The sequence below is a fragment of the Paraburkholderia oxyphila NBRC 105797 genome (assembly GCF_000685075.1).
Lineage (GTDB): Bacteria > Pseudomonadota > Gammaproteobacteria > Burkholderiales > Burkholderiaceae > Paraburkholderia > Paraburkholderia oxyphila.
Window position 1 is genome coordinate 1 of the sequence record NZ_BAYD01000031.1, and the last position, 57671, is coordinate 57671.

At 67.1% G+C, this 57671-nt stretch carries 49 protein-coding genes (1 of these 49 running past the window's edge); 35 read left to right on the forward strand and 14 right to left on the reverse strand.

What is annotated here, in order from left to right:
- The first annotated feature begins 23 nt into the window (after positions 1-23).
- Complete coding sequence (locus BO1_RS20045; RefSeq protein WP_456088866.1) at positions 24-1292, forward strand: SEL1-like repeat protein; 1269 nt, start codon at positions 24-26, stop codon at positions 1290-1292.
- Between the two features lie 17 nt (positions 1293-1309).
- Here the strand turns inward: BO1_RS20045 and BO1_RS59315 are convergent, their stop codons facing one another.
- On the reverse strand, positions 1310-1546 hold the full coding sequence (locus tag BO1_RS59315; protein ID WP_156992328.1) for a hypothetical protein: 237 nt from the start codon (positions 1544-1546) through the stop codon (positions 1310-1312).
- A gap of 339 nt (positions 1547-1885) precedes the next feature.
- Between BO1_RS59315 and BO1_RS51885 the strand changes: the two genes are divergently transcribed.
- The gene (locus BO1_RS51885; RefSeq protein WP_156992329.1) at positions 1886-2134 is read left to right on the forward strand and encodes a hypothetical protein; all 249 of its coding nucleotides are present in this window, start codon (positions 1886-1888) and stop codon (positions 2132-2134) included.
- Positions 2135-2568: 434 nt separating this feature from the next.
- On the opposite strand, the gene BO1_RS20060 is transcribed toward BO1_RS51885, so the two are convergent.
- On the reverse strand, positions 2569-3474 hold the full coding sequence (locus BO1_RS20060) for an NAD-dependent epimerase/dehydratase family protein (RefSeq protein WP_028219087.1): 906 nt from the start codon (positions 3472-3474) through the stop codon (positions 2569-2571).
- Positions 3475-3587: 113 nt separating this feature from the next.
- On the opposite strand from BO1_RS20060, the gene BO1_RS20065 reads away from it, so the two are divergent.
- The 4 genes from BO1_RS20065 to BO1_RS20080 all read left to right on the forward strand — a co-directional run bounded on the left by BO1_RS20065 (position 3588) and on the right by BO1_RS20080 (position 8221).
- On the forward strand, positions 3588-4550 hold the full coding sequence (locus BO1_RS20065; protein ID WP_028219088.1) for a LysR substrate-binding domain-containing protein: 963 nt from the start codon (positions 3588-3590) through the stop codon (positions 4548-4550).
- A gap of 136 nt (positions 4551-4686) precedes the next feature.
- A complete protein-coding gene (hutH, locus tag BO1_RS20070; RefSeq protein ID WP_043285548.1) occupies positions 4687-6222 on the forward strand; it encodes a histidine ammonia-lyase in 1536 nt (511 codons plus the stop codon).
- Between the two features lie 73 nt (positions 6223-6295).
- Positions 6296-6991, forward strand: coding sequence for a histidine utilization repressor (gene hutC, locus BO1_RS20075; protein ID WP_028219090.1), 696 nt, complete (start codon positions 6296-6298; stop codon positions 6989-6991).
- Between the two features lie 573 nt (positions 6992-7564).
- Positions 7565-8221, forward strand: a complete 657-nt coding sequence (locus BO1_RS20080) for a hypothetical protein (RefSeq protein ID WP_028219091.1) — start codon at positions 7565-7567, stop codon at positions 8219-8221.
- 115 nt (positions 8222-8336) lie between these two features.
- Here the strand turns inward: BO1_RS20080 and BO1_RS20085 are convergent, their stop codons facing one another.
- Positions 8337-9206 (reverse strand): LysR substrate-binding domain-containing protein, encoded by an 870-nt coding sequence (locus BO1_RS20085; protein ID WP_028219092.1) that lies wholly within the window; start codon positions 9204-9206, stop codon positions 8337-8339.
- A 162-nt stretch (positions 9207-9368) separates the two neighbouring features.
- Between BO1_RS20085 and BO1_RS20090 the strand changes: the two genes are divergently transcribed.
- From BO1_RS20090 to BO1_RS51895, 3 genes are all read left to right on the forward strand, one after another.
- A complete protein-coding gene (locus tag BO1_RS20090; protein WP_245643851.1) occupies positions 9369-10625 on the forward strand; it encodes an aminotransferase class I/II-fold pyridoxal phosphate-dependent enzyme in 1257 nt (418 codons plus the stop codon).
- Between the two features lie 126 nt (positions 10626-10751).
- The gene (locus BO1_RS51890) at positions 10752-11891 is read left to right on the forward strand and encodes a helix-turn-helix transcriptional regulator (protein ID WP_063744695.1); all 1140 of its coding nucleotides are present in this window, start codon (positions 10752-10754) and stop codon (positions 11889-11891) included.
- A gap of 113 nt (positions 11892-12004) precedes the next feature.
- Positions 12005-13975 carry a DUF3857 domain-containing transglutaminase family protein gene (locus BO1_RS51895; protein WP_043285550.1) on the forward strand — a complete coding sequence of 657 codons (1971 nt, stop codon included), beginning with the start codon at positions 12005-12007 and terminating at the stop codon, positions 13973-13975.
- Positions 13976-14018: 43 nt separating this feature from the next.
- On the opposite strand, the gene BO1_RS20105 is transcribed toward BO1_RS51895, so the two are convergent.
- From BO1_RS20105 to glgC, 5 genes are all read right to left on the reverse strand, one after another.
- Positions 14019-15263, reverse strand: a complete 1245-nt coding sequence (locus tag BO1_RS20105; protein ID WP_084688062.1) for a branched-chain amino acid ABC transporter substrate-binding protein — start codon at positions 15261-15263, stop codon at positions 14019-14021.
- On the reverse strand, positions 15260-15718 hold the full coding sequence (locus BO1_RS20110) for a hypothetical protein (protein ID WP_028219095.1): 459 nt from the start codon (positions 15716-15718) through the stop codon (positions 15260-15262). Before BO1_RS20110 ends, BO1_RS20105 begins: the two co-directional genes overlap by 4 nt.
- A gap of 151 nt (positions 15719-15869) precedes the next feature.
- Entirely contained in the window at positions 15870-16745 is an 876-nt protein-coding gene (gene pdxY, locus BO1_RS20115) for a pyridoxal kinase PdxY (RefSeq protein WP_028219096.1), read from the reverse strand.
- Positions 16746-16938: 193 nt separating this feature from the next.
- Complete coding sequence (gene glgA / locus BO1_RS20120; RefSeq protein ID WP_028219097.1) at positions 16939-18432, reverse strand: glycogen synthase GlgA; 1494 nt, start codon at positions 18430-18432, stop codon at positions 16939-16941.
- Between the two features lie 53 nt (positions 18433-18485).
- Positions 18486-19757, reverse strand: a complete 1272-nt coding sequence (glgC, locus tag BO1_RS20125) for a glucose-1-phosphate adenylyltransferase (RefSeq protein WP_028219098.1) — start codon at positions 19755-19757, stop codon at positions 18486-18488.
- 457 nt (positions 19758-20214) lie between these two features.
- On the opposite strand from glgC, the gene BO1_RS20135 reads away from it, so the two are divergent.
- Entirely contained in the window at positions 20215-21297 is a 1083-nt protein-coding gene (locus BO1_RS20135) for an alpha/beta fold hydrolase (protein ID WP_043285576.1), read from the forward strand.
- A 528-nt stretch (positions 21298-21825) separates the two neighbouring features.
- Positions 21826-22851 carry a VirK/YbjX family protein gene (locus BO1_RS20140; RefSeq protein ID WP_084688063.1) on the forward strand — a complete coding sequence of 342 codons (1026 nt, stop codon included), beginning with the start codon at positions 21826-21828 and terminating at the stop codon, positions 22849-22851.
- 81 nt (positions 22852-22932) lie between these two features.
- Here BO1_RS20140 and BO1_RS20145 read toward each other — a convergent pair whose 3' ends face one another.
- The gene (locus BO1_RS20145) at positions 22933-23925 is read right to left on the reverse strand and encodes an LLM class flavin-dependent oxidoreductase (RefSeq protein WP_028219102.1); all 993 of its coding nucleotides are present in this window, start codon (positions 23923-23925) and stop codon (positions 22933-22935) included.
- A 776-nt stretch (positions 23926-24701) separates the two neighbouring features.
- On the opposite strand from BO1_RS20145, the gene hpnI reads away from it, so the two are divergent.
- The 6 genes from hpnI (at position 24702) to BO1_RS20180 (ending at position 31545) form a co-directional block, all read left to right on the forward strand.
- Positions 24702-26012 (forward strand): bacteriohopanetetrol glucosamine biosynthesis glycosyltransferase HpnI, encoded by a 1311-nt coding sequence (hpnI, locus tag BO1_RS51900; RefSeq protein ID WP_084688064.1) that lies wholly within the window; start codon positions 24702-24704, stop codon positions 26010-26012.
- Positions 26013-26162: 150 nt separating this feature from the next.
- Positions 26163-27584 (forward strand): hopanoid biosynthesis associated radical SAM protein HpnJ, encoded by a 1422-nt coding sequence (gene hpnJ, locus BO1_RS20160; protein ID WP_028219103.1) that lies wholly within the window; start codon positions 26163-26165, stop codon positions 27582-27584.
- Positions 27581-28567, forward strand: a complete 987-nt coding sequence (gene hpnK, locus BO1_RS20165) for a hopanoid biosynthesis-associated protein HpnK (protein WP_245643852.1) — start codon at positions 27581-27583, stop codon at positions 28565-28567. The genes hpnJ and hpnK overlap by 4 nt, the downstream gene beginning before the upstream one ends.
- Positions 28561-29667 carry a lysylphosphatidylglycerol synthase domain-containing protein gene (locus BO1_RS51905; RefSeq protein WP_043285581.1) on the forward strand — a complete coding sequence of 369 codons (1107 nt, stop codon included), beginning with the start codon at positions 28561-28563 and terminating at the stop codon, positions 29665-29667. Before hpnK ends, BO1_RS51905 begins: the two co-directional genes overlap by 7 nt.
- Positions 29668-29785: 118 nt before the next feature.
- Entirely contained in the window at positions 29786-30367 is a 582-nt protein-coding gene (locus BO1_RS20175; protein WP_043285555.1) for a hypothetical protein, read from the forward strand.
- Between the two features lie 113 nt (positions 30368-30480).
- Entirely contained in the window at positions 30481-31545 is a 1065-nt protein-coding gene (locus BO1_RS20180) for a patatin-like phospholipase family protein (RefSeq protein ID WP_028219106.1), read from the forward strand.
- Between the two features lie 49 nt (positions 31546-31594).
- Here the strand turns inward: BO1_RS20180 and BO1_RS20185 are convergent, their stop codons facing one another.
- Together BO1_RS20185 and BO1_RS20190 are read right to left on the reverse strand one after the other, a co-directional pair.
- On the reverse strand, positions 31595-31933 hold the full coding sequence (locus BO1_RS20185; RefSeq protein WP_028219107.1) for a type II toxin-antitoxin system PemK/MazF family toxin: 339 nt from the start codon (positions 31931-31933) through the stop codon (positions 31595-31597).
- A 6-nt stretch (positions 31934-31939) separates the two neighbouring features.
- Positions 31940-32227, reverse strand: a complete 288-nt coding sequence (locus BO1_RS20190; RefSeq protein WP_028219108.1) for an AbrB/MazE/SpoVT family DNA-binding domain-containing protein — start codon at positions 32225-32227, stop codon at positions 31940-31942.
- Between the two features lie 382 nt (positions 32228-32609).
- Between BO1_RS20190 and BO1_RS20200 the strand changes: the two genes are divergently transcribed.
- From BO1_RS20200 to BO1_RS51910, 12 genes are all read left to right on the forward strand, one after another.
- Positions 32610-33299, forward strand: coding sequence for an ABC transporter permease (locus BO1_RS20200; RefSeq protein ID WP_028219110.1), 690 nt, complete (start codon positions 32610-32612; stop codon positions 33297-33299).
- A 19-nt stretch (positions 33300-33318) separates the two neighbouring features.
- Positions 33319-34032: an ABC transporter permease gene (locus tag BO1_RS20205; protein ID WP_028219111.1), complete on the forward strand. Its 714-nt coding sequence runs from the start codon at positions 33319-33321 to the stop codon at positions 34030-34032.
- Between the two features lie 28 nt (positions 34033-34060).
- On the forward strand, positions 34061-34873 hold the full coding sequence (locus BO1_RS20210) for an ABC transporter ATP-binding protein (protein WP_028219112.1): 813 nt from the start codon (positions 34061-34063) through the stop codon (positions 34871-34873).
- Positions 34874-34948: 75 nt separating this feature from the next.
- Entirely contained in the window at positions 34949-35929 is a 981-nt protein-coding gene (locus BO1_RS20215) for a GlxA family transcriptional regulator (RefSeq protein WP_084688067.1), read from the forward strand.
- Between the two features lie 295 nt (positions 35930-36224).
- The gene (locus BO1_RS20220; RefSeq protein WP_028219114.1) at positions 36225-37442 is read left to right on the forward strand and encodes an aspartate aminotransferase family protein; all 1218 of its coding nucleotides are present in this window, start codon (positions 36225-36227) and stop codon (positions 37440-37442) included.
- 35 nt (positions 37443-37477) lie between these two features.
- Positions 37478-38578 carry an arginine/ornithine succinyltransferase subunit alpha gene (gene aruF, locus BO1_RS20225; protein WP_028219115.1) on the forward strand — a complete coding sequence of 367 codons (1101 nt, stop codon included), beginning with the start codon at positions 37478-37480 and terminating at the stop codon, positions 38576-38578.
- Entirely contained in the window at positions 38575-39609 is a 1035-nt protein-coding gene (astA, locus tag BO1_RS20230) for an arginine N-succinyltransferase (RefSeq protein WP_028219116.1), read from the forward strand. Before aruF ends, astA begins: the two co-directional genes overlap by 4 nt.
- A 40-nt stretch (positions 39610-39649) precedes the next feature.
- Positions 39650-41113, forward strand: coding sequence for a succinylglutamate-semialdehyde dehydrogenase (astD, locus tag BO1_RS20235; protein ID WP_028219117.1), 1464 nt, complete (start codon positions 39650-39652; stop codon positions 41111-41113).
- A gap of 9 nt (positions 41114-41122) precedes the next feature.
- Entirely contained in the window at positions 41123-42499 is a 1377-nt protein-coding gene (gene astB / locus BO1_RS20240; protein WP_043285557.1) for an N-succinylarginine dihydrolase, read from the forward strand.
- A gap of 34 nt (positions 42500-42533) precedes the next feature.
- Positions 42534-43577 (forward strand): succinylglutamate desuccinylase, encoded by a 1044-nt coding sequence (astE, locus tag BO1_RS20245; RefSeq protein ID WP_028219119.1) that lies wholly within the window; start codon positions 42534-42536, stop codon positions 43575-43577.
- A gap of 244 nt (positions 43578-43821) precedes the next feature.
- Positions 43822-44616 carry an ABC transporter substrate-binding protein gene (locus BO1_RS20250; protein ID WP_028219120.1) on the forward strand — a complete coding sequence of 265 codons (795 nt, stop codon included), beginning with the start codon at positions 43822-43824 and terminating at the stop codon, positions 44614-44616.
- 295 nt (positions 44617-44911) lie between these two features.
- Positions 44912-46303, forward strand: a complete 1392-nt coding sequence (locus BO1_RS51910; protein ID WP_407669980.1) for an EAL and HDOD domain-containing protein — start codon at positions 44912-44914, stop codon at positions 46301-46303.
- Between the two features lie 116 nt (positions 46304-46419).
- On the opposite strand, the gene BO1_RS20260 is transcribed toward BO1_RS51910, so the two are convergent.
- Entirely contained in the window at positions 46420-47862 is a 1443-nt protein-coding gene (locus BO1_RS20260) for an HDOD domain-containing protein (protein ID WP_043285589.1), read from the reverse strand.
- A 48-nt stretch (positions 47863-47910) separates the two neighbouring features.
- Positions 47911-49899, reverse strand: coding sequence for a putative bifunctional diguanylate cyclase/phosphodiesterase (locus BO1_RS51915; RefSeq protein ID WP_156992331.1), 1989 nt, complete (start codon positions 49897-49899; stop codon positions 47911-47913).
- A gap of 342 nt (positions 49900-50241) precedes the next feature.
- Between BO1_RS51915 and BO1_RS51920 the strand changes: the two genes are divergently transcribed.
- The 6 genes from BO1_RS51920 (at position 50242) to BO1_RS51935 (ending at position 55761) form a co-directional block, all read left to right on the forward strand.
- The gene (locus tag BO1_RS51920; RefSeq protein ID WP_084688068.1) at positions 50242-51609 is read left to right on the forward strand and encodes an EAL and HDOD domain-containing protein; all 1368 of its coding nucleotides are present in this window, start codon (positions 50242-50244) and stop codon (positions 51607-51609) included.
- Positions 51610-51836: 227 nt separating this feature from the next.
- Positions 51837-52400: a peroxiredoxin gene (locus BO1_RS20275; RefSeq protein ID WP_028219122.1), complete on the forward strand. Its 564-nt coding sequence runs from the start codon at positions 51837-51839 to the stop codon at positions 52398-52400.
- Positions 52401-52586: 186 nt separating this feature from the next.
- The gene (locus BO1_RS20280; RefSeq protein ID WP_028219123.1) at positions 52587-53054 is read left to right on the forward strand and encodes a hypothetical protein; all 468 of its coding nucleotides are present in this window, start codon (positions 52587-52589) and stop codon (positions 53052-53054) included.
- Positions 53055-53273: 219 nt separating this feature from the next.
- On the forward strand, positions 53274-54833 hold the full coding sequence (locus BO1_RS56450; protein ID WP_156992332.1) for a class I SAM-dependent methyltransferase: 1560 nt from the start codon (positions 53274-53276) through the stop codon (positions 54831-54833).
- A gap of 81 nt (positions 54834-54914) precedes the next feature.
- Positions 54915-55466 carry a hypothetical protein gene (locus tag BO1_RS20295; RefSeq protein WP_028219125.1) on the forward strand — a complete coding sequence of 184 codons (552 nt, stop codon included), beginning with the start codon at positions 54915-54917 and terminating at the stop codon, positions 55464-55466.
- 43 nt (positions 55467-55509) lie between these two features.
- The gene (locus tag BO1_RS51935) at positions 55510-55761 is read left to right on the forward strand and encodes a membrane protein (protein ID WP_043285565.1); all 252 of its coding nucleotides are present in this window, start codon (positions 55510-55512) and stop codon (positions 55759-55761) included.
- An 84-nt stretch (positions 55762-55845) separates the two neighbouring features.
- Here the strand turns inward: BO1_RS51935 and BO1_RS20305 are convergent, their stop codons facing one another.
- Positions 55846-57671: the 3' portion of an efflux RND transporter permease subunit gene (locus BO1_RS20305; RefSeq protein ID WP_028219126.1), read on the reverse strand. Its footprint extends 1483 nt past the window's final position; 1826 of the gene's 3309 nt are visible here — the last part of the coding sequence; the start codon falls outside the window, past its right edge — the gene reads right to left on this strand; it ends in the stop codon at positions 55846-55848.

Here is a 57671-nt window from a genome sequence, read left to right on the forward strand (position 1 = left end):
GTCGTCTGCGGCTGGACTAGATGATGAGACGGAACGCCTTCATTGTGATCTGCCTGGCGCTTGTGATATGCGCCTGTTCGAACAAGGATAATCCGATGCCAACTCAAGCTGAATGGAGTGCCGTGCGTGCGAAGCTGGTCTTTACCTGCGTTCACGAAGCGGACCATCTGCCGCCGCTCGATCCGCAGGCCGATGCGCTTTTCAGATACGGGCTGTACCTCGAAAAGAAACCCGGCCCGAAGGACTACGACGCAGCGGCACGCTATTACCGGATTGCGGCGGCGTATGGACATTACAAGGCCAACCATAACCTGCAATTGCTGGTGTCGGAGGGCTTGGCACAGTCACCCCATGCTGCAACCGAAACGATTGATCTGGTCGAGCAGTTGATTGCTGCTGGTATCCCTGGCGGTTACTACGACATGGGTCACTATCTTGAACTGGGCTATGGGGTGAAAAAGGACGAGAGAAGCGCACGGGTCTATTTCCGCAAGGCGGCGGACTTGGGTAGCCCGGAGGCGCAATATTACGTGGGTGATCTGCTTTCGCCCAGGGATCGCGCACCGGACATTTCACGGCAGATAATGGAGTGCGCAACGAATCAGGGGTATGGGAAAGCAGCCAGCTATCTTGCGATAAACCTGTTGGATAGTAAGCTTTATGCGCAGGCTGTCGAAGCGTTTCACAAGGGGGTGAAGGCTGGTGATGCCCAATCGGCGTTTGCCTTGCAATATGGCTTTGATGCCGATCCCTCAGATGCGATGTATTACATTGGGCAGCCTAAGGATCATGAACGTTCCCGCCGGTACGGGTTGATCTGGAAGTTCCTCGATGACCACCAAAGCCTCAACCCCAAGGTTCCCGACATCGACCAGATCGTGCCGCTGCCGCCCGCGAAGCTGCCGGAGTGGGATGGCACCTTCCAGTGGCAGAAGGAGCAGGACGCCGCCGTGCCACCGCCGAATCCCGCTGAATCGCTCGTTGCGAAGTTGGCCCGCGAGAAGGACCTCGACCCGGCGACGGGCCTGCCGCTCAAGCCCAAAGATAACCGCGTGCCGCTCGGCACGACGGCTTACACCAATGAGGCCTGTCCGCAGGAGGGCGTGTGGTACGCGAAGCAATGGACAGCCTACAGTCCGGAAGCCACGCAGCACTTCCGCAAGGGGCAAACCATGCCGGATCTGCTCCTCCGCTATCCCCGCTCCATGAAAATACTCGATGCACTGCTTGGCGTGCGTGAAGATCGTACCTATGCGACGTGGACCCTTGTCTCATACAGCGAGCAGACGTAATGCGGATGAAGCATCTCCTAAAGATGGCGCTGGCGGCGTTGCTGGCCGCCACGTTTCCTCTCACGTGCCGAGCCGATATGGGCAGCGTAGTCGGTGCCGTAGTGATCGCTTTCTGGATTGCCCTGGCGATCTGGACGGGGCTGACCTTGGCCGTTTTCCGGCTTCTTCGTCGCCGGACGGTATTCGTCAGGTTCACGGCGACCGCTCTGTTTTTTATTTCGCCTGTACTGTTGGGGGGCGGTGACTGTGTTCAAGGAAGAACTGTTTGACGAACAGACCGTTCAGGTAAACGAAAACACGCAGGGGCCACTAAAGGTTGCCAGTGCAACTTTCACGGCGGGCAGTGTTGCGAGATATGAACAGACTCGCGGCCTATTCGATCAGCATGTACTGGCTGGTCGGCATACGCGTCGTGCCTTACTCGTAATCCTCTGGCGGACGGGCTGGAACGTCTGAGGGAGGCTGCCGTGGCGCATGGCGGGGTCTGCCTGGACGAAGCCTATGGGAAGTTCGAAGACAAGTACTGGTTTCGCTGCGCGAAGGGACATGTGTGGAAAGCCCGTGGCCATCTGGTTCTTCGTGGGACATGGTGCATGGAGTGCTCGAACGATTCGAAGCGGCTGGGTATCGAACGGATGCAGGAGGTGGCGAAGGCGCGTGGGGGACGCTGCTTGAGCGAGGTGTATCTCGGCACGCAGGTCAAGCTGACCTGGGAGTGGCATCTGGGTCACATCTGGGATGCCGCGCCGGGCAATGTGCTGTACCGGGACGCGTGGTGTCCGTTCTGCTTCCGGCTGCGGGTCACGAAGAACCCGGCGAGGCGGGCGAAATATGGCGGTTGACGCCGCACTATCATCGCGCGCCGTGGGGAATCCGCGTGACGGGTGCCGGTTCATGTGCGATGCAGCGTGAACAGACGGGGTGTATGGGGTTTTCGTGCACATGTGACCTGTAGAAATGGTTGGCGGGGTGTCAGTAACTTGCGCGCACTACAAAACACCCGTCTAATACGTAGCGTTTCCCTCAGCGGGGGGACGACGATTTTTCCTGCGCCGCAGCGCGAGGGGAAACGTGGGGGGAACAGATGCTGGCGGGCGGAGAGAGAAGAGGATTTCCCCTCACATCGCCTGCAAAGCCTTGTGGTAAATAGCAAGGCGCTGCGAATGAAGGTTGTTTGCGCATCTACCTTACGGATACGCAACAATAATGTGCTGTGGAGCACTTATTTTTGCGGCTTTTTTATGTGCGGCCGCAATGATCTGTCGCGCCGGCCGGCTCAAAGTTGTGCAGTCGGCATCTCGTCGCGAATCCAGTCCGTCACCGACGTGCGCCGCGGCTGCCAGCCCAGCAACGTGCGCGCGCGCTCGCCGCGCACGTTGCTGTTCGAGCCGAGACCATAAGAAGCCATCTCGTAACCCCATTCCTTGATCGCGTCTTCGAGCGGCCAGTCCTGCGGTTCGCCAAGTCCCATCTTCCTCGCGAGCGCGGCCGTCATCTCGCGGAAGTTCGCCTCGCCGCTTTCGACGAAATAGAACGTGCCCGCAGGGGTTTTCTCGAGCGCGAGACGGTACAGCTCGGCCACGTCGTCGACGTGGACGTTCGACCAGATGTTCAGGCCGCGCCCGACGTGCCGCATCACGCCGCTCTTCTGCGCCTGGCGAACGAGGCGCGGCAACTGCACGCTCGCCGCGCCCGGCACCGCGCCCACGCCATAGATCAGCGTGTTGCAGAGCACGGCGCTCTTCACACCACGCGCTTGCCCGGCCAGCACGAGGTTGTCGATGGCCACGCGCGGCGCCTTGTCGGGCGTCGGCTCGGGCAGGGCGTCTTCGTAGTAGATGCGATCGGTCGGCTCGCCGCCCGAGGCGTCGCCGACGATGCTCGACCCGCTCGTGTGCAGGAGCGTCTTGCCCGAGCCTTCGAGCGCGTCGAGCAGCGCCTCGACCGCGCCGCGATGGTCGCTGCTCGCGGCGTTGATCACGGCGTCGGCGTCTCGCGCTTCCTGCATTAACAGCGCACGGTCGTCGAGATCGCCCTGCACGGGCACGATGCCGAGTGCTTCGAGCGCCGCGAACTGCTCGGACCGGCGTACGAGTCCGCGCACCTCATGGCCCGCGCGCAGCAGATGCGCCGCAATCGTCCCGCCGATGAAACCGCCTGCGCCCGTCACGAATACTTTCATTGAATCCTCTCTTGCGTGGATAAGTGGATGACTGCAATGGCAGGCAGTATCGCGGCGTTCGTGCTTTGCAAAAACCGTGTTAGTCTCAAATGAATCTTGACTGCGGATCAATAATGAAAACCTCGACCGACGAATTGCTCGTGTTCGTCACCGTGATCGATGCGGGGTCGATCACCGCCGCCGCCGAAAAACTCGAGCAGACCGTCTCCGGCGTGAGCCGCGCGCTCACGCGGCTCGAAAAGCAGCTCGGCGTGGCGCTGATCCTGCGCACGACGCGCCGCCTGCAATTGACCGAGGAGGGCGAGCTCTTTCTCGAACGCGCGCGCGCCATTCTCGCGGCGATGGAGGATGCCGAGGAGGCCGTCTCGCGTCATCGCGAGCAGCCTTCGGGGCGCTTGCGCGTCGATGCGGCCACGCCGTTCATGCTTCATTGCGTCGTGCCGCATATGGCGGCGTTCGCCGCGCGCTATCCGGACATTCAGCTCGAGCTCACGAGCAACGAGCGCATCGTCGATTTGCTCGAGCAACGCGTCGATATCGCCATTCGCATTGGCGCGCTGCAGGATTCCACGCTGCATGCGCGCTCGCTCGGCGTGAGCCGCCGCCGCGTGGTGGCGAGCCCCGCGTATCTCGCGGCGCACGGCACGCCGCGCACGCTCGCCCAACTGCGCGAGCACCGGCTGATCGGCTTCACGGCGCCCGTGCAGCTGAACCGCTGGCCGCTCAGGCCGGACGGCCACGCCGCTCCGGCCACGGCCGCCGGCGCATCCGTGGCAGCTCAGGCGTCGCTGCTCGACGAAGCCGCGCCCGAGGGGTTTGCGATCCATCCGGCGCTCGCGGCGTCGAGCGGCGAGACGATACGTCAGCTCGCGCTCGCCGATGCCGGCGTCGCCTGTCTTTCCGATTTCATGACCGCCGCTGACCGCGCGGCAGGCCGCCTCGTGACGCTGCTCGACGACGCGCTCGTTGCCGAGCGCCAGCCGATCCATGCCGTCTACTACCGCAGCGCCGCACTCGCCGCGCGCGTGCAGTGCTTCCTCGCGTTTATCGGGGGCAGGCTCGAAGAGCAGGCCTGACGGGCCTGCGAGGCCCGCCCAGGCGATGCGCGGCCGCACTCATGGATAGTCCCAGGGCGGCGGGGCGCTCGCGGAGGTTGTCTATACAGGCGCGCCAGGCTAGACTCCCCGTCACTTGTATAGACAGGATTCGATCATGCTCCTCACGCCCGGCCATCTGACCCTGCCCCAACTGCGCCAGATCGCGCGCGCAACGGAGAGCAGCAGCATCCAGCTCGAACTCGACCCGGCGAGCTTCGCCGCGATCGACGCGAGCGCGCGCACCGTCGCCGAGATCACGGCCAAGGGCGAGCCCGCCTATGGCATCAACACGGGCTTCGGCCGCCTCGCCAGCACCCACATCCCGATCGACCAGCTCGAACTGCTGCAGCGCAATCTGGTGCTCTCGCACGCCGTGGGCGTGGGCGAGCCGATGTCGCGCCCGGTCGTGCGCCTCATGATGGCGCTGAAGCTCTCGAGCCTCGGCCGTGGCCACTCGGGCATCCGTCGCGAAGTGATGGACGCGCTGATCACGCTCTTCAACGCCGACGTGCTGCCGCTGATCCCCGTGAAGGGCTCGGTGGGCGCCTCGGGCGACCTCGCGCCGCTCGCGCACATGTCGGGCGTGCTGCTCGGCATCGGCGAAGTGTTCATCCGTGGCGAGCGCGCCAGCGCCGAAGCGGGTCTCGCCGCCGCGGGCCTCAAGCCGATCGCGCTGCAGGCCAAGGAAGGCCTCGCGCTCCTGAACGGCACGCAGGCTTCCGCCGCGCTCGCGCTCTACAACCTGTTCGCGATCGAAGACCTGTACCGCACGGCGCTCGTCTCCGGGGCGCTGTGCGTGGACGCGGCAGCCGGCTCGGTCAAGCCGTTCGACGCGCGCATCCACGAACTGCGCGGCCATCGCGGCCAGATCGAGGCGGCCTCGGCCTATCGCGATCTGCTCGAAGGCTCGTCGATCAACCTCTCGCACCGCGACTGCGGCAAGGTCCAGGACCCGTACTCGCTGCGCTGCCAGCCGCAGGTGATGGGCGCGTGCCTCGACCAGATGCGCCACGCCGCGCAAGTGCTGCTGATCGAAGCCAACGCAGTCTCGGACAACCCGCTGATCTTCCCGGACACGAAGGAAGTCATTTCGGGCGGCAACTTCCACGCGGAGCCGGTGGCGTTCGCGGCCGACAATCTCGCGCTGGCCGCCGCCGAAATCGGCGCGCTCGCCGAACGCCGCATCGCACTCCTGATCGACGCGACGCTCTCGGGGCTGCCGCCTTTCCTCGTGAAGGACGGCGGTGTGAACTCGGGCTTCATGATCGCGCACGTGACGGCAGCGGCGCTGGCTTCGGAAAACAAGACGCTCGCGCATCCGGCTTCGGTCGACTCGCTGCCGACTTCGGCGAACCAGGAAGACCACGTGTCGATGGCGACTTTCGCGGCGCGCAAGCTCGGCGACATCGCCGAAAACACGGCCAACATCCTTGCGATCGAGCTGCTCGCCGCCGCACAGGGTGTGGACCTGCGCGCGCCGCACGCGACCAGCCCGGCGCTGCAAAAAGTGATGGAGTCGGTGCGCAGCGAAGTCCCGCACTACGATCTGGACCGCTACTTCGCCCCCGATATCGCAGCCATGACGCGGCTGGTGCAGAAGGGCGCAATCGCGGCGCACAGCCCGTTCGCGTTCGAGTCGGAAGCGCGCTAACGCAGACGATGACGATACGGCCGGGGGGTGGCATGAAGCGCGCGTCGAACCCCCTGGCCCATTCGAACAGGCGATGAACGCACCCGCTTATCAGGGCATCAAGGACTTCATCCTCGCTCGCATCCACGCGGGCGAGTGGAGCGAGGGAGACCAGGTGCCGTCGGAGAACGAGCTTGCGCGCGAGTTCAAGGTCGCGCGCATGACGGTGAACCGCGCGCTGCGCGAGCTCACCGCCGAGCAGGTGCTCACGCGCGTGCAGGGTGCGGGCACCTTCGTCGCGCGTCCGAAGTACGAGTCCACGCTGGTGGCGATCCGCAGCATCTCCGACGAAGTGCTCGCGCGCGGGCATGGCTATCGCGCCGAGGTGCTGGAGATCGGCGAGCTGCCCGCCGACGAAGCGCTCGCCATCGAAATGGGGCTGCGCGCGAACGACAAGGTGTTCTACTCGCGCATGCTGCACTTCGAGAACGACGAGCCCGTTCAGCTCGAGGAACGCTGGGTCAATCCGGCCGTCGCGCCCGACTATGCGGAGCAGGACTTCACGTCCACCACGCCGAACCACTATCTGATGCGCGTCGCGCCGCTCCAGGCCGTCGAGTACCGCATCGAGGCGCTCTCGCCGCAGGCCGACACCCGCGCGCGGCTCAAGATGGCCGAGGTCGAGCCGTGCCTCGTGCTGCACCGGCGCACCCGTTCGAGCGGGCGCGTGGCATCCGTGGCGAACCTCTGGCATCCGGGCAGCCGGTATCGCTTCACGGGGCATTTCTAGGCGGGCGCTTGCAGTTCGCTTCCAGCCTGTTTGCCTTGCGCTTTCAGGTCCATTCGCGCCGCTTCATTCGTGCAGCCGCTCCGCGCGAGGGGCTTGCAGATGCCAGGCGCTCCGAAGCAATTGTCTGCCGCCAGGCTTCATCGTGTTCGTTCGCCTGAGCTCGCGGCGTGTTGCCGGCACGCGTCACTCAAACGTTGCGACCCTGCTTATCGTGCCGCGCGCAAGGCCCGCGTACGCCTTCGTCATGTCATTCAGCGGGTTTTCTCGCAGCTTCCTTACCACAGCGTGCCGCGCGGGTTGCGTCTTGCCTTGCGATGCGGCTAACCTTCAGGCATCGGCAAAGCACGCTTTGCGCAGGGCCTGTTCACGCTGATAACAGGCCCTTCTGGCGGCCAGCCCGTGGAATGGAAATAGTTAATTTGGGGAACAGGTCTTTCCGGCCGCATTGCGGCGTCGCGCGTGGCTTGTTTGGCTCGCCAAACGGCGCGCCGTGCACCTTGCACTGCGACCGGAAAGGCACGTTCGCGAGCCTGTTATTAGCGTGAACAGGCCCTGGGAGGGAGGATTCCGGCGATGGAAGATTCCGGCGCAACGCTCATGCCCGTGTGGCGCGCGAATCTCGCGCTGCTCACGCGTGAGGTGGGCGCGGTCACGCGGCTCGCGAGGATGATGACGTTTTCCGCGAGCCACATGAAGCTGATCGCTTCGGGGCAGCGCGATTTCAGCGCGGAGTTCGTGCGCGGCGTGGAGGCCGTCACGGGCTTGCCCGAAGGCTGGATGGACGAACCGCACGGCACGGGCGACGTGCCCCAGGAGGCGCGCGACGCGATCGCCGACGAAACGCCGCGAGGGCGCTTTCGCGGCACCGCGCATCCGGTGCGCAAGGCGCCGGTGTTGCGCACCGAGCCGATCTTCGGCCATGGCGCGGACGCCCGGCGCGCGCAGAGCGCGGCCGCGCAGGATGCGCAGCGGCGCATGGCCGGCACGCGCAAGCTTCGGGAGCTGGCCGCGCAGGATGTGCGCAAGCTCGAACGGCATCTGAGCATGTTGCCGGTGGAGCCGGAGGCACTGCGCGCGCGCATCGAAGACGTGATTGCCTATGCGGAGCACGACGAGCGCGCGCGTGCCGATCTCGAGGGCCGGCTCGAGCAGATCGAGAAGCATCGCGAGCTGCTGCTGCGCCACATCACGCGCCTTCACGCGCTGCTCACACGATCCTCCGACGATTGATCCCGACCGATCCCGACGGCCTCCGGCGAACGGCGCACACGAACGACGTGCGGCCGCGCCGGCCGCGGCGGTGCATCGCTACGCCGCGAGCGCGCCGTGCTGGAGCGGCGGCGGCTCAGACCCGCAGCTCGGCAAGAATCTGCTCGGCGAGAAAATCGCACGGCGGCCGGTTCGAGCGGGCGCTGCGCGCGAGCACCACTTCGAGCTCCGGCAATTCCGGCAGGCCGTGCTGCCGCCCCAGCGTGACGAAGGTCTCGGGCACCGCGCAGCGCGCGAGCGGCGCGACCGCGAGACCCGCCGCCACCATGCTGCACAGGCCCATCAGGCTCGGGCTTTCGTAAGACGTGCGATAGGCGATCTTTTCGCGCTCGAGCGCGGCAATCGCATTCGAGCGCGCGACGCTGCCCGCGCTGAAGAGCGCGATGGGCAGTGGCCGCTCGCGCCAGATCTCCCGGCCGATGGCCGCGCTCGCGCTGGCGGGCGGTCCGGCCCAGACCATCGGCTCGAAGCGGATGAATTCGCCGGCGAGGCCGCGCGTGCCCGTCACGCAGGCCAGATCGATCTCGTTGTCGCGCACGAGCGGCGCGAGCGCGCTGCTCGGCAGTCCGACCACCTGAATCTCCACCTTCGGCCAGTTCGCCGAGAACTTGCGCAACACGGGCGGCAACAGCGACGACGCATAGTCGTCGGGCATGCCGATCGACACGCGGCCCTTGACTTCGGGGTGCGCGAGCGAGGCCCATGCCTCGTCGCGCAGGGCGAGCATGCGCCGCGCATAGGCGATCAGCGTGTGGCCGTCCGGCGTGGGCGTGACGTTACGCGGCGCGCGAATGAACAGCGGCTTGCCGAGCGTGTCTTCCAGTGCGCGGATCTGCATGGAGAGCGCCGCCTGCGAGCGGTGCACGAGCGCGGCGCCGCGCACGAAGCTGCCGGCGTCGGCCACGGCCACCACCATCGCAAGGACGTCGAAATCGAGGGTCTTCATCGGTCGTTGAAGCGCGGTATCAGAAAAACTGATCGAAACATTCAATATAACGCGTTTGTCTGAAGATGGCGACGCTCGTATGCTGGTTCGCACGATCCGTCTTGCGCTGCCCGTTCGCACCGCGTTGCGCGCTTCTCTCACGCTTTCACGCCGGGAAAACCCATGTCGATGAACCCGCCTGTTGATTTGAACTACGAACGATTCCGCCAACTGCGGATGCGCCTCGACATGTCGCGCGGCAAGCCTGCGCCCGAGCAGCTCGACCTCTCAGAAGGACTCTTCGACGATGCGCTCGAGGCGGGCTATCGCGCGCGCGACGGCTTTGATTGCCGCAACTACGGCCTCGCGTCGGGTTTGCCCGAGGCGCGCGAGCTGGGTGCCGAGCTCCTCGGCGTGCCGGCGGCGCAGGTGATTGCGGGCGGCAATTCGAGCCTCGAGCTCATGCACGACGCGCTCGCGTTCGCGCTGCTCCACGGCGTGCCGGTGGGCGAGGGTCGCGGCGCACCGTGGCGCGCGCAGGGCGAGATTGCGTTTCTGTGCCCGTCGCCGGGCTACGACCGGCACTTCGCGATCTGCGAGGCGCTCGGCGTGCGGATGATCGCGGTGCCCATGCGCGAGGACGGCCCCGACATGGACGCGGTGGAGACACTCGTGCGCGAAGACGCGTCGGTGAAGGGCATGTGGTGCATGCCGCTCTATAGCAATCCCACGGGCGCCATTTATTCTGACGAGGTGGTGCGCCGGCTCGCCGCCATGCCCGCCGCGGCGCCCGATTTTCGCCTCTTCTGGGACGATGCCTACCGCTTTCACCACCTCACCGACGAGCGCCACGCGACGCCCGACGTGGTCGCGGCCTGCGCGGCGGCGGGGCATGCCGAGCGCGTGCTCGTGTTCGCTTCGCTCTCGAAAGTGACGTTCGCGGGCGGCGCGCTGGCCTGGCTTGCCGCCGCGCCGGGCAACATGGCGTGGTGGCAGCGCTGCGCCGCGGTGCGCACGATCGGCCCGGACAAGCTCAACCAGTTGCGCCACGTGCGCTTCGTGCGCGATCGCGCGACGCTCGAGGGGCTGATGGCGCGGCATCGCGCGCTGCTCGCGCCGAAGTTCGCGGCTGTGGACGAGGTGTTTCGTGCGCGTCTCTCGCACGTGCCGCAGGTGTGCTGGAACGTGCCGCGCGGCGGCTACTTCATCAGCCTCTACGTGCCGCCGGGTTACGCGCGGCGCACCGTCGAGCTCGCCGGCGAGGCCGGACTCGTGCTGACGCCCGCAGGCGCGGCGTTTCCCTATGGCGTGGACCCGCTGGACAGCCATCTGCGGATCGCACCTTCGTTTCCCACGCTGGAAGAGGTGCTTCTCGCGGCTGAGGGGATAGTGGTGTCGCTGCTGCACGCGCTCGAAGAGCGCGGCGCGCGCGCGGCTTGACCGGCGCGCCGCCCGGATGCGACGAAGGCCACCAGGCTCACGAAGGCGCGCTCGCGGGTGGCGCGGCACGTGGCGAAACGATGTGCTACAACGAAAAGCGAGTTCCATCGTCCACGTGAGGTCGACGTGTCCGCTCTCGCCACCGGTCTGCAACACGCCATAGCGCAACGCGCGCGCGAGGGCGTGGCGCGTCCGCCCGTCGTGCGCACGCTCGCGGCGGGCCCGGGCTGGCAGGCCGACGACGTCGTCTGCACGCTCGGTCCCGCCGACCGCCCCTACGAGGAGCGCCACGCAAGTGCGTGCCTCGCGATCGTCGCGGCGGGGTCGTTCGGCTACCGCTGCGGCGCGGGCGGCACGCAGGGAGGCCGCCTGCGCGGCGCCGCGCGCGCCCCTGAGCTGATGACCCCCGGCGCGCTCATGCTGGGCGAGCCGGGCGCGTGCTTCGAGTGCGGCCACCGCCACGGCGCGGGCGACCGCTGCGTCTCGTTTCACTTCGATCCCGCCTGGCTCGACGAGCAGGCCGCCGCCGCGGGTCTCGCGCCCGGCGCGCGGCGCTGGAGCGCGCTGCGCGTGCCGCCGCTACGCGCGCTCGCCCCCCTCGTGGCGCGCGCGTGCGCGAATGTCGAGGCGCTCGAGCGTGGCGCCGGTGTTCCCGCCGCGTGGGACGAGCTGGCGCTTGCGCTCGCGGTGGCGACCTTGCGCACGAGCGCATGCGGCAAGGACGTGCGCGCATCGGCTCAAACGATGCAGGCGGCAAGCTCGGGCTCATCGGCGTCCGCGGCGGCGCGCGTGGCGGCGACGCTGCGTCTGGTCGAAGAGACGCCCGATGCGCCGCACACGCTCGCGAGCCTCGCGGCGGCGGCAGGCGTGAGCGAGTTCTACTTTCTGCGGACCTTTTCGGCGGTCGCGGGTGTGACGCCGCATCAATACTTGCTGCGCTCGCGGCTGCGCGTCGCCGCGCTGCGCCTGCTCGCCGGGGAAGGCGAGAGCGACGGTGCGGGGGGCCGCAGCGGGCAAGGCGTGGCGAAGATTGTCGATATTGCGCTGGCGAGCGGTTTCAACGATCTGTCGAACTTCAACGCGGCCTTTCGCGCGGAGTTCGGCACGAGTCCGCGTGCGTGGCGCGACGCGGCGCGCGCACGCCAGCTCGCGGCGACTTCCTGGCCGCGTGCGGCGAAAGCGACGAGGGCGGCGAGTGCGATGAGTGCGCCGGATCCAGCACGCGCGGCTCGCGCGATGAACGCGGCGGCGACGCGGCGGACTTGAGCGCGGCATACGCAGCCTCGACCGACGCGAAAACTCCGCGCACGATACGATGTCACCCATGCGTGCAGCCCATGCAGGGTACGTAGAAAACAACGAGCGGAGTGGCGCGAAGCATGAAAGATCGCGTGAGGCGCGGCGCCAGGTGGGCGGGGACTGATGCGTTCGCACTTGCATTGGCATTGGCGTTCGCCGTCCCATGCGCGCACGCGCAGCCACCCGCCGCCGCACAGGCGGACTCGGGCATAGGCACCGATGCTTCAGATCTCGCCGACCTCGAGGATCTGCCGCCCGCCACGCTCGAGCGCGACGTCCATGTGTTCGTCGTCCAGAAGGACGGCTCGGTGCAGGAGCACGACGACTCGACGATGCGCGCCAACACCACCGCGGGCGTCGATGCCGTGGCGCAGCGCTACGTCTGGTTCAATAAGGATATCGAAACGATCACGGCGCTTTCGGCGCAGACCGTCGACCCGGACGGCACGGTGCACGAGGTGCTCCCGAGCGCGATCCGCGACGTTCAGGAGCCGCGCTCGGCGGGTGCGCCGACCTTCGAGGACGGCGTGCTGCGCACGGTGATCTTCCCTGGCGTGCAGCCGGGCTCGCGCGTGCGCCTCATGTGGGCGAAGCGCCGTGCGAAGGCGCTGCAGGCGGGCACGTTCTCGTACTTCGCCGAGCCGCCTGGCGAGCCGGTCGAACTCCAGCGCCTCGTCTTCGATCTGCCCGCGGACCTGCCGCTCCATGTCGATGCGCGCGGCTACACGGCGCTGGCTCCCGTGAGCGCGAACGGCCGCACCCGCTACGCCTTCGAGTATCGCCATGGCCCTTACGCACCGCTGGAGCCGGGCGCCGTCGCGCGCGTGAACTGGGGCGCGCGCCTGATGGTCACGACCGTGCCCGACTACGCGGCCTTCGCCGCGCGCTACCGCGAGGCCGCCGCCGATCCCACGGCGACCGATCCGTCCATCGCGGCCTTCGCGCGCGCGCTCACTGCGGGGCTCACCGATCCGCGCGAGAGAGCCGCGCGCATCTACGACTGGATGCGCCTGAATATCCGCTACGTGGCGCTCTTCCTCGGCGAGACCGCGGCGGCCCCGCACCATGCGGTGGACATCCTGCGCGTGCGCTACGGCGACTGCAAGGACCACGTTGCGCTCTTCACGGCGCTGCTCGCGGCGGTGGGCGTTCGCGCCGAAGCGGCGCTGCTCAATCTGGGCCCCGTCTACACGCTGCCATCGGTGCCGGGCTATGGCGTGGAGGCGATCGACCACGTGATCGCGTGGCTGCCCGATCTGGGCCTCTTCGCCGATACCTCGTCGGGCGGCGTGGCGTTCGGCTATCTGCCGGCCGGTGTGATGGACCGCCCGGCGCTGCTCGTCGACGACGGCGTGCTCGTGCGCACGCCCGCCACGCAGCCGCGCGAGCGCGTGGCGCGGCTCGAAATCGACGTGGGGGCGAGCGGCGCTGCCGCGTACCGCTATCGCGTGGAGGACACGGGCGCGGGCGCCGAGCCCGAGCGCAATACGTTTCGCCGCGCGACGCATCAGGAGGCGCAGCAGATCGCCTTGCAACGCCTGCGCCAGACCGGCCTCGCGGGCACGGCAAGGCTTTCGACGAGTGCGCTCGATGCCACGAGCGGGCCGTTCGCCGCCACGGTCAGCGGCACGCTCGAGCACGTCGTCTGGCCCGATGGCACGACGGCGCTGCCCGCGTTGAGCAGCTTCGCGGGCGGCATCGCCTCGCAGCTCGACGCGTGGCTCGCGGTGCCGCGGCGCACGCAGCCGTGGGCCTGCGTGGGCGGCGATTTCGAGGAGCTCGCGCAATTCGTGCTGCCCGCGTTCGCGCGCGTGACGGACCTGCCGCGCGACACCTCCGCGAGCGCGCTCGCGGATGGTGCGCAACTCGACTACGCGTCGTACTACGTGTTCGATCCGGCGTCGCGCACGGTGCAGATTACGCGCCGGCTCTCCGCGCAGTTTGGGCGGCAGATGTGTACGCCCGAGCAGTACGCGCACATGCGCGATGCGCTCGTGCGCATGCAGCGCGACACGCATGCCCAGATCGTCGTGCGCGCGATGGGCGGGTGAAGCACAAAAGGTGCGAGAGGGGAGGCGTGCGTGCAGGCGCGTTTCAGCCGCCGTGCGTCATCACCGGCACCCATGCGCCCTGCTTGACCTGATAAAGCGTCGAGGCGCCGTTCCTGAGCGCGCCGTGCTCGTCGAAGGCGATGCGGCCCGTCACCCCGCCGAAGGACAGCGTCCTGAGCGTGCCGCGCCAGGCATCGGGATTCGCCGACTTCGCCACCGCCATCGCGTGAATGGCGGCCCAGGCGGCGTCATAGCCGAACGGCGCGTAGGCGAGCACGTCGGCGCCGAAGCGGCCCTTGAATCGTTGCTCGAAGCGCGGGCCATCGGGCAGTTGCGCGAGCGGCCGGCCGTACTCCCACGCGAGCGCGCCTTCGCCCGCCTGGCCCGCGAGCCGCACGAACTCGGGGATCGCCACGCCGCCGCCGCCCACGAATTGCACGCTCATGCTGCGCGCCCTCAATTGCCTGACGAGCGCCGCCGCCTGGCGCGCGAGGCCGCCGAAATAGAGCAGGTCGGCGTCGGCGGCCTTGATATGCGCGAGCTGCGGGCCGAAGTCGACGACATCGCCGGAATCGCCCGCCGCGAACTCGCGGGCGACCACGGTGCCGCCGTGCGCCTTCACCGTGCGCTCGAACACGTCGGCCTCGCCCTGGCCGAACGCGCTGCGATCGTCGACGATGGCGATGCGCCGCGCCTTCATCACGTCGACGGCCCAGGCCCCCGCAATGCCCGCGTTCTGCGCATCGTTCGAGATCACCGTGAAGACGTTGGCGAAGCCCTGCGAGGTGATGATGGGATTGGTCGCGGCGGGGTCGATCATGGGGATGCCGGCGCTTTCGTAAATGCGCGAAGCCGGAATCGCGGTGCCCGAGTTGAAGTGGCCGACCACGGCGGCCACGTCCTGATTCGAAAGCTGCGCGGCAGCCTGCACGCCCAGACGCGGGTCGGAGCGATCGTCGATGGAGACGAGCTCGAAGTGCGCGGTCTGATCGCCGATCTTCACGCCTTGCGCGTTGGCTTCGTCGAGGGCGAGCTGCACGCCGTGTTGCAGGTCGCGGCCGTAGTCCGCGTAATCGCCGCTCAGGGGCGCGACAAAGCCAATCCGCACGATGAGCGGCCCGGCCGCGCTGGGCGCCGCTGCGCGCACCGCGCCGCCGGGCGTTACGGCGAGCACGCACGAAAGCGCGCCGAGCGCGATGGCGACCAGGGTGGCGCCCCGCGCCGGCCGGTTTGGAGTGGGATACGGCAGGTGGTGCGGCGAGCGGCGGGGCGTGTGGCGCGGTCTCATCCCGATTGCATCGCAAGAAGCGTTTCGCGCAGGCGCACGAGCGGCGCCATGGTGTCTTCGTTCGCCCAGCCTTCGAGGTCGTCGAGGGCGCGGTTGCAGCCATCGAGCACGACGTCCAGATCGACCGGCACGCCATTGGCCAGCGCGAGGCGCACGATGGCCTCGAAGCGCTCGCAGTCTTCATCGCCATAGGCGATGTCGAGGTTGTCGGCGATGGTCTGCGCGATGTCGCTGCGCTGGCGGTCTTCCTCGTCGACGAGGTCGATGATGCCGCGCGCCACTTCGGGCGCATGGTAGAGCGCGATGTCGAGCCATTGCGCGGCGTCGAAATCGGCTTCATGGCTTTGCTCTTCGAAGTATTCGATCGCTTCCTGCTCGTGCGTCTCGCCGGCGTCGACGGCAAGGCACAACTGCTCGAAATACTCTTCCTGTTCGCTGCGGATAGGGTGGGACATCGGTCAATCTCTTCACTAACGGTGGGCCTCGCGCCCAGATGCTGAAATGCGCATCGCGCATGTGGCTCGCATTATAGGACGCGCGGCCACGCAGTCAGCTCATGCAGGCAGCTCATGCAGTCAGTTCATGCAGTCAGCCGAGGCCACGCACTCAGGCCATGTCGATGGCCCAGGCGTCGAACCATTCGCGCGGGCGCGCGATCTGGTCCTGCGCCGCGACGATCTCCAGTTCGTAGCGCCCCGCGTCGTAGGTGGTCTTCACGACCGCGTTCACGGCGGCGAGCGTGTGCTCGAAGGCGGGGCGCAGCGCGTCGCCGTTCATCAGGCGCGCGACGAAGATCGCGCTCGTGATGTCGCCCACGCCCACGGGCTGACGCGCGAAGTGATAGAGCGGGCGCTGGCCGAGCCACGCCTCGCGCTCGCTCACGATGAGCATGTTGAAGGTGTCCGCCGGGCTGTTGCGGTCGAGCAGATGCTTCACGAGCACGAGCTTGGGCCCGCGCTGCAGCAGTTCGCGGCAAGCGTCGACGGCTTCTTCGGCGGTCTCGATCTCGCGGCCGACGAGCCGTTGCAGCTCGCTGTGATTCGGCATCAGCGCGTCGGCCACTTCGGGCATGTGCCGGACGAGAAACTCCTGGATGCCGGGCTCGACCTTGCAGCCATTGCCGTTGTCGTTGACCGAGCCCATCACCGGGTCGCAGAAGTAGCGCGCCTGCGGGTTGGCGGCCTTCACCGCTCGCACGATTTCGATCACCGCTTGCGCCTGCTCGGGCGCGCCCAGGTAGCCCGAGAGCACCGCATCGCAGCGCGGCAGCACGCCGATCGCGCCGATGCCTTCGACGAGCTCCACCATCTGCTCGGCGTCGATCGCACTGCCGCTCCAGTGGCCGTACTGCGTGTGGTTCGAGAACTGCACGGTATTGAGCGGCCACACGTTCACGCCGAGGCGGCGCATCGGGAACACAGCGGCGCTGTTGCCCGCATGGCCGAACACCACGTGTGACTGGATGCTCAAGACGTTTTTCATGGGCGGTCTGTGGGGGGCGCGAAATTTCGCGCGGTGCAGCAACGATAACCGAATTCTTTGCGCCCAGTCGATGGCCGCGTGTGCGCAGTGTTGCGTTCAGCCGTCGCGTTGTCTCGACGGCCGTGGATCGTCCTGCGAAGTGCCGGCGCTATGGGGCGGCATGTCCCGGCCCGTACGCCCTCGATTGCATGCCTCAGGCCAGCTCGCGATAGAGCGCCATGTAGCGTTGCGCCGACGCGGCCCAGCCGAAGTCCTGCTGCATGCCGTGCGCGCGCGTCTCGCGCCAGTCGTGGCCGCGCGCATGGAGCGCGAAGGCGCGGCGGATCGCGGCCGCGAGCGCGTCGGGCTCGAAGCGCTCGAATACGAAGCCGGTGGCGAGCCCGTCGGCGAGATTCTCGAGCGAGGCGTCGACCACGGTGTCGGCGAGGCCGCCCACGCGGTGCACGAGCGGCAGCGCGCCATAGGCGAGCGCGTAGAGCTGCGTGAGCCCGCACGGCTCGAAACGCGAGGGCACCACCATCACGTCGGCGCCCGCGACGATCGCGTGCGCGAGCGTTTCGTCGAAGCCGAGCTCGACGGCCACGGCATCGGGATGCTGCTGCGCCGCGCGCGCGAAGCCCTGTTCGAGGCTCGCATCGCCGGTGCCGAGCACGACGAGCTGGCCGCCGCGCCCGACGATCTCGGGCAGCGCGCCGAGCAGCAGGTCGAGGCCCTTTTGCTCGGTGAGGCGGCTCACCACGCCGAACAGCGGCGCGTCGTGCCGCTGCGCGAGGCCGAGGCGCGCCTGCAGCGCCGTCTTGCAGCGCAGCTTGCCGCCCATGTGCGCGGCCGAATAATGCGTGGCGATGGCATCGTCATGAGCCGGGTTCCAGATCGCGTAGTCCACGCCGTTCAGGATGCCCACGAGATCGTGCGCACGGCCCTTGAGCAGCGCTTCGAGTCCGCAGCCCTGGGCGACGGTCTGGATTTCGCGTGCATAGGTCGGGCTCACCGTCGTGATTTTGTCGGCGAAATACAGGCCTGCTTTCAGAAACGAAAGCTGACCGTAGAACTCGACGCCGTGCATGTCGAAGAAGTCGGCGGGCAGGCCCAGCATGTCGAATTGCTGGGCCGGGAAGATGCCCTGATAGGCGAGGTTATGAATCGTGAAGACGGAGCGCGTGTGCAGGGCGGCGGACTGCGGGCCGGCTTGCGGGCCGGCATGGCCGCGCGCCCTCGCGGCGGCGCGCAGGTAGGCGCTCGCGAGGCCGGCATGCCAGTCGTGCGCGTGCACGATGCGCGGCGCCCAGTCGGGGTCGGCGTGCCCGGCGAGCTGCGCGGCCGCCCAGCCGAGCAGCGCGAAGCGCTGGGCATTGTCGCCGTAGGGCACTTGCTCGGCATCGAGATAGGGGTTGCCTGGGCGCGCGTAGAGCGTGTCGGCGCGGATCATGTAGACGGGGAGGCCGTTGCCCGGCAGATGGCCCAGCTCGAGCGACGCCTCGGGCGCGCCGAAGGTGCGCGAGAGGCGCGCGATGGGCCGCAGATCGGCGAGGCCCGCGGCCACGCTCGCGAAGCCCGGCAGCAGGACGCGCGCATCGGCGCCTTGCTCGATCAGCGCGACGGGCAGGGCGGCGGTGACGTCGGCAAGGCCGCCGGTCTTCAGCAGCGGATAGAGTTCGCTGGCTACATGCAGGACGCGGATCGTCATCGGTCTGGGGTCCTTTGCGCGCTCGCGCGGTTCTTCGGCTATTGCCCGGCGCTTCAGCTCCCGCGCCCGAGCTTCTTCAGCATCTCGCCGGTCACCAGCACGATGCCGTTCTCGGTCCGGTAGAAGCGCTCGCCATCGAGCGCGGGATCTTCGCCGATCACGGTGCCGTCGGGGATCGTGCAGCCGCGGTCCACCACCACCCGACGCAGCCGGCAGCTCGCGCCCACCGTCACCTCCGGCAACAAGACTGCCTCGGCAATGTTGCAGAACGACTTCACGACCACATTCGACGAGAGCACCGAGCGCGAAATCTGCGAGCCCGAGATCACGCTGCCGCCGCAGACGATCAGGTTCGTGCCCGAGCCTTGCAGGCCGTTCAGGTCGCGCACGAACTTGGCGGGCGGCAGTTGCTCCTGGTAGGTCCAGATAGGCCAGTTGCGGTCGTAGAGGTCGAGTGCGGGAATCGTCGAGGCGAGGTCGAGATTGGCGGACCAGTAGGCGTCGATGGTGCCCACGTCGCGCCAGTAGGGCTCGGCCTTCGGATCGGACGAGACGCACGACAGGCTGAACGGGTGCGCGATCGCATGGCCTTCGGTGACCACGCGCGGAATGATGTCCTTGCCGAAGTCGTGGTCGGTGGCGCTGCGCGAGATGTTCTCCTCGAGCTGCTTGAAGAGATAGGCCGTATCGAACACGTAGATGCCCATGCTCGCGAGCGCGATGTCGGGGCGGCCCGGCATCGCGGGCGGGTCGTCGGGCTTCTCGACGAAACCGGTCACGCGGCGCGACTCGTCCACGGCCATCACACCGAAGGCGCGCGCGTCCAGACGCGGCACCTCGATGCAGCCCACGGTGCAATCGGCGCCGCTCGCGGCGTGGTCGGCCACCATGCGCGTGTAATCCATCTTGTAGATGTGGTCGCCGGCCAGCACGATCACGTACTTCGGCGAGATCGAGCGGATGATGTCGAGATTCTGGTAGACGGCGTCGGCGGTGCCGCGATACCAGTGCGCGCCTTCCACGCGCTGCTGCGCGGGCCACAAGTCGACGAACTCGTTGAATTCGCCGCGCAGGAAGCCCCAGCCGCGCTGCATGTGGCGCAACAGCGAATGCGCCTTGTACTGCGTGACGACGGCAATGCGGCGGATGCCCGAATTCAGGCAGTTCGAGAGCGCGAAGTCGATGATGCGGTACTTGCCGCCGAAGTAGACCGCCGGCTTGACGCGCTTGTTGGTGAGCGGACCGAGACGCGTGCCGCGTCCGCCCGCGAGCACGATCGCGAGCGTGGTGCGCTGCAGATCGTTGAGGCTTGCCGGAGTTTCCATGATCGTCTCCTCCTTGTTGTGCCCCCGGGGTGTCGCCAGGTCCGCGTCCGCCGGCTCGTGTGCCGGAGGTGCTCTTGTGGGGCCGCCGAGGTCGGGCCGCACAGTTCGCGCCTTGCAGGCCGGCCCGCGCCGGCGTGCAGGCGGTCATGCCTGAGTGCCGTTTGCATGTCGCCTGTCGGCCGCCGGCGCCGCTTTTGTGACCGCGCAATGAATGTTCTAGCACCGAATGCCGCGTCGCGCGAATTCGCTGCACAAGGCGGCGGTGAGTGGCGCCTGCGCGAGAGCGGCAAGACGCTTGCCCAGACGGTTCGCGGAGCGTCGCGCGCATCGCATGTTGCTGCGCTGCCCGCATGCGGCGCGCATGGCGGATAGAATCGCTGACGTTTCGCCGTCGCTCAGGCTGCGCCTTGAGGGACTAGCGTTGCGCGAGGTCACGCCACTCATGACGACATTGCCCATGCTCTCGATACGCAAGCTTTCCACCATCGCCGCCTGTTGCGCCGCCGCATTCGCTCTTGTCGCCTGCGCCGCCGGGAGTGGCGCGAACGCGCCTTCCGCAGCCAGCGCGTCTGCCGCAAGCACGCCGTCCGACGGTCCCGCCTATGGTCCCGAGCTGCAGGGCTTCGAATACCCGCAGCCGGTGCACGAGTTCACCTTCACGTCGCAAGGGCAGACGCTGCACATGGCGTATATGGACGTGCATCCGCAGAAGCCCAACGGCCGCACGGCGGTCCTGCTGCACGGCAAGAACTTTTGCGCCGCCACATGGGGCGAGACCATTACTCAACTCGCCGATGCCGGCTATCGCGTGATCGCGCCCGACCAGGTCGGGTTCTGTAAATCGAGCAAGCCTGCCGCGTACCAGTTCAGCTTCCAGCAGCTCGCACGCAACACGCACGCGCTGCTCGCGTCGCTGGGCGTCGAGCACGCGACGATCATCGGTCATTCGACGGGCGGCATGCTCGGGGTGCGCTATGGCCTGATGTATCCGCGCGAGACGGAGCAGCTGGTGCTCGTGAACCCGATCGGGCTCGAGGACTGGAAAGCGAAGGGCGTGCCCTCGATCTCCGTGGACGACTGGTACGCACGGGAACTGAAGACGAGCGCCGACGGGATACGCAACTATGAGCAGTCGACCTACTACGCGGGTCACTGGAGCGAGCGCTACGAGCCGTGGGTGCAGATGCTGGCCGGCATGTACCGGGGGCCGGGCAAGCAGCAGGTTGCCTGGGATTCGGCGCTGCTTTACGACATGATCTACACGCAGCCGGTGGTTTATGAATTCGGCCAGTTGCGCATGCCGACGCTGTTGCTGATCGGTCAGAAGGACACCACCGCGATCGGCAAGGATTTAGCGCCCGCCGAGGTGCGCGCGAAGCTCGGCCATTACCCGGAGCTTGGCCGCGCGGCCGCGAAGGCAATTCCTCACGCGACCCTGGTTGAATTTCCGGACCTCGGCCATGCGCCGCAGATGCAGGACCCGCAGGCGTTTCATAAGGCGCTGCTGGACTGGCTGGCAGAGGCGCCGGCGAACCGCTGAGCGTTCGAGAGGCTTTCTGTCCCGACACCGAAATTTCCGTGGAGGCCGCTTGCCGAAAGGCTGCAGCCGGCCATCACACGCCCCGTTTTCAAATATAAAACTTGCGATGCTTCGGTCGGCGCTAGGCGGCCAATGGAATATGCGGTAATATTTTATTGCGTTTGTAATATTTTGTAATAATTAGAGCCCGTCAAATCGTCGCAGGAACGCTCGCATGAGCTGTCCGAAGGGCTGGTACATGCTCGCGCCTGATGGCGCTTGTCGAACACCAGTGCTCAGGCCCGCCGCAGGCGATAAGGAGTCCGACACATCTGCGCGGGCAGTTTGATCTGCCCATGCTGTGTCGGCATTCGCGTGCACTGGCGTTCCGAATTGAAGCGCTGTCGCGTTAGACGACGTCCCGTGTGCGACGTGACCGGGCACTTTCTTCAGGCTTCTCCCGAATTTTCTTCAAGTCAGCCTCCTCATTACAAGTTCGCAGGCAGCGACTCGCGCACTGGTCGCCGCTGCCTGCGTGCCTGGACCTTCATGAACGTGCAAAACCGATCGCGGCTATTGATGTCAATCTCTGAAGTTCGCCACCTGCTGTCCAGGTCGATTCCTGGACGAACGCCCCATGACCTCTTCCGGCGGGTCCGCGTGCTGATGTACGCGCTGCTCAACCCCTTTGCAGCCCGCATCTGGTTGAAGGCACTGACAACGAACGCTCTGCTCGCGGATATTGCAGCCCGCAACCGGCGCTTTCTCGAACGCCCCTTTCATTGCTTTGCCCAGGCCGATATGCGTGCGCGCGAGCGTGCCGAGTTGCTGTGCGGTCATTTTCGAGTCGTGCGGGAGCTGTTGGGTGAAGCTCTGGTGCGCCGGCTCTACCTGAAATCGGAGCACGTGACGTTGGCATCGAGTGGCAGGTATGCGCTCGTCGTGAGCGAGCCGGTACGCTGCTGGCGCGAGGGGTTGCTTACCGTCGCCTGGCGCGATGTGTTCGAGCGCGTCGATCTTGCGTGGGCAACCATCAGCTTCGAAAGGCATGCCGAATCAGGCAAGCGGAGCGCGCTGATCGGGGGGCTGCAAGGGCCGGCCGGCGCGGACCGGGAGCGTGTGCGCGAGGCTACGCGCGCATGCCATGGCTTACGACCGAAGGCCGCTGTGATGGAAGCCGTCAGTAAACTCTGCAGGATGGCCAGGATGGACACGCTCGCTGGCGTGACGAAGAAGACGCACGTTTCCGCCGCAACGGCGGTCCGGTTTGACGCGGACTATGACGGCTTCTGGCGTGAGCTGGGCGGGCTCGAGGTCGATGGGCGGTTCGTGCTGCCGCTTCGCCCATTCCACCGCGACATCAGCGAGGTGCCGTCTAAGCGGCGTGCTGAATTTCGCAGGCGGCAGACGTTGATTGCGGATTTGCTGGAGCAGCTCGATCGGGCGGTCGACGAGGCGCTGAGCGCGGATGTGATGCTGCCTCATCCGAGTCATGTTCACGCGAAGGCCGGCGACCACCTGCCGGAACTTGCTGCTGCTCTGGCGTCGAATTATTGTGACGCGGAACCTGCGTGACGGCCATGTCATGGCGTCACGAGGGGAGACTGAAGGAGTCGCGTGCCAGGCGACTCCTCTGCTGATATCACGCCAACGCCTTCAGCGAGCGGCCATCTCCGCGCGCACTTCCGCTGCGATCTCGAACGAGCGCAGTCGCTTGGCGTGATCGTAGATCTGCGCGGTGACGATGAGCTCGTCCGCGCCAGTCTGCTCGATCACGGAGGCGAGTCCCGCGCGCACCGTTTCCCGGTCGCCCACCACCGAGCACGCGAGCGAATGCGCGACGCCCGCAAGCTCGAATTCACTGGCCGCGATTTGCGCCACCGGCGGCGGCAACTGCCCCGGCGTGCCGCGCCGCAGATTCACGAACTGCTGCTGCACTGAGGTGAACAGCAGGCGCGCTTCGTCGTCGCTTTCGGCGGCGAACACATTCACGCCCACCATCGCATGGGGCTTCGCGAGCTTGGCCGACGGCCGGAACTGCGAGCGATAGACGCGCAGCGCGCTCAGCAGGTGGTCCGGCGCGAAGTGCGAGGCGAATGCGAAGGGCAGGCCCATCGCCGCGGCCAGCTGCGCGCCGAACAGGCTCGAGCCGAGGATATAGAGCGGCACGTGCAGCCCGGCACCAGGTACCGCGCGCACGCGCTGGCCCTCGACGGGCTCGGCGAAGAGCCGTTGCAGCTCGGCCACGTCGTCGGGGAAGGCATCGGCGCTTGCCTGCAGGTCGCGGCGCAGCGCGCGCGCCGTGGTCTGGTCCGTGCCGGGCGCGCGCCCGAGGCCCAGGTCGATGCGGCCCGGATAGAGCGCTTCGAGCGTGCCGAACTGCTCGGCAATCAAGAGCGGCGCGTGGTTGGGCAGCATGATGCCGCCCGAGCCCACGCGGATCGTGCGCGTACCGCCGGCCACATGGCCGATCACGACCGAGGTGGCCGCGCTGGCGATGCCCGTCATGTTGTGGTGCTCGGCGAGCCAGTAGCGGTGGTAGCCCCAGCGCTCGGCATGCTGCGCGAGGTCGAGCGTGTTGCGCAGCGCGGCGCCGGCGTTCGAGCCGGCAGGCACCGGCGAGAGATCGAGGACGGAAAAAGGAATCATGGGCGGGTGGCGTTCCGGAGTTCATGAGGCGCGGCCGCGCGAGCCTGGCCCCGGATACGCCGCGCGGGCGGCGGGGCGGCTGCAAGGCAGACGCAAGGTGCGGGCCATTGTGCCAAAGCGCTCCGGATCGTGCTGGACGCCTCAGGGAATCCATGCGCCTCAAGTGGTTTCAGGCGCGGCTCGATTTATTCTCGATTGAATCCGAATGATTCTTGTTTATAAATATATTCATGCCAGCGCTACACAATCGCGATTCAATGTTGTTAACGAGGTGTTTCGATACGTTTACCAAATATTTTTCGATTTGAATAATTCTGGAAGCTCGACGTGAACATCATGAAAGGATCGTTGCTTTTGCAAGCATGAGAAGCATTTTTGCGGGGGGCGCGGGAGCGGTGCGCGGAGGTTGCTGCTAAAATTTCGCCTTTGAATCAGGGCACAAGCAGTGCGATGCGGCCTTGTCTTCCGGCAGCACTCAATCGATTCCTCTGTTGATTCGCTTGGCATCAAAAAAAGTGTAGCCGACTGTTACGTTGATGGCGGCGAATATGCGGCGCGGCTACGATGCGCTTGTAATTTTTTGTGATATTTGGGGTAGGGCAAATGGTGGCAGGCGACACGCTTGAGCTGGCCGGCGCGCGGTGCGGTTGCGCCGCGACGGCATCGCGGCACGTCGGCTCCGGTTTCGGGGCCGCCGCGCGCGCAGGCTGCGTGTGGGCCGGCGCCTTCGGCCGCAACGGGCGGCGTTACCCCTGCGACATGCGAGGCATCGTGGCATGACGGTCCTGCTTGATTTCCTGTCTCCGTCGGCGTGGTGGCTCGTGATCGCGTTGTGTGGCGCGGTTACTTTCTACGCCATTAGCGCCGCGTTGACCATGCCGCGTCTTGGCTCCGCCGCACAGGTGCGCGCGGCGGCGCGGCGCGCGCGCGCCCGCGCGCCGCTGCCGGTGAGCGTGCTCAAGCCGCTGTGCGGGGCGGAGCCGCGTCTGTACGAGAATCTCGCCACCTTCTGCGAGCAGCACCACCCGCGCTATCAACTGATCTTCGGCGTGTCCTCGTCGAAGGATCCGGCCATCGCGGTCGTGCGCCGGCTGCAGGCCGCTTACCCGGGCCATGACATCACGCTCGTGATCGACTCGCGCGTGTACGGCAGCAACCTGAAGGTGAGCAATCTCATCAACATGGCGGCGCATGCGCGCCACGACGTGCTGATCGTCGCCGACAGCGACATCGCCGTCGAGCCCGACTATCTCGAGATCGTCACCGCGCCGCTCGCCGACCCGCAAGTGGGCGTGGTCACCTGCCTGTACAGCGCACGTAGCGTCGGCGGCTTCTGGCCGCGCGTGGGCGCACTGTTCATCAACGAGTGGTTCGCGCCTTCGGTGCGTGTCGCGCATTCCACGGGCTCGCGCGCGTTCGGCTTCGGCGCGACGCTTGCGCTCTCGCGCAGCACGCTCGAGCGCATCGGCGGCTTCGAATCGCTCAAGGATTGTCTTGCCGACGATTATCAGTTGGCCCGCTACGCGCGCGATCATGGCCTTGCCACCGTGCTGGCTCCCGTGGTGGTTGCCACCGACGTGATCGAGCCGACGTTCCGCACACTGTGGCTGCGTGAGACGCGCTGGCTGCGCACGATCCGCTCGGTCAATCCGGCCGGTTTCGCGTCGCTATTTATTACTTTTACCTCGCCGTGGCTCGTGCTCGGCGCGCTCGCGTACTGGCTGATTTCGTCCGGCGCGCTTGCCGCTGCGCCCGGTGCCGGGACGCGCCTCGCGTTGGCCGTGCTCGGCACGAGCACGGTTGGCGGTATCATCGCGCGGTTGGCGCTGCATGCGCGCGGCAGTTCGAGCCTGCGGGAGTTCTGGCGCGATTTACCGCTGGTCCCGCTGCGCGACACGCTTTTGCTGCTGCAGTGGCTGGCCGCCGCATTCGGCTCGCACGTCATCTGGCGTGGCGTGCGCGTGGCCGTTGCGAACCCCGACGCGCTCGCGCCGGCCGACATGGCTGGAATGCCGCGCGCCGGCGGCGAAGCGCGTGTGAGCGCCGCGCCGCGCCGGGCGGCCGTCGAGGTATCGGAAGGCCGTTGATATGGCCCATGCGTCAGACCGAAGCGCCCCGGGGGCGTGAAACCCGGGCGCGAAATTAATATGTCGCGTGCAGCGCCGGCTCAAGCCGGCGCGCGCGCAATTGTTCATTCATGCCCCATTAACAAAAAGGGCTGCCGGAGCACTCATCTCATGAAAACGCTGTTTTTGCAGGCCCCGTCCTATGACGGCTTCGATGGTGGCGCAGGCTCGCGCTACCAGGCGAAGCGCGAGATCCGCTCGTTCTGGTATCCGACCTGGCTCGCGCAGCCCGCGGCCCTCGTGCCGGGCAGCCGCGTGCTCGATGCACCCGCCGACGGCATCGGCGTCGAAGAAACGCTCAAGATCGCGATGGACTATGACCTCGTGATCATCCACACGAGCACGCCGTCGTTCCCGACCGACGCGCTCTTCGCCGAGGACCTGAAAAAGCGCAAGCCGTCGCTGATCGTCGGCATGGTCGGCGCGAAGGTGATGGTCGATCCGCACAACTCGCTCACGGCGACCGAAGCGATCGATTTCGTCTGCCGCGAAGAATTCGACTACACCTGCAAGGAAATCGCCGAAGGCAAGCCGTTCCCGGAGATCAAGGGTCTCTCGTGGCGCGCCAAGGACGGCTCGATCGAGCACAACGAAGCACGCCCGATCCTCGAGAACATGGACGAGCTGCCGTTCGTCGCGCCCATCTACAAGCGCGACCTGAAGATCGACAATTACTTCATCGGCTATCTGAACTACCCGTACGTCTCGATCTATACGGGCCGCGGCTGCAAGTCGCGCTGCACCTTCTGCCTGTGGCCGCAGACGGTCAGCGGCCACCGCTACCGCACGCGCTCGGTCGAGAACGTGCTCGAGGAAGCGAAGTGGATCCGCGACAACATGCCGGAAGTCAAGGAACTGATGTTCGACGACGACACCTTCACCGACGACCTGCCGCGCGCCGAAGCGATCGCGCGCGGTCTCGGCAAGCTCGGCATCACGTGGTCGTGCAACGCGAAGGCGAACGTGCCGTACAAGACGCTCAAGGTCCTGAAGGAAAACGGCCTGCGTCTGCTGCTGGTGGGCTTCGAGTCCGGCGACGACCAGATCCTCGTGAACATCAAGAAGGGCGTGCGCACGGACTTCGCGCGCCGCTTCAGCGCCGACTGCAAGAAGCTCGGCATCAAGATCCACGGCACCTTCATTCTCGGCCTGCCGGGCGAGACGCAGGAAACCATCAAGAAGACGATCGAGTACGCGAAGGAAATCAATCCGCACACGATCCAGGTCTCGCTCGCCGCGCCTTATCCGGGCACGACGCTCTACAAGCAGGCCGTCGAAAACGGCTGGATGGAAGAGAACAAGACCATCAACCTCGTGAGCAAGGAAGGCGTGCAGCTCGCGGCGATCGGTTATCCGAACCTGCCGCGCGAGGAGATCTATCACCACCTCGAGCAGTTCTATCGCCAGTTCTATTTCCGCCCGTCGAAGATCTGGGAAATCGTGCGCGAAATGCTCACGAGCTGGGACATGATGAAGCGCCGTCTGCGCGAAGGCGTGGAGTTCTTCCGCTTCCTGCGCGCCCACGAGGCATGATGGATGTGTCCGGCGTGGGTACGTCCGGCGTGGATACGCCGCGCGCGGACGCCGCCGCCCATGTCGCGAACACTGGGCGAGACGGCAGCGGTGGCCGCGCGCTGATCTTCACCGCCGACGACTTCGGCTTGCACGAGCGGGTCAACGCGGCGGTCGAACGTGCGCATCGCGATGGCGTGCTCAACGCCGCGAGCCTGATGGTTGCGGCACCCGCCGCCGCGGACGCGGTGGCGCGCGCGCGCCGCTTGCCGAACCTGCGCGTGGGCCTGCACCTCGTGCTGGCCGACGGCGCCGCGATGCTGCCGCGCACGCAGATTCCGGCGCTCGTCGACGCGGCCGGCCGCTTCGGCGACAACATGGTGCGCGACGGCGTGCGTTTCTTCTTTTTGCCGCACGTGCGCGCGCAGCTCGCCAAAGAGATCCGCGCGCAGTTCGAGGCGTTTGCGGCGACCGGGCTCGCGCTCGATCACGTGAACACGCACAAGCATTTCCATCTGCATCCCACGGTGCTTGCGCTGATTCTCTCGATCGGCCGCGAGTACGGCTTGCGCGCGATGCGCCTGCCGCTCGAGGCGGGTGCGCCGTTTGCGCTCAAGCCCTGGCTCGCGCTCGTGCGCGCACGTCTTGCGCGCGCGGGCGTTGCGCATAACGATTACGTCGTGGGCATTGCAAAGACGGGTGCGATGGACGAGGCGGTGCTGCTCGAAGCGCTCGCGCATCTGCCGGCGCAGGGTGTGGGCGAGATCTATTGCCATCCGGCCGAAGCGCCGGCGGCAGGCGAAGGGCCGATCACGCCGTCGATGCGCACGTATCGCCATGCCGACGAACTCGGTGCGCTGATTTCGCCGCGCGTGGCCGAGGCCCTGAAGCGCACCGGCGTGCGCCACGGCGGCTTCACCGATGTGTTTTTCGGCGACAAGGCCAGGGCCTCGACCTCCGGCGACGCAAGCACGCTCGCGACCAAGGCGCAGGCAACATCATGAAGTGGCTTCAATGGCTGGGCCTGCCGGTCGGGATCGCCATCCTGATCGGGCTGGTCGTGCACGACGGTGCGAGCGACGTGCTGCGCGTGATCGGCACGGCGGGTCCGGTGCTCCTCTGGCTCGTGCCGTTCCACGCGCTGCCGCTGCTGCTCGATGCGCACGCGTGGCGCCTCTTGCTCGACAAGCGCGCGCCGCTCAGTTTCCTCTGGTGGATCGCGACCGTGCGCGAGGCCGTCAACCGTCTGCTGCCCTCGGTGGGCGTGGGCGGGGAGATCGTCGGCGTGCGGCTGGCGCGCTGGAAGCTGCGCAGCGCAGGCGACGCGAGCCAGGTCACGGCCTCGGTGATCGTCGAGGTGTTCGTGACGATCGCCGTGCAATACGCTTTCTCGGCGCTCGGCGTGGTCCTGATCGTGGCGGCGACGGGCGACGGCGGCTCGCTGCGCACCCTCATCACCATCGTGCTCGCGCTGCTCCTGACTGCGCCGCTGCCCGTGCTCGCGGTCGTTCTGCTGCGTCGTGGCGGGGTGTTCCATGCGATCGAGCGCTGGGCCGCGCGCCTGCTCGGCACCGGCAATTCGCTGATGATGGGCATCGACGGCCAGCAGCTCGATACCGACCTCGACCGGCTCATGTCACGCACCGGCCTCATGTTCCGCGCGTTCTTCTGGCAGCTTGGCGGCTATATGCTCGGCGCCTTCGAGACGTGGTGGGCGCTCGCGCTGCTCGGCCATCCGGTCACGGTGGGCGAGGCGCTCGCGATCGAGGCCATCACCCAGGCCGTGCGCCACGCGGCCTTCATGGTGCCGGCGGGCCTGGGCGTCCAGGAAGTCGCCGTGGTGCTGCTCGCGCAGTTGTTCGGCGTAAGCCAGGACGTGGCGTTCTCGCTCGCACTCGTCAAGCGCATGCGCGAGGTGGTGTTCGGCGTGCTTGCGCTGCTTTCCTGGCAGGCCGCCGAGATCGTGCGCACGCGCCGCTCGCTGCGCGACGGCAAGCGTCGCGCCGCTGCCGGCGAAGCGCGGCCCGCCATGGCTGCCGCGCCCGCGCGAGCGGTGCGGGCGCCGCATCCGAAGCATGTGGAACGCCACGACCAGCCCCATTGACGGTACATTGTGGGTTGTAAGCGCACGCTGAGCCAGGGGCTGAGCGTGCGCGGGACGCGCCGCGTCAGCGATAGCGTTGGTGACGCCTGGCGAGCTCCAGCCACTGTCCAGCTATGACATGCCGCTCACATTCTCATCCACGCGCTCGCTTGCCGTGGCGTGCGCCGCACTGGCGGCGCTCACGCTCTCGGGCTGCGACGACCGCCAGATCGACTCCATGCTCGACGCCCTGCGGCAGACGTTCAAGGCCTTCTTCGATTCGGTGAAACCCGACGTGCTGCTGCTCAAGGGCCTGACGCCGGGCGTTTCGACGCTCGAGCAGGTGCGCGAGCAGATGGGCAAGCCCGAGACCGAGCGTGTGTTCGAGGACGGCTCGCGGCGGCTCGAATATCCGCGCGGCCCGCAGGGGCTCAAGACCTACATGGTCGACATCGGCCCGGATGGACGGCTCGTGGCTATCACGCAGGTGCTCACCGCGGAGAATTTCGCGAAGGTGTACATCGGCGAGAGCCAGGACGACGTGCGGCGCCTGCTCGGCAAGCCCGGCCAGGTGGCCGTCTACCGGCTCAAGAAGGAGACGGTGTGGAGCTGGAAATGGTTCGAGGGCGGCGTCACCCAGGAGGCGTATTTCAACGTGCACTTCGGGCCGGACGGCCGGGTCTCGACAACCTCGCGTTCCGACGTGATTCGCGGGCATTGATGGGCGCGAAAAGGCGTGAGTGAATACGGGCAGATGTTGCGCAACGGACATAGGGCATTGAATTTGCTGGGCAAACTACTGGAAATTACCGGCGGACGCGGGAGGTGCGCATGGTGATGCATCGTCGGCGTGCGCAGCGTGTTGGGCTCGTGCTGGGCGGCGGGGCGGCGCGCGGCTGGGCCCATATCGGCGCGATACGCGCACTCGAAGAGGCGGGCATCAAGCCCGACGTGGTGTGCGGCACCTCGATCGGCGCGCTGGTGGGCGCCGTCTACGCGAATGGCGATCTCGACTGGCTCGAGGACTGGGTCGGCAGGCTCACCTGGCAGACGGTGGTGCGTCTGCTCGACTTGCGCTTTTCCGGCGGCCTGCTGGGCGGGCGCAAGGTGATCGACCTGTTCGCGAAACAGTTCAACGGGCGCGTGATCGACGAGCTGGCGATGCCGTTCACGGCCGTGGCCACCGAGCTCGACACGGGCCGCGAGGTCTGGCTACGCGAGGGGGGCGTGGTGGACGCGGTGCGCGCTTCCATCGCGATTCCGGGCCTCTTCACGCCGATCTGGCATGACGGCGTATGGCTCGTCGACGGCGGGCTCAGCAACCCTGTGCCCGTCTCGGCAGCGCGGGCGATGCGCGCCGACACGGTGATCGCCATCGACCTCAATCACGACATCCTCAATGGCCGAGACCTGGGGGGCACGATCGATACCGTGCCGCGCGAAACGCCGGTCGAGGCGCCCGTCGCGGCGGCGCAGGCTGCGAATGGCGCGGAGCCGGAATTGCCGCTCGAAGCGCAATCAGACGCGCAAGCCGGCTCGCTGCCGGGCGCGGACCCCGCGCAACCCGCACCGCTGCTGCGCCGCAATGGCAAGCCCTTTCCGCAATGGCTGCAGCCCTCGGGGCCGGGCGCGCTGGGCGGGTCGGATGTGCGCGTCGCGCCGCCGCCCAGTGCGCGCGTGCCATCGCTGCTCAGCTCGATTGCCCAGAGCATCGACATCATGCAGGTGCGCATCACGCGCAGCCGGCTGGCGGGCGAGCCTGCCGACGTGCTGATCCAGCCGCGCCTGGGCGGCATGGGGATCTTCGACTTTCATCGCGCCGCGCCGGCCATTGCGGAAGGGCGCGCAGCCGTGCAGTACATGCTGCCCGCGATCAAGGCGCAGTTGGGTATTGAGTAGGGCGCGCCGCCGCGTGCTGTGGCGAATGGCGCCCGACGGCGCCCTTCGATCAAAGATTGAGAATCCCGGCGATGGCAAATTTGGCCGCGCTCAGCTCGTCTTGCGTCGCGCGCTCGCCCCTGTGGCGCCAGATTCTCCCCGTCAACGAAAGCGTCGTGATCTGGTCGGCCATGGCGACACAGGGTTTGCTGAGGCCGCTGATCGGGATTTCCGATTCCCAGCCGTGAATGGAGCTGGTGATCGGCAGCCCGATGAAGCGGCTCGTGAGTTCGTTGAATTCGGCGTCCGTGATGACGAGGGCCGGGCGAAAGCCGTTCTGCTCATTGCCCACGCTCGGACCGACATTCAGCCAAACAATATCGCCTGCGTCTGGTGTTCCGTTCTTCATGCGTCTTTACCAAAGGTCAAAACGCGCTGGGTCATCGGGCCCGCCGAATTCGAAGCCCTGCGGTGCGCCAAAGTCGATGAGCGGCTGCTGCTCGAGCCGGCTCTCGTGCAACTGGCGCAAATAGCGCTCGCGCGAGAAGCGCCGTATGGCGGTATGAGCGCGGACCGTTAGCACGCCGTCTTCGACTTCCACTTCGATCTCCTGTCCTTCAGTGAGCGCCAGCCTGGCTGCGGCGCTCGCCGGGATACGTACCGCAAGGCTGTTTCCCCAACGCTTGAGGGTCTGAATGGCCATTGTCCTTCTCCTTGGGTGCGCCGCCAGTCTGCCAAACGGCGTATCAACATGTAGATACACGTTAAGGCTACCCATCGGTCAGGCTTGTGTCAACGCGTCCATTTCCGGCGGTCCGCCGCTTCTATCGAAAAAGCGACCCGAAACTTGTGAAAACGCCCCGCTTGGCCGGCCGTTGTCTTTTCGGCTTTCAAAATCATCGCGCCCTTGACGGCGCGGGCCAAAACGCCAGCCAGGCGTGCGAAGCACGCGGATGTTGCGTTGCAGCATTCGCGGCGTGCGCGTTTGAGCAATCTATTTTGCGCTGCGACCATCCGCGCACATCTTCCAAACAGCGCCCGCGGCAACGCCCGGGGCGTCGACAAACATCTTCACGGAGACGCGCGTGATGCTCTACGGCTTTGGCCCGGTGCTGCTCGCCGGCACGATCCAGACGATCGAACTTTCGCTGCTCTCGCTCGGCGTGGCCGTGCTGCTCGGCCTCGTGGGGGCGGCGGCGAAGCTCTCGTTCAACCGTCCGCTCGCGGCCTGCGCGACGGCCTACACCACGCTGATCCGCTCGGTGCCCGACCTCGTGCTGATGCTGCTGCTCTTCTACAGCATCCAGATCGGCGTAAACGAGGCCACCGACGCGCTCGGCATGGCGCAGATCGACATCGACCCGTTCGTCGCGGGCGTCCTCACGCTCGGCTTCATTTACGGCGCGTACTTCACGGAGACGTTCCGCGGCGCGTTTCTCTCGGTGCCGCGCGGCCAGCTCGAAGCGGGCTACGCCTACGGCATGAGCGGCGCACGCGTGTTCGCCCGCATCCTGTTTCCGCAGATGATGCGCTTCGCGCTGCCCGGCATCGGCAACAACTGGCAGGTGCTCGTGAAGGCGACGGCGCTGGTCTCGATCATCGGCCTCGCCGACGTCGTGAAGGCCGCCCAGGACGCGGGCCGCAGCACCTTCAACCTGTTCTTCTTCCTCGTGGTCGCGGCGCTCATCTATCTCGCGATCACCACCATTTCCAACTTCGCGCTGATCTGGCTCGAACGCCGCTATTCCGCGGGCGTGCGCCACGCGCAACTGTGAGTCTGCGGAGCCCGAACCGATGAACGAAATCATCCAGCAATTCGGCCGCGCGTTCCTCTACTGGGACGGCGAGCATGTGTCCGGCCTCGCGATGACGCTCTGGCTGCTCGTGATCTCCGTGGCGTTCGGCTTCGTGTGCGCGGTGCCGCTCGCGGTCGCGCGCGTCTCGAGCCGGCGCTGGCTCTCGATGCCGGTGCGCTTCTACACCTACGTGTTCCGCGGCACGCCGCTCTACGTGCAGTTGCTGCTGATCTACACGGGCGTGTACAGTCTCGCCTTCATTCGCGCCGAGCCGCTGCTCGACGCGTTTTTCCGCAGCGGCCTGAACTGCGCGGTCCTCGCGTTCGCGCTCAATACCTGCGCTTACACGACGGAGATTTTCGCGGGCGCGATTCGCTCGACTTCGCACGGCGAAGTGGAAGCGGCGCGCGCCTATGGCATGAGCCCGTTCACGATGTACTGGCGCGTGGTCCTGCCTTCGGCGCTGCGCCGCGCGCTGCCGCTGTACAGTAACGAAGTGATCCTGATGCTGCACGCGACGACGGTGGCCTTCACCGCGACGGTGCCCGACATCCTCAAGGTCGCGCGCGACGCCAACTCGGCCACGTACCGCTCGTTCGAGTCGTTCGGGCTCGCGGCGCTGATCTACTGTGCGGTATCGTTCGTGCTGGTGGCTGCGTTCCGCCGCGCGGAGAAACGCTGGCTCGGCCACCTCGCCGTGCGTACGCGATAATTTTTGGGAGACCATCTTGGCTCAGACGATGCAAACGACCCCGCGTGCGACGCAAACCCCGGCGCAATCCTCCGATAGCAAGCTGATTGCGCGTGACATCCACAAGCGCTACGGCGACAACGAAGTGCTCAAGGGCGTCTCGCTCGACGCGAAGAAGGGCGACGTGATCAGCATCATCGGCGCGAGCGGCTCGGGCAAGAGCACGTTCCTGCGCTGCATCAATTTCCTCGAGAAGCCGAACGCGGGCGAGATCGTGGTGGACGGCGAGGCCGTGCGCACCAAGGCGGGCCGCAACGGCGACCTCGACGTGGCCGACCACAAGCAGCTCCAGCGCATCCGCACCAAGCTCGCGATGGTGTTTCAGCACTTCAATCTCTGGTCGCACATGAATGTGATCGAGAACGTGATCGAGGCGCCCATTCACGTGCTCGGCGTGCCGCGCAAGGAAGCCGAGGAGCGTGCGCGTGCGTATCTGGAGAAGGTCGGTCTCGCGCCGCGCGTGGAGAAGCAGTATCCCTCGCACCTCTCGGGCGGCCAGCAGCAGCGCGTGGCCATTGCGCGCGCGCTCGCGATGAACCCCGACGTGATGCTGTTCGACGAGCCCACCTCCGCGCTCGACCCCGAGCTCGTGGGCGAAGTGCTCAAGGTGATGCAGAAGCTCGCCGAGGAAGGCCGCACCATGATCGTCGTCACGCACGAAATGGGTTTCGCGCGCAACGTCTCCAATCATGTGATGTTCCTGCATCAGGGCCGCACCGAGGAGCAGGGCGCGCCCGCCGACGTGCTCGGCAATCCGAAAAGCGAGCGGCTGCGCCAGTTCCTCTCGGGCAGCCTCAAGTAAGCGGGGCGCCAGAAAGTGTCACCCGCGGTGTCCCGCACTACTCAGGTCGCGATCGTCGCCTTGCCGCCGGTCTCGATGTCGGGCGTGGGCCCCATCGTCGACGCGCTCAATCTCGCCAACGAGATCGACGGCCGCGCGCTCTACCGTTGGCAGATGTGCTCGTGGAACGGCCGGCCCGTGCCGCTCTCGGGCGGCGCGCAATGGCCCGCCGACTGCGCGTTCGGCGACGCGCTCTCGTGCGACTGGCTCATCGTCGTGACCGAGCGTTATCAGCAGTTCGCCGATTACCGCCTCTTTCTCGCGAGTCTCGCGCGCGTGGGGCAGCGCACGCCGCTCGTGACCGGCATCCACCATGGCATCTGGTGGCTCGCGATGGCGGGCCAGCTGCAGGGCTATCGCGTCGCCGTGAACTGGGAGACCTATCAGCAGTTCTCCGAGCAGTTCGAGCGCACCATCGTCACGCAGCACATCTATGAGATCGACCGCGACCGCGCGACCTGCTCGGGCGGCCAGGCCACGCTCGATTTCATGCTCGCGATGATCGGCCGCGAGCATGGCCCGGAGCTGGTGGACCGCATCGCCGACGCGCTGGGCGCCAGCACGCTCAGGAGCGGCGACGAGCGTCAGCGCATTCCGTTCGTGACCGCGCCCGGCGAGCGCCATCCGCGCCTGAACGACGCGCTCATGCTGATGGAGGCGAATATCGAAGATCCGCTCACGACCGACGAAATCGCCGGCCATGTGGGCGTCTCGCGGCGGCAGCTCGAGCGGCTGTTCCGGCAGTACCTGAACGCGATGCCGTCGAAGTACTACCTGGGCCTGCGCCTCGCGAAGGCGCGCTCGCAATTGCAGCGCACCAGCAAGTCGGTGGTGCAGATCAGCCTCGCGTGCGGGTTTTCGTCGGCGGCGCATTTTTCCAACGCCTATCGCGAGCGCTTCGGCGTGACGCCGCGCGAGGACCGCCGCAACTGGATCGAGCGCCAGCATGGCGGCGCGGCAGGCGCGGTGCAGGAGCCGCGCGCGGGCGCGCTCGTGGAGCCGCCGGAGCGGGACTGATCCCGGATGAGCGCTGACTGAGCGCGGCCCCCGGTGCCGGATGGCGCCTGCTTCTGCCTGCTTGTACCTGCTTTTGTCTGATCGCACCCGCATTCAGGTTCCGACGAAAAAACACGTCGCGGTTACGCAAGACGATTACCGCACGGTTGCCTACACTGCTTCTGTGTCGAAGGGACTTGGCGCTTTAGCGCTTAGTCCCGTCCCATGCAAAGCTATTGCCGCAAAGGGCGCTGCGCCGCAACAGACGCGCGCAGCCCGAAGCCAGAACCCCAATTTGAGCCCAAGAGGATTCGCCATGAACGACCAGACTGTGAGCCGCAAGACCTTCGACGAAGTGATGGTGCCGTGCTTTTCGCCCGCGCCGTTCGTCCCCGACCGTGGCGAGGGCTCGCGCGTATGGGACACCGAGGGCCGCGACTATATCGACTTCGCGTGCGGCATCGCCGTGACCTCGCTCGGCCACGCCAATCCCGAACTGCTGCGCGTGCTGCACGAGCAGGGCGGCAAGCTCTGGCACATCGGCAACGGTTACACCAATGAGCCGGTGCTGCGCCTCGCGCGCAGGCTCGAAGCCCTCACGTTCGCCGAGCGCGCGTTCTTCGCGAACTCGGGCGCCGAGGCCAACGAGGCCGCGCTCAAGCTCGCGCGCCGCGTCGCGTTCGAGCGCCATGGCGAGCAGAAGACCGAGATCATCTCGTTCACGCAGTCGTTCCATGGCCGCACCTTCTTCACGGTGAGCGTGGGCGGCCAGCCGAAGTATTCGGAAGGCTTCGGCCCGGTGCCCGCCGGCATCGTGCACCTGCCGTACAACGACATCGAAGCGGCCAAGCGCGCGATCGGTGCGCAGACCTGCGCCGTGATCGTCGAGCCCGTGCAGGGCGAGGGCGGCGTGATTCCCGCCGATCCGGCCTTCCTGCAAGCGCTGCGCGAGGCCTGCGACGCGCACAACGCACTGTTGATTTTCGACGAAGTGCAAACGGGCGTGGGCCGCACCGGCACCTTCTACGCGTACGAGGACACGGGTGTGACGCCGGACATCCTCACCACCGCCAAGGCGCTCGGCAACGGCTTTCCGATTGGCGCGATGCTCACGACCGAAGCGATCGCGGCGCACTTCAAGGTGGGCGTGCACGGCACGACCTACGGCGGCAACCCGCTGGGCGCGGCGATCGCCGACAAGGTGGTCGAGCTCGTGAGCGACCCGGCACTGCTCGCTGGCGTGCGCGCGCGCGGCGAGGCGATCCGCGCGAAGCTCGCGCATCTGAACGAGCGCTTCGACGTGTTCACGGAAGTGCGCGGCAAGGGCCTCCTGATCGGCGCCGAGCTGAACGCACGCTTTGCCGGCCGCGCGAAGGACTTCAACGCGGCGGCTGCGAACCGCGGCGTGATGATGCTGATCGCCGGCCCCGACGTGCTGCGCTTCGCGCCGTCGCTCATCATTCCCGAAGCGGACCTGAACGAGGGCTTCGCGCGCCTCGAGAAGGCCTTCGAAGATGTGATCGGCGCGCGCTGAAATCCCGGCACGCCCCACTCGACACAGGACCGACGATGCTATTCGTTCGCCCCGCAAGGCTCTCCGATCTCGATGCGATCGCCCACATGGCCCGCACCGCGCAGCCCGTGCTGCACTCGCTGCCGCACGACCGCGCGGCGCTGGAAGCGCGCATCGCGCTTTCTGAGGACTCGTTTCGCGCCCAGGTGGATTTCCCCGGCGAGGAGTTCTATCTCTTCGTGCTCGAAGACTCGGCGACGGGCAAGCTCGTCGGCACCTCGAGCATCGTGGCGGCCGCGGGCTATTCGGAGCCGTTCTACGCGTTTCGCAACGACGCGCTGATTCACGCCTCGCGCGAGCTGCACGTGAACCGCAAGATTCACGCGCTCACCATGTCGCACGAGCTCACGGGCAAGAGCCGGCTCGCGGGCTTCTACATCGACCCGTCGCTGCGTGGCGACGCGGCCGCGCATCTGATGTCGCGCGCCCGCATGATGTACGTGGCGATGAACCGGCGCCGCTTCACGCCCGAGGTGTTCTCGCTGCTACTCGGCGTGACCGACGACGCGGGTGTCTCGCCGTTCTGGGAAGCGGTGGGGCGCAAGTTCTTCGGCCGCGATTTCAAGGACATCGAAATGGTGTCGGGCGGCCGCAGCCGCACCTTCATCGCCGAAGTGATGCCTGCGTATCCGCTTTACGTGCCGCTGTTGCCCGAGTCCGCGCAGCGCGTGCTGGGCGAGCCGGACCCGAGCGCGTTGCTCGCCTACGAGATTCATCTGGAAGAAGGCTTCGAGACGGACCGCTACGTCGATATCTTCGACGCGGGCCCCGTGATGACCGCACAGGTCGATCGCACGTCGTCGGTGTCGGGCAATGAGACGCGCACGGTGCGCGAGAGCGCAAGCGCGGCGCAGGGCGCGAAGTATCTCGTCGCGAGCCAGCATGGCGGCGAGTTCCGCTGCGCGCTGGCGACGCTGCCCGAAGCGGTCGAAGCCGCGAATGCCGCGCGCCATGGCGCACACGTGCCGGCTTCGGCGCCGCTCGACGCGGCTACGCGCGCGGCGCTCAATGTGCAGGATGGCGAAGCGGTGCGCTGCGCGCCGCTGTATCGGGAAACGTCGCAAAACGAGGACGAATCGATGGGAGAAGCGCAATGATCGTGGTACGCGTCGTGCAGACGGGCGATGTGGACGCGCTCGTCGCGCTCGCCCAGGAAACCGGCCCCGGCCTCACTACCTTCAAGCCCGACCGCGAGGCGCTGGCGGCGCGCATCGAGCGCACGCGCCGCACGCTGGCGGGCGAGGCCTCGCAGGGCGAGGCGGGCTACTTCTTCGTGATGGAAGATACCGCGACCGGCGACGTGGCCGGCGTGTGCGGCATCGAAACCGCCGTGGGCCTGCAGCAGCCGTTCTACAACTATCGCGTGAGCACGGTCGTGCACGCGAGCCAGGACCTCGGCATCTGGACGCGCATGCGCGCGCTGAACATCTCGCACGACCTCACGGGCTATGCCGAGGTGTGCTCGCTGTTCCTCTCGCCGCGCTATCGCACGGGCGGCATGGGCGGCCTGCTCTCGCGCTCGCGCTTCATGTTCATCGCCCAGTTCCGCGAGCGCTTTCCGGAGCGCATCTGCGCCGAATTGCGCGGGCATTTCGATGCGGAAGGCACGTCGCCGTTCTGGCGTGCGGTCGGTTCGCACTTCTATCAAATTGACTTCAACGCGGCCGACTACCTGAGCTCGCATGGCCGCAAGGCGTTTCTCGCCGAGCTGATGCCGCGCTTTCCAGTGTACGTCGAGTTGCTGCCCGAGGACGCGCAGGCCTGCGTGGGCCTCACGCACGCCGACACGGTGCCGGCGCGCCGCATGCTCGAAGCCGAAGGGCTGCGCTACGAGAATCACGTCGACATCTTCGACGCGGGCCCCGTGCTCGAATGCCATACCTCCGACTTGCGCACGGCGCGCGAGAGCGTGGTGGTGCCCGTGCGTATCGGTACGCAGGAGGCGCAAGAGGGCGTGCGCTCGCTCGTGTCGAACACGTCGCTGACCGACTTCCGCGTGGGCTTTGCCCCGGGCGTCGTGCACGACGGCGTGTTCACGCTGAGCGCGCAGGAAGCGGCGGCGCTGAACGTCGCAGAGGGCGAGCCGGTGCGCGTGCTGAGCGCGGCGCACAAACCGCGGCAAGGTTAAGGGCGGGGCTGAAACGCCACGCAGAAAGACAAGGATGACCATGAACGAGCTTTTCATCGATGGGCAATGGTGCGCGGCTAGCGGCCCCGCATTCGCTTCGCACAATCCGGGCACGGGCGAGACCGTGTGGAGCGGCAATGCCGCGAGCGCCGAGGATGTGGACCGCGCCGTGAGCGCCGCGCGCCGCGCCTTCGTCGAGTGGTCGCAGACGCCGTTCGAGGCACGCTGCGAGATCGTCAGGCGCTTCGCGGCGCTCGTCACCGAGCGCAAGGAGCCACTCGCGCAGGCGATCGGCCGCGAGACCGGCAAGCCGCTCTGGGAAGCGCGCACCGAGGCCGCTTCGATGGCCGCCAAGGTGGCGATCTCGATCACTGCCTATGGCGAGCGCACCGGCGAGAAGCGCAGCGAAATGGCCGACGGCACGGCCGTGCTGCGGCATCGCCCGCACGGCGTGGTGGCCGTGTTCGGGCCGTACAACTTCCCGGGCCATCTGCCCAACGGCCACATCGTGCCGGCACTGATCGCGGGCAACGCGGTCGTGTTCAAGCCTTCGGAGCTGGCGCCTGACGTTGCGCGCGCAACGGTCGAGATCTGGCGCGAGGCGGGGCTGCCCGCGGGCGTGCTCAATCTCGTGCAGGGCGAGCGCGACACGGGCATCGCGCTGGCGAACCATCGGCAGATCGACGGCCTGTTCTTCACGGGCAGCTCGGATACCGGCACGCTGCTGCATCGCCAGTTCGGTGGCCGCCCCGAGATCGTGCTCGCGCTGGAGATGGGCGGCAACAACCCGCTCGTCGTCGCGCCTGTGGAGGATATCGACGCCGCCGTGCATCACGCGATCCAGTCGGCGTTTCTCTCGGCGGGGCAGCGCTGCACCTGCGCGCGCCGCATCCTCGTGCCGACAGGCGCGTTCGGCGACCGCTTCATCGAGCGCTTCGTCGAAGTGTCCTCGCGCATCGCGGTGGGCGAATACAACGCCGAGCCGCAGCCGTTCATGGGCGCCGTGATCTCGGCGCGCGCGGCGGCGAAGCTGATCCAGTCGCAGGCCCAACTGCTCGAACGCGGCGCGCAGGCGCTCTTGCGCATGGAGCAGCGCGACCCCGCGCTCGGCTTCGTGACGCCGGGCATCCTCGACGTGACGAATGTGGCCGACCTGCCCGACGAAGAGCATTTCGGGCCGCTCGCGCAAATCATCCGCTACAACGGTTTCGACGACGCCATCGCGCAGGCCAACAACACGGCCTACGGTCTCTCGGCGGGCCTGCTTGCCGACGACGCCGCGCTCTGGCAGCGCTTCTCGCGCGAGATCCGCGCGGGCATCGTGAACTGGAACCGGCCCACCAACGGCGCCTCGAGCGGCGCGCCCTTCGGCGGCCCGGGCCGCTCCGGCAACCACCGTCCGAGCGCGTTCTACGCCGCCGACTACTGCGCCTGGCCGATGGCCTCGGTCGAGAGCGCACAGCTGACCATGCCCGCGAGCGTCTCGCCGGGCCTTCAATTCTGAGGATCGACGATGACTAACCATGCAACGGCTTCCGCAGCGGCGCTCGCGGGCACCCTGGAAGCCAACTTCGACGGACTCGTCGGCCCCACGCACAACTACGCCGGCCTCTCGTTCGGCAACGTCGCCTCGCAGAACAACGAGAAGTCGGTCGCGAACCCGCGCGCCGCCGCGCAACAGGGCTTGCGCAAGATGAAGCGCCTCGCCGACCTCGGCTTCGCGCAGGGCGTGCTGCCGCCGCAGGAGCGCCCCTCGATTCGCCTGTTGCGCGAGCTGGGCTTCACAGGCAAGGACGCCGACGCCATCGCGCGCGCCGCGAAGGACGCACCCGAGCTGCTCGCGGCTGCGAGCTCCGCCTCGGCGATGTGGACCGCCAACGCGGCCACCGTGAGCCCTTCGGCCGACACGCCCGAGCGCCGCGTGCACTTCACGCCCGCGAACCTGTGCAGCAAGCTGCATCGCGCGATCGAGCACGAGTACACGCGCCGCACACTCGGCACGATCTTCGCGGACCCGTCGCACTTCGTGGTGCACGACGCGCTGCCCGGCACACCCGCGCTCGGCGACGAAGGCGCAGCGAATCACACGCGCTTTTGCGCGCAATACGGCGATCGCGGCGTGGAGTTCTTCGTCTATGGCCGCAGCGAGTACCGCCGCGGGCCGGAGCCCAAGCGCTTCCCGGCGCGCCAGACCTTCGAGGCGAGCCGCGCGATCGCACAGCGCCATGGCCTCACCGACGACATGACGGTGTTCGCGCAGCAGAGCCCCGAGGTGATCGACGCGGGCGTGTTCCATAACGACGTGATCGCCGTGGGCAACCGCAGCACGCTGTTTTGCCACGAGCGCGCATTCGTCGACCAGAAGAACGTCTACGACGAGCTGCGCGGGAAGCTCGAGGCGCACCGCGCGCCGTTCGACGTGATCGAAGTGCCCGACGCCCAGGTGAGTGTGGCGGACGCGGTCTCGTCGTATCTGTTCAACAGCCAGCTCCTGAGCCGCGCCGACGGCAAGCAGATTCTCGTCGTGCCGCAGGAATGCCGCGAAAATCCGCGCGTGGCGAGCTATCTCGACGAGCTGGCCGCGAAGAGCGGCCCCATCGACGAGGTGCTCGTGTTCGACTTGCGCGAGAGCATGAAGAACGGCGGCGGTCCGGCGTGCCTGCGCTTGCGCGTGGTGCTGAGCGAGGCTGAGCGTGCGGCGGTGGCGCCGGGCGTGTGGATGAACGATGCGCTGTTCGCACGCCTCGATGCGTGGATCGCGAAGCACTATCGCGACCGCCTCGCGCCCCAGGATCTCACCGATCCGGCGCTGCTGGTGGAGTCGCGCACGGCGCTCGACGAACTCACGCAGATCCTCGGCCTGGGGTCGCTCTATGACTTCCAGCGCTGAGCCGGTCGGGTCCTTGCACGCGGCAGGGGCGGCCATGCCCGAATGCCTCGCCGATTTTCTCGCCACGACGCTGAAAGGCCAGCGGCCGACCAGCGAGGCGCAAGCGCAGGGCAGTTGTGCGTACGGTGCGGTGCGCTGGCAGTGGCTCGACGAAGGCGTGCTGCAACTCGAGCCCGAGTACACCGGTGGCGCGCGGGCCGAGACGCTCAAGAGCGTGCTGCTCTCGGCAGGCGTGCACGGCGACGAGACCGCGCCCATCGAGCTGCTTTCGCAGATGGTGGCCGATCTCGCGGCGGGGCGTCTCGCGCTCGCATGCCGCTTGCTGGTCGTGCTCGGCAACGTGGCGGCGATGCGCGCCGCCACGCGCTACGAAGACGACGACCTCAACCGTCTGTTCGGCGGCCGCCACGCGCGCGTGCCGCAAAGCCGCGAGGCGCCGCGCGCTGTCGTGCTCGAAACGGCGGCGCAGCGTTTCTTCGCCGATGCGCCCGCGGTGCCCGGCGCGCGCTGGCACCTCGACATGCACACGGCGATCCGCGCCTCGGCGTTCGAGCAGTTCGCGCTGCTGCCTTATACCGGCGACGCGCCCTCGCGCGCGATGTTCGACTGGCTCGCCGACGCGCGCATCGCCGCCGTCCTGATCCATACGGAGAAGGGCGCCACGTACTCGTCGTTCACGGCCGATGCTTGCGGCGCGCTCGCGTGCACGCTCGAGCTCGGCAAGGTGCAGCCGTTCGGGCAAAACGATCTCGCGCGGTTTGCGCCGGCCGACGCGGCGGTGCGCAGGCTCGTTTCGGGCGCGCAGGCCGCGGAGGACGAACCGATGCCGCGCGTCTTCACGGTGATCGGCCAGATTACGAAGCAAAGCGATGCCTTCGCGCTGCACGTAGCCGCCGACGTGCCGAACTTCACGCCGTTCGCGCGTGGCACGGTGCTGGCGGAGGACGGCACGTATCGCTACGTCGTCGCACACGACGAAGAGCGCATCGTGTTTCCGAATCCCACCGTCAAGCCGGGCTTGCGAGCGGGCTTGCTCGTGGTCGATACGACCGCTGAAACGCTCGCCTCGCTTGGCTGAATTGCCTGACCGCGCGCGGCCGCGAAGCTCGCACCGAGCTCCGCGTGCCGCGCGAAAACCCCCGCCAGGACGCGTTTTCCGGCCGCTTGTACGGGGCGCGGTACAATCGCGGCCTCGCGGTTGCTGCGGTGCGTCATAGACGATGTGCCCGTTTGAACCGCCACTCTTTGGCGCAGCGATCCTGCGCCGAAGCGCGCCGTAGGACCTCTGAAGCGCGCTGTAATTCGACTGGACTGAGACACTGATGAACATGAACTGGAACAAGCTGGCCACTTTCACGCTCTGCGCGGCCTTCACCGTGGCCGCGGGCGCGGCCCACGCCGCCGATATCAAGGAAATCCGCTTCGGCGTCGAGGCGTCGTACGCGCCGTTCGAATCGAAGTCACCCACGGGCGAGCTGCAGGGCTTCGACATCGACGTCGGCAACGCGGTCTGCGCGAAGCTCAAGGCGAAGTGCGTGTGGGTGGAGAACTCGTTCGACGGCCTGATTCCGGCGCTGCAGGCGCGCAAGTTCAACGCCATCAACTCGGACATGACGATCACGGATCAGCGCCGCCAGGCCATCGATTTCACCGATCCGATCTACGCGATCCCCAACCAGATGATCGCGAAGAAGGGCAGCCCGCTGCTGCCCACGCCGGAATCGCTCAAGGGCAAGCACGTGGGCGTGCTCCAGGGCACGATCCAGGAAACCTACGCGAAGGCCAAGTGGGCGCCCGCGGGCGTCGACGTCGTGCCGTATCAAACCCAGGACCAGATCTACGCCGACCTCGCCTCGGGCCGTCTCGACGCTGCCTTCCAGGACGCCGAGGCCGCATCGAAGGGCTTCCTGAACAAGCCGCAGGGCGCGGGCTTCGCGTTCGCGGGTCCGCAGGTCGTCGACGCGAAGCTGCTCGGCGAGGGCGTGGGCTACGGCGTGCGCAAGAACGACGCGGCGCTCAAGGCCGCGCTCAACGGCGCGCTCAAGGAGCTCAAGGCCGACGGCACGATCGACAAGATCGCCGCGAAGTACTTCGACGTGAAGGTCGTGCTCAAGTAAACGCGCAAACACGCACATGGGTGAGCGGCGGGGGGAGTCCCGCCGCGAATGCCGGCGAGGGCGTTGCCCCGCCGGCATTTTTTATTTGAGCCGCGTGCATGCTTCATATGCGCGACCTATCGGCCAGGATAAAATCGATCGGCAAAGAGAGCGCCTCAGCGACCGCACTGGCCGTGCGAACGGCGAGCAACAAGAAGCAAGAACAAGCAAGAACAAGCAAGAAAGCAAGAACGAGCCGCACGAGAGACCATACGACCAGGCGCCCGCGCAAAGCGAGGCGCTTCGCGGGGGACCCATGAGCTTCAATGCCGCAGACCGGCCACGCATGTCCGGCGGCGAAGGCAGCAATCGGATAGACGAAACTTCGACCGAACCGCCGGCCAATCCCTATCAGGTTTATTTCGCGCGTGTGCCGCTGCTCGATCGCGACGGCATGCTCTGCGCGTTCGAGACACTGCCGCGCGTCGTGGTGCGCGAAGGCTTCGACCAACACGCCGAGACCCATGCCGGTGAAGCCCCGTCGAGTGACGGCGCGGCGCAGAGCGGGGCACAAAACCAGGCGCTGATCGAAGCGTTCGGCACGCCCACGCTGCGCGCGGCGCTGACCGGACATCCAGCGTGGCTCGGCCTGACGCGCGAGCTATTGTTCGACGACGTGCTGCTGCGCGTGCCCGCCGATCGCGTGATCCTCGAGCTGCCGCCAGGCATCGGCGCCGATCCCGACGTGATCGCGCGGCTCGTCAAGCTGCACGGCAAGCGCTATCGTTTCGCGCTCGACCACGTCACGAAAGCCGACGAGTCGTTCGCGAAGCTGCTGCCCTATGCGGACGCCGTCAAGCTCGATCCGCGCGGCATTGCGCCTGCGCTGCTGCCGAAGTTCGCGAGCGTGCTCAAGGCGGCGGGCAAGATCCTCGTGGCGCTGAACATCGAAACGCCCGCCGAATACGAGCGCGCATACGCGCTGGGCTTCGACCGCTTCCAGGGCTACTACTTCGCGAAGCCGCAGGGCGGGGCGCGTCGTACGAGCGCGCCCCGCCAGGCGTTGCTGAGCCTGCTGCAGCTGCTGGCCTCGGAGCCCACCGTGATGCAGCTCGAAGCGGAGTTGAAGCTCAATCCCGTGCTCGTGATGCATCTGATGCGGCTCGCGAACTCGAGCAGCTTCGGTCTCGGGCGCAAGGTGAGCACGCTGCGCGAGGCGATCAACGCGACGGGCACCAACCGCATCACGCGCTGGACGCAGCTATTGCTGTACGCGGACGGCCGCAAGATCTCGCTCGAAGACGATCCGTTGCTGCAGCTCGCGGCCACGCGCGCGCGCTTCATGGAGCTCGCAGCGAGCCAGTTGCCTCAAGCCGGCCGCGACGAGCAGGACGCGGCGTTTCTCGCGGGCGTGTTCTCGTTCGTCGATGCGGTGTTCGGCGGACCGCTCGATCAGACGCTCGAAATGCTCAGGCTCGCCAAGCCGATCCGCGCGGCCATCGCGCGCCGCGAAGGCGTGCTGGGCCGCCTGCTTGGCGTGAGCGAGGCGCTGGAGCACGCCGACTGGGCGGCCGTGGATGCGGCGTGCGCCACGCTCGTGCCGCTCGATGCGGGGGCGCTGGCGGCGCTTGCGCTCACGGCGGCGGAGTGGGCCGGCACGGCCGAGCGTAACGCCGATGCCGAGGGGTTGGAGCGCATCGAGGACTGAGGTTCTGGCGGGATGGGCCTGGGCAGGCGAGTGAGGCCGCGCACTGGCGGAACTGGAGGTACAGGAGTGACCCGAGCGACCTGGCGACCGATGGGACTTGCAGTGACTGAAGACGCTTACGCCTTCACGGGACTCGCGACGAAGAACCGCGCCAGCTCGTGCGCGAGCTCGTTCAGCGCGCTCATTTCCTTCTGCAGGATGCGGCGCGGCTCCTGGCTCAGCAGCCAGTCGCCATAGAGCAGCGCCACGGGCGGCTCGCCAGGGTGGGCCACCGGCAGCAGCACGAACGCGCGCGCATCGTCGAGGCGTGCGCGGTACCAGGCCGGCAGACGTGCGAGCATTTTCGGGTCCCGCGCGTTTTCGATGAAGATGCCCACCGAGTTTGCAATCGCGAGATGGAACACGTCGGGCTGGAACGCCGCGCTGAACGCCAGCTTCTCCAGATTGTCCCCGACCTGGGGGCCGAAGCCGCGCTGCGCCTCGAACATGTTCGCGCCGCGCCGCACGAACACGAGCGTGCGCGCAAAGCCGAGGCCGGCCAGCACGGTCTCGGTGGCGAGCGTGAGCGCCGTGGAGAGCGGGCTCCCGGCGGGCAGCGCCCGCAGGTCTTCCACACCCGCGGCAATGCGCGCCTCGGGGTCGAGCGCTTCGCGCGCGATGGCGTCGGCGTTCGCGCGCAACTCGACGATCTCGCGCATCACGCCATCGTCGGCTTCTTCGTTGGCGAGCGCGAGGCTCATCTGCACGAGCGCGTCCGGATCGGTGGAGAGCGCGCGTCCGTAATAATGCGCGAGGTCCGAGATGTGCTCTTCGCGCGCTTCGTCGGTCAAGCCCGTGGTGGTGAGCACGCGCGCCACCTCGGTCGAATAGTTCGTGATCGCGCGCAGCCATTGCACCTGACGCGACTCGTTCCCCGCCGGATCGTATTCGCCCATGCCTTCACGGATCGTCTCGGGCAGGCGCCAGCGCGAGGCCGCGTCCTGGCCGATTTCGGTGAAGGTCACGCCGAGCACGTCGATGCAGGCATCGTCTTCGTTCGTGCCTTGCTCGCATTCGCGGCGGATCTGCTCCCACTCCGGCTCGAGGTAGAACACCACGAGCAGCTTGCCCACCTGGCGCATCAGCGTGCAGACCACGGCCTCTTCGCCCGCGCGCAGGTCGCCACGCTCGGTCAGCTTGCGCGCGACGCAGCCCGAGAGCATCGTGCGGTTCAGTTCGAGCTTGGCGTCGATGCGGCGTGGCGCGCTGTGGTGAAAGTGGTCGACGATCTTCAGGCCCACCACGAGATGGCCGACCGCGTCCATGCCGAGCACCATCAGCGCGCGCGTGACGGTCGTGATGTTGCCGCCGAAGGCCATGTACATGGCGGAGTTGGCGAGCCGCAGCACCTTCTGCGTGAGCGCGAAGTCCGAGAGCACGACCTTCACGAGCGCGGTGAAGTCGTAGTCGTCGTTGGTCATGGCGGCGACGGTCGTGCGCAGCGATTGCGACAGCATGGGGAAGTCGCCGCGCTCGTTCATACGAGCCCAGAGCCGGTCTAGCAGGACTGCCTTTACCATCTGAACCATGTCAATTTCGCTAATGCCCTGCGTGTATCGGTGCCGTGTTCAATGCACGCCGTGGACGTGCAAGGTGCGCGACTCGAAACGCTGCGAGAGCTCCTCCGAAGGCAGGGCCTTGCAGACGAGCCATCCCTGAATGTGATCGCAGCCCATCTTCGTGAGCAGCTCGCGCTGCGCCTCGGTCTCGACGCCTTCGGCGACGAGTTCGAGCTCGAGCGTGCGCGCGAGGCCCACCACGGCATTGACGATCGCCTGATCGTTGCGCGAGGTGAGCAGGTTCACGACGAAGCTGCGGTCGATCTTCAGTTTCGAAAGCGGAAAGCGCTGCAGATACGCGAGGCTCGAATACCCGGTGCCGAAGTCGTCCACGGCAAAGCGGATGCCGAGCCCCGTGAGCTCCTCGAGCAGCGTGACCGCGTGCTGCGGGTCCTGCATCAGCACGCTTTCGGTGATCTCGAAGACGAGCCGGCGCGGATCGATCCCGGTGAGCCGGATCGCTTCTTCGACGCTTTCCTTGAAACGCGGATTGCGGAACTGCTGCGGCGAGACGTTGACGGCGACGTACTGCAGGGCAATGCCTTGCTCGTCCCATTGGGTCAGCTGCATGCAGGCCGCCCGCAAAACCCAGTTGCCGAGATAATTAATCAGGCCGACGGATTCCGCAAGCGGGATAAATGTTGATGGCGGCACGAGCCCGTGCAATGGATGTTGCCAGCGGATCAACGCTTCGACCCCGACCACGCCGCGCGTCGAGCTGCTCGTGATGGGCTGGAAGTGCAGCGAGAACTCGCCGTTGCGCACGCCGTCGTGCAGGTCCGATTCGAGCTTCAGGCGCTGGGCGTCGGTCGGATCGTCATCGGGCACGTGCAGCATCAGCGTGTTGCCGCCCGCGGCCTTGGCCTGTTGCAGCGCCTGGTCGGCGCGGCGGATAAGCGGGGTGCTTTCGGGCTGCGCATCGCTTTCGCCGCAGTCCGGGCGCTGCTCGGGATGGAAAGCGATGCCGATGCTCGCGGCGAGATGCACGGGCTGGTCGCGGAACGAATAGGGCTGCAGGATCGACGTGAGCAGGCGTCGCGCGAGCGCTTCGGCGGCGCCGCGCACGTCGATGGGCGCGCCGCCGCGTGGCGGCACGCCTTGTGACGTGGATTGCGACGTGGATTGCGGCGTGATCAGAATGGCGAACTCGTCGCTGCCCGTGCGCGCGATCAGCTCGCCCTGCTGGGTGAGGTGCGTGAGGCGCCGCGCGGTTTCGCGCAGCAACTCGTCGCCGGCATCGTAGCCGAGCGCGCGGTTCACGCGCTGATAGTCGTCGAGATCGAGCAGCAGCAGGGCGATGGGCGTACCGTGCCGGTCGGCTTCGGCCTGCGCGCGTTCGAGCGCAGGCTCGAGCGCCGCCTGGTTCGGCAGGCCCGTGAGCGGATCGTGATGGAGCGCATGTGTGAGGCGCCCCTGCACGCGCTGCCAGTCCGAGACGTCGAAGCCCGCTACGGCGAAGCCGTCCACGCCCGCATACGTGCTCGACTGCACGCGCAGCTCGACGGCGAGCGGGTAGGTGAGCGCCTTCACGAGATCGATCGTGTCTTTTTCGACTACGCCGCTCGCGAGGGCGCGCGCGAAGAGCGCGTCGAGGCGCGCGAGATCGTCGGGCGCCACGAGGTCGTGCAGCGTCGCGCCAAGCAGGAATTCACGGTGATAGCCGGCAAAGCGCAGGCTCGCGTCGGAGACGTAGAGAAAGCGCAGGTTGCGGTCGACATGCACGAGGAAATCCACCGCGGCGCACGTCTGTTCGAATGCGAGCGCACGCGCGTCGGACCCGATGGCTTCGCCACCGGACGGGCGGCCCATGCCTCCGGCGGCCGCGTAAGCGGGCACGGTCTGTGCGTTCGGCAAGGGCGGCGCACCGTCCGCACAGGCGAGCGGGACGCCGGGGTGGGCGTCGTGCCGCTCGCCTGTGCGCCCGGCGCGTGGCCGCAGGCGGTCCAAGACCGTGCGTAGCCAGCCCGGGCGGGGCGCGGTAATCCTGTTCGCTTCCATGTGTGTCGCTGGCAACCTGAGTACTAGTCGGCGTGTCGAGTGGGGCGCGCGGCTTGCATGCAAAGCGTGGCAGGGCCGCGCGCCGGGTTGCGGCAGCGGCGAAACGCGCTGCTGCTTGACGCGCCCATCAGACCGAGATATCGACCCCATACGCGAAATCTTTAGCTGCGCGGCAAAAAAACGGGCGAGACGCCTGGGTAGCCGAACAAGGCGATGCCGGCGCGCGCAGATTCGGTTAAAGTGGCGCCGGCCGCACGTGGGCTGTGCATGCGAACTGCATTTCCCAGACGAGCTTCCCGAACGAGTCATCCAGACCGAACCCATCCGCTCGAATCTTCCGCCATGTCCGATTCATCGTCACCGTCCGCGCCGCCTGTGCGCGCGGCCACGCGAGACGCCAGCGGTGCCGGTGCACACCCGCAAGCGCAATTCGATCAGCCTGTCGCGCACAGTGCGCACGTTGGCTCCCAGCCGTTTGTCTATCTGGGGCGTCAGCCTATCCTCGACCGTAGCGGCGCGCTCAACGCGTATGAGCTGCTGTTTCGGGGCAGCGGGCAAAACCGCGCCGACGTGACCGACGACGCGCTCGCCACCGCACAGGTGATCACGCGCACCATGGGTCAGCTCGGCGTGCCCACCGTGCTGGGGCGCCATCACGGCTACGTGAACATGAGCCGCGAGCTGCTCTTCGACGACATCGTGCATCTGCTGCCGCCGGGCCGCTTCGTGCTCGAGGTGCTCGAGCACGTGCACCTCGACATGGCGGTGCTCGAGCGCCTGGCGCAGCTGCGCCGCGACGGCTACCGCATCGCCTTCGACGACGTGAGCGCGCTCACCGACAACCTGCGCCGCGCGCTGCCCTATGCGGACATCGTCAAAGTCGATCTGCTGCAGGCCGAGCGCGCCGCGCTGCCCGCGCTCGTCGAGGCCATCGCCGCCGAGGGCAAGACGCTGATCGCCGAAAAGGTCGAGACGAGCGAGGACTTCGACTACGCGCGCGGCCTGGGCTTCGATCTGTTCCAGGGCTACTTCTTCGCGCGCCCGCAAATGTTGCACGCGCCACGAGTGCGTGCCTCGCGCCTCGCACTCGTGCGCCTGCTCGCGCTGGTGGCGAGCGACGTCGGCGTGGCCGAGCTCGAGCGCGAGCTGCGCAGCCATCCGGGCGTGGTCGTGCAGTTGCTGCGGCTCGTCAATTCGAGCGCCTATGCGCCGGGGCGGCCGATCTCGTCGCTGCGCGAGGCCGTGCTCGCGGCCGGCACGCGTCAGATCGCGCGCTGGGCGCAGCTGCTGCTCTACGCGAGCGGCCGCGATCTGCCGTGGGCCTGCGACCCGCTCGTGCAGCTCGCGGGCACGCGCTCGCATTTCATGGAGCTGGCCGCGCGCAGCCTCGCGCCCAACGACGCCGTGTTCGCCGACGCGGCCTTCATGACGGGCATCTTCTCGCTCGTGCACGTGCTGGTGGGCTCGACGCCCGCGCACACGCTCGAGCGGCTCGGCCTCGCGCGCGAGATCAGCGAGGCCGTGGACGGCCAGCGTGGCGAGCTCGGCATGCTGCTGCGCGTGGCGCAGGCCTGCGAGCGCGGCGACGACCGTCTCGCCGAGGCGCTCGTGAGCGAGGCGGGCGGGCGTTTCGCGGTGCTCACGCCGGCATTGCTCGGCGAGCTCAATTTGTGGGCGAGCGCCTGGTTTTCGGCGTATGCGGATGGCTGAAAGGCGTGCGTAAGTAATTCATTGTCATGCAGCCATGCGGGTGCCCGGCCGCAGCGCTGTGGTGCCCGTTCTGCGTGCGCAGGCGGAGTGTGGTCCAATAGGGCCGTTGCCGGACGCGGCGGGACCGCGCCGCAGACCGTCGTGCCATGCCTCGCCGCTCGCGCTTCGAGCCGCCGCGCTGGCCCGGTCGCCGGCGACGCATTCGAGGTCATACGAGGACATCCGACATGAAACCGAGGTATTACGCGGCGGGGGCCGCGGCGCTCGTGTGCGCCGGACTTGCGTTCTTCGCCCTGAGCGCGCAGGCGACGCTCAAGCCGGGCGACCCCGCGCCCGATTTCACGACGCAGGCATCGCTGGGCGGCAAAACCTATACCTACTCGCTCGCCGCCGAACTCAAGAAGGGGCCAGTGGTGCTGTACTTCTACCCGGCGGCGTTCACCAAGGGCTGCACGATCGAGGCGCATGATTTTGCCGAAGCCGTCGACCAGTACAAGCAGTACGGCGCGACCGTGATCGGCGTTTCGCACGACAACATCGACACCCTCACGAAGTTCTCGGTGAGCGAGTGCCGCAGCAAGTTCCCGGTTGCCGCCGACGAGGATTCGAAGATCATCAAGGCCTACGACGCGTCGATGCCGATGCACGACGCCATGGCCAATCGCGTTTCGTATGTGATCGCGCCGGACGGCAAGATCATCTACGAATACACGAGCCTCTCGCCCGACAAGCACGTGGAGAACACGCTGCGCGCCGTGAAGGAGTGGGCCGCGCAGCACCCGCAACAGTAAAACGCGACGCCGGCGGCGCGTAGCACGTCGCGTGCCGCGCGCCGGGGCTTGTGAGTGGCGCTTGCGATGCGGCAAACGTGGGCCGCTTCGGCGGGGCCGCGCCTGTTGCGTGCTGGTATCGTGCAGCTTTTCCCGTTCCCGGTGGTCACCCGCGGCCTATGAGCGCCCGCGGGTCCCCGTCTTCGTATGCCTATTCTCGTTCTCTTTATCGTATTCGCCGCGCTCGTCTACGGCGCGGTGTGGTCGTTCCAGGCGTTGGCCACACGTTTTGGCACGGACGTGGCCATTGGCGTGGCAGCCGTGGTCGTGGCCGCGCTTGCCACGCTGCTTGCGAACTGGCTGCAGCGCCGCCGCGAAGTGGCGCCGAACTTGCGCGGCGAGGGCGACTGGACCCATCGCGTGGCGGGCGCGTGGGGCGAGGCGCGGCTCGCGGCCGGCAAGCGGCTGTGTGAAGTCAAACTGGGCGAGACGCACGGCGCGTATATCTTCGCGGACCTGAAAGGCGCGCAGCCCGGGGAGGACGCGAGCGGCTGGCACGTCGCCCTCAGCGTGGCCGATGCGGGCAAGCCGCTTTGGCAGTTGCCCATGCCGAACGAGCGCGAGGCGAAGCGCTGGGCGCGTATTTTTACGCTGGCGATCGCGCAGAAACTTTGAGGTCCCATTGTCGGGGCGGGCGGAGCCGTTCACTGGCGAACGGCGCATTGGGCTTTCATGCTCGTCGCGCAGTCAGTTGCGCTTAAACAAGCTTTTCTCAATGAGATGAGCGGATGCGTCCTGGACCGCCTGGTGAGCGTTCGGCGCGAGAAATCGCACTGGCATACTCGGCGACTTAGCTGAGTCTTCCCGGCGCAGCTCCAGAGCGATCGGCTCATCGTGGCACTCCGCGACCGGATCCCGAGCGAGCCGGGCACCACGGAGCATTTCGAGATGGAGCAGCACGCCACCCCGGTACGCCTCTTCGAGCGCGTACGCATCGTCACGATACAGCCCGCGGGCTATGCGCATGCCGCTGCGTTCCGCGAATACGCGTCCGCCCTGCGAGCGGCCTTTGCGGCGCTGGGCTCGCAGGTCGACGCCGCGGACAATCAATTGCTCGTGGGCGAGGGCGTGAACCTCGTGTTCGGCGGACATCTGCTCAACCCTGGCACCACACTGCCCGGCAATTGCATCATCGTGAATCTGGAGCAGATGAGGGCGGGCTGGCCCGCGAAATTCCCTCACTACATCGAGTTGTTGCGTCGTCACGTCGTGCTGGATTACTCGCCGTCCAATATCGGGCGTATCCGCGAGCTGACCGGCAATCCCCACGTCTATCGGCTCAAACCGGGCTATGTCCCGAATCTCACCTGTATCGAGCCCGCCGCGCAGCAGGACGTGGACGTGCTCTCTTATGGCTCGATCAACGAGCGACGCAGCAAGATTCTGGATGCACTGCGCGAAGCCGGCCTCGTGGTTCAGCACCTGGTGGGCGTCTACGGCGTCGAGCGCGACCAGTGGATCGCGCGCAGCAAGATCCTGCTCAATGTCCACTTTTACGAGGACAAGATTCACGAGGTTATCCGCACCTCGTTTCTGCTCGCCAACCGCAAGGCGGTGGTGAGCGAGTGCGAGCCCGAAACCGAAATCGACGACGACTTGCGCGATGCGCTCGTGGCGGTGCCGTATGGCGAGATCGTGCAAACCTGTGTCGCGCTCGCCAGGGACGATGTGCGGCGTCGCGAGGTGGAGCAGCGCGGCTTCGAAATTTTCGCCCGCCGCGATCAGGCCGCGATCCTTGCGGCGGTGCTTGCGCAGCTTTCACGGCCATTGCCCCGTCGCATCAATCTGGGCAGCGGCAAGGCCTACGACCCGGAGCGCCTGAATATCGACATCGACCCGAAATGGCAGCCCGATATCCTCGGCGATCTCGCTCACGCCGCAGGCTTGAAGCAGATCTTCTTCAGCCCCAAATACGGCCTGACGCGGCTCGAAGCGGGCCAGTTCGACGAGATCACGACGATGGACGTGCTCGAGCACGTGCCGGATCTGGTGACGTTCATGACGCACTGCCTCGAACTGCTGCGTGTGGGCGGGGCGATGCGCATTGGCGTGCCTTACGACCTCTCGTACGGCGCATGGCAAGACCCCACGCACGTGCGTGCATTCAACGAGCGCAGCTGGCTCTACTACACGGAGTGGCACTGGTACACGGGCTGGACTCATGCGCGCTTCGACCTCGCGCAGCTGAAGATGACGCTGAGCCCGGTCGGCCAGGCGCTCAAGGCGCGCGGCATGCTGGACGAAGAGATTTTCCGGACGCCACGCGCCGTCGACGACATGCAGGTGGTGCTCGTCAAACGGATGTTGACCGAGCCGGAGCGGGAGCATGCGCTGGCATGGCAGCGCGGCGCCTTGCGCACAGCGCAGTCCGCGGGCGCCGGGCGCCGGGCGTGAGCGCGAGCGCGCCGGCGAGGGGGCGCCGCTGCTTCAATGATGTCTCGTGCGTGATAATCGCGAGGCACCGACCGAACGGAGATGAAACTGAAACGCGCAAACTATTACCTTGTCGTTCTGGCCGCCGCGGCCTGTGCGGCGCTACTCAGCGCTTGCGACCAGCGGAAAGTCGCTGACGCCGTGAATGCGGTCAAACCGGATTCGATGGCGTTCGGCGGGCTGAAAATCGGCGTCTCGACGGTCGAGGACGTGCGGCGTCAGGCCGGCAAGCCCGAGATGGTGTGGGAGGACGACGACGGCGCGCAGCGCCTCGAATACCCGCGCGGGCCGAACGGCTTGACGACATGGATGCTCGACTTCGACGCGGACGGCAAGCTGGTTGCGATGACCCAGGCGCTGACGGCGCAGAATATTGCGCAAGTGGTGCCGGGCATGCCGCAGGACGAGGTGCGCCGCCTGCTCGGCAAGCCGGCGACGGTCGCGAAGTACGCGCTGAGCCACGAGGAAGTATGGAGCTGGCACTGGGCCGAAGGCGGCGTGGCCGGCGACGGCATGTTCAACGCCCATTTTTCGCCGGATGGGCTCGTGGTCCGCACTTCGCGCTCGGACGCACCCGGGCACGAGCAGCATTGACGAGGCGTCCGTTGCAGGCCCCGCGCGGGCAAGGAGGGTGGAGATGAAGCGTATCGCGCTATTGTGGAATGTCGTGAAGGGCGATCTGCGCGTGCTGTGGTTCGCGCTGCGTCAGCCCGGCCGGCCGGGGTGGTTGATGCCCGCGACGGCGCTCGTCGTGCTCTATGCGCTCGCGCCGTTCAATATCGCGCTGCCGTTGGTGGGCGTGGTCGACGACGGCATTCTCGTGCCGCTGGTGTTGCATTTGCTGGTGCGCTGCTTGCCGATGGATTTGAGGCGGGCAGGGCGGGTTTGATCGCGCGAGGCGCGGCGGCCGGTGTAGGCAAAAAAAGCGGCTGAGGAACTGCTTCAGCCGCCACACTAGCGTTGCACCCGATCGTTACTCCAGCACCCGCGGCGGCGGCGCCGCGCGCCCGCGCTTCTCATCCCACCACACGCGCAGGCGGTCCATATACAGATACACCACCGGCGTCGTATAGAGCGTGAGCGCCTGGCTCACGATCAGCCCGCCCACGATCGAGATGCCGAGCGGCGCGCGTAGCTCCGCGCCTTCGCCGCGCCCGAACGCGAGCGGCAGCGCGCCCAGCAGCGCGGCACAGGTCGTCATCATGATCGGCCGAAAGCGCAGCAAGCACGCCTGATAGATCGCATCGCGCGAGTTCAGCCCCTGGCGCGACGCGTCGATCGCGAAGTCCACCATCATGATCGCGTTCTTCTTCACGATGCCGATCAGCAGGATCACGCCGATCAGCGCGATGATGCTGAACTCGGTCTTGAAGAGCAGCAGCGCGAGCAGCGCGCCCACGCCCGCCGAAGGCAGCGTCGAGAGAATCGTGAGCGGGTGGATGTAGCTCTCGTAGAGGATGCCGAGCACGATATACACGGCCGCGAGCGCCGCGAGAATCAGCAGCGGCTGGTTGTCGAGCGATTGCTGGAACGCCTGCGCGGTGCCCTGGAAGCTGCCGTGGATGGTCTGCGGCATGCCGATCTCGGCCATCGTGTCGTAGATGGCCTCGGTGGCGTCCGAGAGCGACTTGCCCGGCGGCAGGTTGAACGAGATCGTCGAGGCCACGAACTGGCTCTGGTGGTTCACCGAGAGCGGCGTCGTGCCCGGCCCGAACGAGGCGATCGCCGAGAGCGGGATCATCGTTTCCTGCGCCGTGGAGACCGCCGCGCCCGAGGACGCGCTCGACTTGCCGCTCGCCGCGATCGAATTGATCGCGAGATTGCGCGCGGAGTCGGCGGCGATGGCCGCGGCGCTCGAGGCCGACGTTGCGCCCGTGCCGCCGGTCGAGGCGCTGGACGTGGAAGGCCCGGTGACCGTGCCCGCGGTCGCGTTGGTGCTCTGTGCGCCGCTTGCCGTGCCGCCCGACGTGCTCACCCAGATCTGGTCGAGCATCTCCGGGCTTTGCCAGTACTGCGGCGCGACTTCCATCACCACGTGGTACTGGTTCAGCGGGTTGTAGATGGTCGAGACCTGGCGCTGGCCGAACGCGTCGTAGAGTGTGTTGTCGATCTGCGAAGGCGTGATGTTCAGGCGTGCCGCGCTCGCGCGGTCGATCGTGATCATCGATTCGAGGCCGCCTTGCTGCTGGTCCGAGTTCACGTCGGCGAGCTCGGGGCGCGCTTGCAGCGCCTCGGTGAGCTTCGGCCCCCACTTGTAGAGGTCGGCGGTATTGTCGGCGAGCAGCGTGAACTGATACTGCGCGTTCGACTGCCGCCCGCCCACGCGGATGTCCTGCACGGCCTGCAGGAAGGTGCGCGCGCCCGCCACGTGCGAAAGCGGCCCGCGCAGTTGCGCGATCACCTCGTCGGCGGAAAGCTTGCGCTCGCTCTTGGGCTTGAGCGAGACGAACATGAAGCCCGAGTTGGTCGCGTGCCCACCCGTGAAGCCCACCACCTGATCGACGGCCGGATTCTCGCCAACGATCTTCATCATCTCGGCGAACTTCACCTTCATCGCCTGGAACGAGGTGGACTGGTCGGCCTGAATGCCGCCCACGAGCCGCCCCGTATCCTGCTGCGGAAAGAAGCCCTTGGGGATGACCACGTAAAGCACGACGTTCAGCGCGATGGTGGCGACGAGTGTCAGCATGATCAGGCGTGGATGCTCGAGCGCCCAGCCGAGCGTGTGCTCGTAGCCGCGATGCAGGTGCGTGAAGCCGCGCTCGAGCCACTGGCCGAAGCGGCCTTCCTTTTTCTTCT

Bases quoted from the DNA above. Each gene is read 5' to 3' on its own strand.
- BO1_RS20215 (WP_084688067.1), top strand. From the start codon at position 34,949: ATGTCGGGCGTGGGCCCCATCGTCGACGCGCTCAATCTCGCCAACGAG.
- BO1_RS51885 (WP_156992329.1), top strand. From the start codon at position 1,886: ATGGAGTGCTCGAACGATTCGAAGCGGCTGGGTATCGAACGGATGCAG.
- BO1_RS20135 (WP_043285576.1), top strand. From the start codon at position 20,215: ATGCTCTCGATACGCAAGCTTTCCACCATCGCCGCCTGTTGCGCCGCC.
- BO1_RS51915 (WP_156992331.1), bottom strand. From the start codon at position 49,899: ATGGAAGCGAACAGGATTACCGCGCCCCGCCCGGGCTGGCTACGCACG.
- BO1_RS20090 (WP_245643851.1), top strand. From the start codon at position 9,369: ATGTCGATGAACCCGCCTGTTGATTTGAACTACGAACGATTCCGCCAA.
- hpnI (WP_084688064.1), top strand. From the start codon at position 24,702: ATGACGGTCCTGCTTGATTTCCTGTCTCCGTCGGCGTGGTGGCTCGTG.
- hpnK (WP_245643852.1), top strand. From the start codon at position 27,581: ATGATGGATGTGTCCGGCGTGGGTACGTCCGGCGTGGATACGCCGCGC.
- astB (WP_043285557.1), top strand. From the start codon at position 41,123: ATGACTAACCATGCAACGGCTTCCGCAGCGGCGCTCGCGGGCACCCTG.
- BO1_RS20210 (WP_028219112.1), top strand. From the start codon at position 34,061: ATGCAAACGACCCCGCGTGCGACGCAAACCCCGGCGCAATCCTCCGAT.
- glgC (WP_028219098.1), bottom strand. From the start codon at position 19,757: ATGGAAACTCCGGCAAGCCTCAACGATCTGCAGCGCACCACGCTCGCG.
- BO1_RS20250 (WP_028219120.1), top strand. From the start codon at position 43,822: ATGAACATGAACTGGAACAAGCTGGCCACTTTCACGCTCTGCGCGGCC.
- astA (WP_028219116.1), top strand. From the start codon at position 38,575: ATGATCGTGGTACGCGTCGTGCAGACGGGCGATGTGGACGCGCTCGTC.
- BO1_RS20060 (WP_028219087.1), bottom strand. From the start codon at position 3,474: ATGAAAGTATTCGTGACGGGCGCAGGCGGTTTCATCGGCGGGACGATT.
- astE (WP_028219119.1), top strand. From the start codon at position 42,534: ATGCCCGAATGCCTCGCCGATTTTCTCGCCACGACGCTGAAAGGCCAG.
- hutH (WP_043285548.1), top strand. From the start codon at position 4,687: ATGCTCCTCACGCCCGGCCATCTGACCCTGCCCCAACTGCGCCAGATC.
- astD (WP_028219117.1), top strand. From the start codon at position 39,650: ATGAACGAGCTTTTCATCGATGGGCAATGGTGCGCGGCTAGCGGCCCC.
- BO1_RS20205 (WP_028219111.1), top strand. From the start codon at position 33,319: ATGAACGAAATCATCCAGCAATTCGGCCGCGCGTTCCTCTACTGGGAC.
- BO1_RS20260 (WP_043285589.1), bottom strand. From the start codon at position 47,862: ATGGTAAAGGCAGTCCTGCTAGACCGGCTCTGGGCTCGTATGAACGAG.
- BO1_RS20295 (WP_028219125.1), top strand. From the start codon at position 54,915: ATGAAACTGAAACGCGCAAACTATTACCTTGTCGTTCTGGCCGCCGCG.
- hutC (WP_028219090.1), top strand. From the start codon at position 6,296: ATGAACGCACCCGCTTATCAGGGCATCAAGGACTTCATCCTCGCTCGC.
- BO1_RS20145 (WP_028219102.1), bottom strand. From the start codon at position 23,925: ATGATTCCTTTTTCCGTCCTCGATCTCTCGCCGGTGCCTGCCGGCTCG.
- BO1_RS20110 (WP_028219095.1), bottom strand. From the start codon at position 15,718: ATGTCCCACCCTATCCGCAGCGAACAGGAAGAGTATTTCGAGCAGTTG.
- BO1_RS20220 (WP_028219114.1), top strand. From the start codon at position 36,225: ATGAACGACCAGACTGTGAGCCGCAAGACCTTCGACGAAGTGATGGTG.
- BO1_RS20140 (WP_084688063.1), top strand. From the start codon at position 21,826: ATGAACGTGCAAAACCGATCGCGGCTATTGATGTCAATCTCTGAAGTT.
- BO1_RS20185 (WP_028219107.1), bottom strand. From the start codon at position 31,933: ATGAAGAACGGAACACCAGACGCAGGCGATATTGTTTGGCTGAATGTC.
- BO1_RS51920 (WP_084688068.1), top strand. From the start codon at position 50,242: ATGTCCGATTCATCGTCACCGTCCGCGCCGCCTGTGCGCGCGGCCACG.
- BO1_RS20085 (WP_028219092.1), bottom strand. From the start codon at position 9,206: ATGAAGACCCTCGATTTCGACGTCCTTGCGATGGTGGTGGCCGTGGCC.
- BO1_RS51895 (WP_043285550.1), top strand. From the start codon at position 12,005: ATGAAAGATCGCGTGAGGCGCGGCGCCAGGTGGGCGGGGACTGATGCG.
- BO1_RS20080 (WP_028219091.1), top strand. From the start codon at position 7,565: ATGGAAGATTCCGGCGCAACGCTCATGCCCGTGTGGCGCGCGAATCTC.
- glgA (WP_028219097.1), bottom strand. From the start codon at position 18,432: ATGACGATCCGCGTCCTGCATGTAGCCAGCGAACTCTATCCGCTGCTG.
- BO1_RS20045 (WP_456088866.1), top strand. From the start codon at position 24: ATGAGACGGAACGCCTTCATTGTGATCTGCCTGGCGCTTGTGATATGC.
- aruF (WP_028219115.1), top strand. From the start codon at position 37,478: ATGCTATTCGTTCGCCCCGCAAGGCTCTCCGATCTCGATGCGATCGCC.
- hpnJ (WP_028219103.1), top strand. From the start codon at position 26,163: ATGAAAACGCTGTTTTTGCAGGCCCCGTCCTATGACGGCTTCGATGGT.
- BO1_RS20175 (WP_043285555.1), top strand. From the start codon at position 29,786: ATGCCGCTCACATTCTCATCCACGCGCTCGCTTGCCGTGGCGTGCGCC.
- BO1_RS20190 (WP_028219108.1), bottom strand. From the start codon at position 32,227: ATGGCCATTCAGACCCTCAAGCGTTGGGGAAACAGCCTTGCGGTACGT.
- BO1_RS20280 (WP_028219123.1), top strand. From the start codon at position 52,587: ATGCCTATTCTCGTTCTCTTTATCGTATTCGCCGCGCTCGTCTACGGC.
- BO1_RS51910 (WP_407669980.1), top strand. From the start codon at position 44,912: ATGAGCTTCAATGCCGCAGACCGGCCACGCATGTCCGGCGGCGAAGGC.
- BO1_RS20065 (WP_028219088.1), top strand. From the start codon at position 3,588: ATGAAAACCTCGACCGACGAATTGCTCGTGTTCGTCACCGTGATCGAT.
- pdxY (WP_028219096.1), bottom strand. From the start codon at position 16,745: ATGAAAAACGTCTTGAGCATCCAGTCACACGTGGTGTTCGGCCATGCG.
- BO1_RS20275 (WP_028219122.1), top strand. From the start codon at position 51,837: ATGAAACCGAGGTATTACGCGGCGGGGGCCGCGGCGCTCGTGTGCGCC.
- BO1_RS51935 (WP_043285565.1), top strand. From the start codon at position 55,510: ATGAAGCGTATCGCGCTATTGTGGAATGTCGTGAAGGGCGATCTGCGC.
- BO1_RS20105 (WP_084688062.1), bottom strand. From the start codon at position 15,263: ATGAGACCGCGCCACACGCCCCGCCGCTCGCCGCACCACCTGCCGTAT.